Here is a 57,671-nt window from a genome sequence, read left to right on the forward strand (position 1 = left end):
CCAGCAGGAACAGCGCCGCGGCGCTCGCGGTGACGAGCCGCACCCCCAGCCGGTCCATGAGCGCCCCTTGCAGCCACGTGCCCAGCGAGTACCCGGCGTTGAGCAGCACGATGCCGAGGCTGCTCACCCGCGCCTGCATCTCGCGCGGGGCGCGCTCCTGGCAGCGGGTGCTCAGCCCGGTGACGGCCACCATGTACACCGCGCCCAGCACCAGCATGGCCGCCATCGCCACGTGCAGCGTGGGGGACAGCCAGTAGAAGAGGGCCGCCGGCCCCAGCGCCAGCAGGCTCGCCTCCAGCAACCGCTGACGCCCCCAGCGCTCCACCAGCGAGCCCACCGTCACCGAGGCCACGAGTGCGCCCACGCCCTGGATGGAGACGAGCACCGACGCCGCCGAGGCGCCCTGGCCGAACACCTTCATCACGAACACGGGGACGAGGATGATGAAGGGCGTCACCAGCACCGCCATGGTGAACAGGCCCACCAGGGCAAGCCAGATGGCCGCGTCCTGGCGCGCCACCCTCGCCCCCTGCGCGATGTCCGCCCACAGCCCCCGGGGCGGCGCGGCGGAGGCGGAGCGGCGCTGGGGGCCCACCGACATGACGGCCGCGAGCACCGCCAGGAAGGACACGGCGTTGAGCAGGAACACCCAGCCCACGCCGGCCGCGGCCATGAGCGGCGCCGCCAGCACCGGCCCGAGGATGCGCCCGAGGTTGAACTGGGTGGCGGTGAGGCTCATCGCGCTGTGCAGGTCCTCCGGCGGCACCAGCCCGGCGGTGAGCGCCGTGTAGGCGGGCATGGCCAGCACGTGGACGCACCCGTTGAGGAAGGAGATGGCGGCCACCGCCTGCACGGTGAGGTTCCCGGTGAGGGCGAGCGCCGCCAGCACCCCGGCCAGCACCGCCTGCGCCAGCGTGCACGCCGCGATGAAGAACCGCCGGTCGAAGCGGTCCGCCAGCGCGCCCCCCAGCGGAGAGAGCACCACGGACGGCAGGTACGTCAGCGCGGCGATGCCGCCCGTCCACTCGGCCCTTCCCGTCTCCGCCGTCACGTAGACGCCGAGCGCGAGCACCTCCATCCACGTGCCGAGGTTGGAGACGAGCGCTCCACACCACACCGCGACGAAGTCACGGCGCCCGAAGGCGCGGAACGACGGCAGGCTCGACAGGCGGAGGGCAGGCACGCAAAGCGCGTTTTACCAGCAATCACTGCCCTTTCGGAATGCGCGGTCCGTCAGACGCCGGCCAGCTCGGACTTCGGCTGGCGCGTCATCAGGTCCACCACGGCGCTCTTGGCGCTCTTGCCCTCGTAGGCAATCAGGTAGACCTGATGGCAGATGGGCAGCTCCACGCCCGTCTTGATTTCCAAATCCCTGGCGCTGCGGGCCGTCTTCACGCCCTCGGCGACTTCCTTCATCTCCGCGAGGATGTCCGGCAGCTTGCGGCCCTTGCCCAGCTCCACGCCCACGTGCCGGTTGCGGCTCAGCTCGCCCGTGCACGTCAGCACCAGGTCGCCCATGCCGGACAGGCCGGAGAGCGTCAGCGGGTTGGCGCCCTTGCGCACGGCCAGGCGCGTAATCTCCGCCAGCCCGCGGGTGATGATGGCCGCGCGCGCGTTGTGGCCCATGCCCAGCCCGTCCGCCATGCCCGCGGCAATGGCAATCACGTTCTTCAGCGCGCCGCCGTACTGCACGCCCACCACGTCCGTGGACGTGTAGCTGCGGAACGTCTCCGTCTGCAGCGCCTTCTGGACGCGCAGCGCCACCTTGTCCCAGTGGGACGCAATCGTCACCACCGTGGGCATGCGCCGGGCCAGCTCCTTCGCGAAGCTGGGCCCGGACAGCACCGCGATGTACGGATGGAACTCCTCGGGCAGACAGTCCTCCAGGAGCTCCGTCATCGTCAGCAGCGTCTCGTTCTCAATCCCCTTGGCCACCGTGACGATGGGCACGTGGCGCGGCAGGTACGGCTTCGCCTTGGCCACCACCTCGCGCGTGGCGTGGCTGGGCGTGGCCAGCACCACCATCTCCGCGCCGGCGAGCGCCTCCTCCAGGCTCGACGTGGCGCGCACGCGCTCGGAGATGGGGATGCCCTTCAGGTAGGTGGTGTTCTCGTGGGCGGTGTTGATGGCCTCCACCACGGAGGGCTCACGGGCCCACAGCCGCACCTCCTCACAGTTCACCGCCAGCACGTTCGCCAGGGCCGTACCGAAGGAGCCGGCGCCGATGACACAGCCACGCATGCAGGACCTCGCTGGAAGGAGGGGCGGCTTTCAGCGCCCCTAGAGACCGGTAACGATGCCGACGGAGAGGACCGGCATGAAGTCCGCGTCCTCGGGGCGGGTCCGCACATCCCCGCCCACCGTCACAGAGTAGGACGTTTTCTCGCTGAGGGGCATTTCGGCGCCCACGCGCAGCGGGAAGGCACTGCCCGTCACCACCGCGGGCGGCAGCCCGCCCAGCGGCGTGCGCTGGATGGGCTCCGTGTCGAAGGAGAGGTGGTAGCGCACGTCGAAGAAGAGGCGCGGGGCGCGGGCCCCCTTGAGCTGGACGTTGCCGACGATGCCGGGCTGCACGTTCCAGTTGCGCCGGCCGCTGAGGTAGCGCGCGCCCTTGTCCTCCACGCTCGCCGGCCGGAGGAAGAAGGCATGCCCGCCCTCCACCGCCAGTCCCAGGCTCCAGCGCGGGCCGCCGTCCAGCATCATCCACCGCGCGCCGGCACGCAGCTCGGTCATCATCCCGTAGAGGCTGTCCACGCCCACCAGCGCATCCACCCGGGGCAGCACGCCCACCGCCGCCCGCGCGGACAGCAGGGGGAAGCCGAGCGAGAACCCCGCGGCGAATCCCCCGGTCCCCATCGTGCGCGCCCCCAGCAGGCTCACCCGGTTGGGCACCGGGGGCGGCCCCTCGGGCTGGCGCGGCCTGCGCGCGGGCGTGGGGGAAGGGGGCAGCGCCACGTCGTCCACGGGGACCAGGGGCGGCACCTCCGGAAGCTGGGGCAGCGCCGCCGCGTCCTTCCCCTCCGGCACCGATGTGGCCCCCGGGAAGGACTCCCAGGAGGCATCATCCGGGGAGCTGTTGCGCCGGGGGGCCTCCACCTCGCCGGGGCCCTGCCAGGACTCGTCCGGAGCGGGGTTTCGCGCCGCGGTTGCTTCGGACGGGCGCGCCTGCCAGGAAGCCCCCACCCCGCCCGGGCCCTGCGAGGACTTGTCCGGGGCGGAACCGAGCGTGGAGGGCGCCTGGGCGGACCGCGCCAGCGCGGGCACGCCAGGAGCGAGGAGCAGCAGGGAGAGGAGACGGGCGGAGGCCATGGAAGCGGGCGGCAGCTTAGTCCACGGCGAGGGGGGGACACGAGGGAAGCCCGCCCCCTCCCCGTCCCGGCGGGGGAGCCCGTCCGGAAGCGAGCACCCGCGAACGGGAAACGTGACCGCGAGGGGTGTCCGCCGGTCTACCATCCGCGCCGCGCCACGGTGCGCCAGGGAGAGACCACGGGATGAGGGCAGGAGGGCGCGCGGCACTGGTATTGGCACTGGCGGCCCTGGGGGCGTGCAGCACTCGCACGGCGGACTCCGCGGGGACGGACGCGGGCACCGTGCTGCGGCCTCGCGGCGTCGGCGACGTGAGCCTCCCGGGCTGTGACGTGTTGCTCCCCACGGACGTGCGCGAGCTGACGCTGCCCGGCTTCTCGATGAAGGAGGAGCGCGCCTGCCCCACGTGCGGGCCGCTGTGCGCCCTCCGCTCGGAGACGGAGAAGGACGTCACCGTCTCCGTGATGTGGGACTGCAACCAGCGCTACACGGACGCGGACGTGCGCGCGCTGCTGGCGCCCACCCTGCGGGCCGGTGGCCTGGAGGTGCCCGCGCTGGGCCGCGCCGCCGCCCGCCGCGCTCCCGCCCAGGGCATGTTGCAGGTGCTGACGTGGGACGACGACACGCCCTGCGCGCTCGTCGTCACCTGGCTGGGCGGAGACCCGGAGCGGGCCCTGGACGTGGCGCGCTCCGCCCTCACCGCCACCACCCCCGCCGTGCTCGCCCCGCCTCCACCGCTTGAGGACGCCGGTTTGCCCTGAACTCGAGTAGGGGCAGAGGGCGTAGCGCTACTCCGGGTCCAGGGCCCAGGTGCCCTCTTCCCAGCGTCTCAATGCCTGCCCTGCTTTGAAGGGTACGAACCCCTCCCCCTTGGCCGCTTCCTGCAAGACAGCAGTGGCTTCCTTCGTCCGATAGCGAAGCAGGTGGGCAGCAGCCATGACGCGGACATCCATCCTCGGGTGACTGAACAGCGCCGTCAGCGCCTCGCGTCCAGCATCACCATGCGCGCGGAGCTTGTCGAATGCGGAGATATACCTTCTTGCATGCTTGTTTCCGGCCTTGGCATCTCCACGCCAGATCGCATCAGTCTGCGCGGCCACGTTTTCCGCGAACTGCTCTACAAGCGCATCCAGGCTCATCGCCAGATACCTGTTCGGACCTTCTCAATCGCGAGCAGACCAAAGTCTCGTTGAGCCTGATACGACTGCGTGCTCAGCCACTGACGCACGGTAAGGCTCGACGTACCGACAACGTCGGGCTGCTTCGAGGAGTAGAAAGCGCTCACGCGCGTATGTAATGCCTCCTCCAGGGGGATGACGTTCTCGGTATTGTGCAGCGCTTCGGGCCCTCGCGCGCTACAGCGTGCGCAGGTACTCCACCAGGTCGTCGATTTCCGCGTCGCTGAGCTGCGACGTGGCGCCGTGCTTGTTGGACTGGCGGCTCTGCACGAAGCGGTCCTTCAGCGACGTGGCGCTGCCGTCGTGCAGGTAGGGCGCCGTGCGGGCCAGGCCCAGCAGCGAGGGCGTGTTCAGGCCCACCTTCCGCACATTCGCGTCGTCCTGGATGGGGCCGGAGATGATGAAGGTGCCGACGTCGGCCTGCTTGTTGTTGGTGAGCGTCTCGCCCTCGTGGCAGCTGTCGCACGCGGCCTTCTTGAAGACCTGGGCGCCTCGGGCCTGGGCCTCGGTGAGCACGTCGCGCTTGTGCGGGTTGTCCGGCGCGGGGATGACGTCGATGAAGGAGGAGAGCTGCGACACCATGACGGTGTCCAGCGCCGAGCCGCCCATGCGCTTGCGCACCGTGGCGTCCAGGAAGTCGCGCAGCGTGGGGAACTCGCCGCTCCAGTGGAACGGGCCCGTCTTCGTCACCTGGCGGCCCGCCAGGCTGGGCGTCTGACGCGGGCCGTCCGGGAAGCCCCACACGTGGCCGTCATCCCGGCCGTCCAGGTGGCAGGACGCGCAGGACGCGCCCACCGAGGTGCTCGTCATGCGCGTGTCCAGCGCGGAGAAGAAGAGCTTGCGCCCCGCCACCGCCTGCGGCTCCAGCACGTCTCCGGCCAGCCGCAGCGGCGCGCCCTCCGCGCGCACGTTGGCCACCGCGCCGGAGCCGTCGCTCACCAGCGTCGTCACCGAGTGGTCGAACGCGTTGTGCACGTACGCCTTGCGCCCATCCCGTGTCATCGCGATGCCGCTGGGCCCGGAGCCGACGCGCACGAGCTGGCGGACGCTGCTGCGGGTGTCGTTCACGATGTCCGGCCCCGAGCGGCGGTCCGTGGGGATGATGGCCACGTTGTCCGTCTCGCGGTTCACCACGAAAATCCACAGGCCGGACGGGTCCACCACCGCCGCCACCGGCCCCTGGATGGCATGCGTGGACTCCGGGCTGACGATGGTGGACGGCGGGAAGTCGGGAGTGTGCTCCGGCGGCGGGCGGCACTGGTCCAGGTCGTCCACCAGCGGCGTCCCGTCCTCCGTGTCGAAGGAGAGGAGGCCGGGGGCCACCACGCCTCCGGTGCGGCACGGGCTTCCGCCTCCGCCGTACAGCGCGTCCCCCCCCGACGGCATGTTCGGGTCGGAACCGCCGAGCGGGTCCTCGCGCGCCCACAGCACCGGCGCGAAGGCGCGCTCGCCGTTGGGCGTCACCACCACGTCCGCCATGCCCCGGGGCCGGAACGAGATTTCCGTATCCGCCATGGGCATGGGCGACGTGTCGCTGCTCGCGGAGGTCCGGACGTTGGCGCGCGAGTACAGGTCCGTGCGCTCCCGCGACACGCGGGGCCGGTTCGAGTCCGCCAGGTCCACCGTCACCAGGTCGCTGTGACGGAAGAGGCTGATGAGCGCGCGCCGGCCGCCGTCCACCAGGGCGATGCCGCGCGGCTCCTCGCCCACCGGCAGCTCCCAGCGGACCGTCAGCGAGCGCGTGTCCACGGCCATCAGCGTGCCGTGCTCGGCGCTGTCCAGCGCGGTGCTGTTCACCACGTACAGCGTGTCGCCGCCCGGGGACACCGCCAGCCCCATGGGCTCCACGCCCACGGAGATACGCGCCGACTCGTTCCAGTCACCCCGGCGGATGACGGACACGCTGCGCTCGGCCCGGTTGGAGACGTAGACGGTGTCGTCCGGGCCCACCACCACGCGCTCGGGCGCGCGGCCCACCTTCACCTCACCCACCTTCTCCCCACGCGCGGTGTCCACCACCGACAGGACACCGTTGTCGGCGTCCACGGCGTACAGGAAGGCGTCGTCGCGGCTGAGCGCCACCGAGCCCGACGCGTTGGACCACGTCGCCTCGGCCTGGCGGTCACCACACCCCGCCAGTCCCAGCGCGGAAGCCAACACCGCGGCCAGTACGTGCCGTCTCATGGAATGTCCTCCTCGGTCGGCGGCCGGCCCTGCTTGCTCGCATCCCCCCGGAAGCCTCCATGCTTGCACCAGAAGACCCCGGAAGTCGATGACTTCCCCTCCCGGAGTACGGGTGGCGGACAGTCCCCGGCCAGTGTCCGGAGTGAAACGCCACGAGCGTGTGGCGCCGGGTGGGAGTAAAGGAGAGGGGCCGTGTCGCGCTCCCCCCCTGTCATCCTCAACTTCCGGCGCACGTTCGCCCTGCTCATCGTCCTGGTGGTGGTGCCCTCCGCCGGCCTGTCCGGCTTCGGCGTGGTGGCCATCATCAACGAGCGCGCCGCGGTGGAGAAACGGCTGGAGTCCGCCTGGCGCGGGACGCTGGAGTCGCTGTCCGGCGAGCTGCCCCGGGCGCTGGCATCGGCGCGCCTGGAGGAGGAGGGAGGCGCGCTGCGCCTGGTGATGCCGGACGGGCGGGTGGTGTCCGAGCCGGAGGGCACCTTCCAGGTGGAGGGTGGACGCGTCCACACCAGCGACCCGCAGCTCGCCGAGGCGCTCACGGCCGTGCTGCCGGAGGCCGGCTCGCTCCCCACGGAGCCCACCGTGTTCTCCCTGGCCACGGGAAGCCGCGCGCTCATGGTGGCCGCCGAGCGCCGGGGCGACGTGGTGCGCGGGGTGCGGCTGTCGGTGCGGGCGCTGGAAATGCTGATGGCGGAGCGAGTGGACCCGCGCGCCGTGTCCGGAGAGCCGGTGCTCTTCTCCCTGCAGCCCATCCCACGAGAGGTCAACGAGGGCGGGCTGATGGGCAAGCTGGTGTCGGAGGTGGCGCAGGCCCGCGCCAGCGCGCTGGGCCCGGTGGGCCTGGCCGAGCGCGTGTTGTCCCCGCCCCTCCAGGACTTCCGGCTGGTGGTGCTGCCCACCGGCGAGGACCCGGTGGCGCGCGCCTCCACGCGCAACCGCGTGCTGTATGGCGTGCTGCTGGGCCTGTTCTACCTGACGCTCACCTTCGGCGTCGTCTACACGGGCCGCGCCCTCTACCGCGAGGCGCAGCTCTCCAAGATGAAGACGGACTTCGTGTCGCTGGTGAGCCATGAGCTGCGCACGCCGCTCACCTCCATCCGCATGTTCATCGAGACGCTCGCCCTGGGCCGGCTGAAGGACCCGGCGCAGATGCAGGAGGTGCTCACGCTGCTGATGCGCGAGACGGAGCGCCTGTCCATCTTCATCGAGCGCGTGCTGGACTGGGCGCGCATCGAGGGCGGGCGCAAGGTGTACCAGCGCGCGCCGCTGCCGGTGACGGACGTGGTGGAGGCGGCCGTGGCGGCCTTCCGCGCGCAGCGCCTGGAGGGCGGCGTGGAGCTGAAGGTGGAGGTGCAGGAGGGGCTGCCGAAGCTGGACCTGGACAAGGACGCGGTGGCCGGGGCCCTGCTCAACCTGCTGCAGAATGCCTACAAGTACAGCGGGCCCGAGGACCGGCGCATCACCCTCACCGCGCGAAGGGACGGCAAGTTCGTGGACCTGTCGGTGGAGGACAATGGCGTGGGCATCGCCCCGAAAGAGCGCAAGCGCATCTTCGAGCGCTTCTACCGCGTGGATAACCTGCTGACACGGCGGACGGAGGGCAGTGGGTTGGGGCTGGCCATCGCCCGGCGCATCGTGGAGGCTCACGGCGGACGCATCGGCGTGCACAGCGAGCCCGGCAGGGGCAGCCGGTTCACCATCCACCTGCCGGTGGGGAAGGCATGACGGAGAAGACGCGGCGCATCCTGGTGGTGGAAGACGACCTGTCCATCCTCACCGGCCTGTCCATGAACCTGCGCTTCGAGGGCTATGAGGTGCTCCAGGCCCAGGACGGGCGCACGGGGCTGGCGCGCGCGCTGGACGACGCGCCGGACCTGATGGTGCTGGACCTCATGCTGCCGGAGATGAACGGCTACGAGGTCCTCAAGGAGCTGCGCCAGCGCGGCCGGGACACCCCCGTGGTGGTGCTGTCCGCCAAGGGGATGGAGACGGACAAGATTCTGGGCCTCAACCTGGGCGCGGACGACTACGTGGTGAAGCCGTTCGGCCTCCAGGAGCTGCTGGCGCGCATCAAGGCCGTGCTGCGCCGGCGCTACCCCACCGCGGGCGCGGCGGCGGCGCCGGTGACGTTCGGCGACGTGAGCGTGGACATGGCGGCACGCACGGTGTCGCGCGACGGGAAGCCGGTGGAGTTGACGGCGCAGGAATTCAAGCTGCTGGCGCACTTCCTCGCGCACCCGGGACGCACCTTCACCCGCGAGGAACTGCTGTCCGGCGCGTGGGGCTACCACTACGAGGGCAGCGCGCGCACCGTGGACAACTTCATGCGCCAGCTCCGGCTGAAGTTCGAGCCGGACCCGGAGGAGCCCCGCCACTTCCTCACCGTGCGCGGGCTGGGCTACCGCTTCGAGCGCTGAGGCGCCGCCGGCTCACGGCGCGGCGACGCCGATGTGGCGCGAGTCCTCCAAATCGAAGGGCTTGCCGTCGAAGCGGCCGTAGCGCTCGCGCGGGACGAGGCCGGCGGCGGTGAGGGCCGCGTCCAGTTCCTCCGGGGAGAAGTGCCGCAGCTTGAGGCGGCGGATGGGGCTGGGGGCTCCGGGCTGCTTCCGCTCGCGCAGGTGCAGGGCGAACAGCGGGCGGCGCGGCTCCAGTCCGGCGCCGGGCTCCTCGTCGTCGCGCGGGAGCACCGGCTCCCGGGGCGTGTTGAGCACGTCGTAGACGAAGGTGCCCCCGGGGGCGAGGTGGTATCTCACCGTGGCCAGGAAGGCCTCCAGGTCGTCATTGCCCGGCATCAGCCCCAGCGCATGCTGCGGGGCCAGCACCAGCGGGAAGCGGTCCGGCAGGCGCAGCGAGCGCAGGTCCGCCACCAGGAAGCGGGCGCGGTTGGACACCTCCGGGGACTCCGACGCGCGGCGTTCCTCGGCGGAGCGAATCATCACCTCGGACGGGTCCACGCCCACGGTGGTGTAGCCGTGCTCGGCCAGCGCCCAGACCACTCGGCCGTTGGCGGCGCCCAGTACCAGCACCGGCTGTCCATGCTCGCCCGCCTGGCGTGTGTAGAAGAGAAGGTCCGGCTCCTGCCCCACCAGTGAAAGCGGCGTCCGGCCTCGCGCGTCGTTTCCACCCATTGTGCAGGGACCTAGCACGATTCCGGGCCTGTCCGGGACAGCCACGTGCACAGAGAGAGAACACCCCTGCCCACCCCCTGTCCGGGAGCGGACGCTGACACCCCTCTTCCGGACATACGCGGGTGGCATCCGCCTTGCCAGACAGAGACGTGGGCACGGCTGCCCGCATCGGGCCAGCCGGATGGTCTTTTTTCAGGATGGTGGCGATGACGCGCGGATGGCGTTGGGCGGGCGCGCTCTTGATGGCGGGCGCGATGTGGACGGTGGGCTGCACCTCCGAGGGCAGCGACGAGTCGGAGCGGGGCAACCCGGGGATGGACGACCCCGGCCCCCAGGACGAGCGGCCGGGCGACCCGCCGCCAACCCCGGACCCGCTTCCGGATGCGGGAGGCGTGCCGGACGGAGGCCCGGGCGAGGAACCCGACTCGGGCACGCAGCCTCCGGACGGAGGGACGCAGGTGCCTCCCGACGGGGGCACGCAGACACCTCCTCCGGGAGGGAGCGTGGAGATTCCGCCCCTGCCCTCGGCACCGGGCTGGACGTTCTACGGCGTGGAGCAGGGCGGCCCGGAGCGGGTGTACGGGGTGACGGCGGACGAGGGCGGCAACCTCTGGGTGGCCGGCGGCGTGCAGGGCCTCTTCCTGCTGCGGCCCGGCGCGGAGAAGCTGGAGCGCTTCGGCCTGGAGCACGGCCTGCGGCCCTACGGCTACCTGCCGGATGGCAGCGCGCCTCCGGGGCCGAAGTACCTCAAGGTCATCTCCGTGTCCGGAGGCCCCGCGGGCACCGTGTTCGTGGGCTACGAGGGCATGCCCGGCAATGGCACGGACCACTGCGAGAGCAACTGGGACGGCCCCACTCCGGACGCGGCGCGCTACAAGAGCGGCGACGCGGACAAGGTGACGCTGCTGAAGGACGGCTCGCTGAGCGTCGTCCACTACGACATCTTCTCCGGCCCCGGCGTGGTGCGGGACGAGCTGCGGGGGCGGGAGAAGCTCTGCAGCATCCTCCGCATCCGCTACGACAAGAGTACGAAGAGCGTCTGGTTCGGAGGCAACCACGGCTTCGCGCGCGGCGAGGCCGAGTTCAAGGGCGCGCCCATGTGCAACGGGCAGCTCGGCTGCTCCGGCGTGCTGGAGCACGTACACCCGCACATCAACGCGCTGAACGCCGCGGGTGACGTGATTCTGCTGACGGACGCGTACTACGGCGTGGGGCTCGCGGAGAACGGCGACGTCTGGTTCGGCGGCTCGGACCGCTCCACGCGCTTCCTCTACGGCACGCACGGCGGCAACTTCTGGCGCGCGCAGGCGGGCACGGAGAACAACGCCTCCAACAAGCTGGACCTCTGGCCGGACGCGAAGCCCGAGTACTCCAAGCCGGGCGAGCGCGTGCCGGACCACGTCTCCGGCGTGGCGGTGGCGCGGGACGGCTCGGTGTGGGTGAGCTCGTTCAGCAACGGCCTGGCGCACCTGGACGCGAGCGGCAACGTCACGCGCCGCATGGACCAGAGGTCGGGCCTGGTCGACAAGCACCTCTCCGCCATCGCCCTGGACCCGGCGGACGGCAGCATCTGGACGGGCGGAAGCTGGGGCGGCGGCCTCTCCCGCGTGAAGGGCGGGGCCGTCACCAACTACAGCCTGACGGTGTTCGACCGGAAGTACGTCATGTCGCGCATCAGCGACATCCAGGCGGACACCTCTGGCGGGAAGCGCCGCATGCTGGTGGCCTTCATGGGCCACGACGACCCCGTCACCAGGCGGTGGGTGACGGGCGGCATCGGCGTCTACACGGGTGACTGAGCACCCCCTCCCGGCGTGAAGGCACGGCGGCCGGCCTCCTCGTGGGGCGGCCGCCGTTGCGATTCCGCCCTTTGAGCTTCCGCGCATTGCTAGGATGGCCCACGCAAATCATCCTGGGGGTTCTCCTGGTAATGGGTTGGCTCATGCGTTTTGCGGTCCTGAATGCGGTCCTGCTGCTCCTGGTCTCTGGCAATGCCCACGCACAAGAGGATTCGGGCTCCTCCAGGGGCACCTCCGCCCTCCGCCAGCCGGGCGGGCTCTTCGACACGAGCAGCACCGAGCGAGGCCCGACGCTGTCGTTCTTCGGCATCCTGCCGTGGTGGTACGGATTCGGCGCCGGCGCCGGGGCGCGTTACACGCTGCCCATCGTCAAGGATGGGTTCATCTCCAACTTGAATGACTCCGTCGAGCTGGAGTTCGGAGGCGACTTCTGGTTCGCCAACTACGGGGCGCTCGGCGCGGACTACGGCTACACGGGGCTGGCGATTCCCGCCGAGGGGCGCTGGACGTTCCACATCACGCCGAAGTTCTCGGCCTACGGCAAGGTGGCCCTCGGGTACGCGTTCCACTTCTGGTCGGACGACGTTGGTGACGACTTCGACACGGGCCACGTGTACTGGGACGCCACCTCGGGCGTCCTGTACCAGCTCAGCGACTCCATGTGGCTGCGTGGCGAAGTGGGCTATGCCGGCCTCAAGGCCGGCATCGGCCTGAAGTTCTGAGGTCCCGGGCCCAGCCCGGGTGTCCTACTCCGGCAGCGCCCTGTCCTTCTGGAACAGGGCCTGCTGGCGGCTGGTGAGAGGCAGCAGGGAGCGGTGACGCAGTGGGCCGACCGACCTGGCAGGTCCCCTTCCCGCCCGGAAACGCCCGCCCGCCCGCCTGGCGGGCGTCGGCCCGGGGTACAGGAAGTCACCACACGGCGTGAAGCCGTCTAGAATCCCCGCCCGTCATGCCCGCCCTTCCGCCAGATCCCATTCCCACGCACACCGTCGTCGGCGCTCGGGCGCAAGGAGAGCGACTCTCCGCGCAACGGTTCCACCTCGTGCTGCTCGACACCGAGCGCGCCGGTACCGTCTTCCCCCTGGCCAACGAGGCCCTCAGCGTGGGGAAGGCGCCGGACAACGACGTCGTCATCGACCACCCCACGGTGAGCCGCAACCACCTGGTGGTGCGCCGCCAGGGCGACCGCTTCCTCGTGCAGGACCTGGGCTCCACCAACGGCACCTTCCTGGACGGCGCCCAGGTGCGCGAGGCGTACCTGCGCCCCGGTGCCCTGCTGGAGGTGGGCGACGTGCGCCTGCGCTTCAGCCCGCAGGTGTCCCCCGTCCAGGTGGAGCCCACCACCGAGGACCGGCTGGGCGACCTCGTGGGGCGCAGCCTGCCCATGCGGCAGATTTTCGCCCTGCTCCAGCGCATCGCCCCCACCGACTCCACCGTGCTGCTGGTGGGCGAGACGGGCTCCGGCAAGGGCGCCGCCGCCAAGGCCATCCACAAGCTCAGCCCGCGCGCCCCCGGGCCGCTCGTCGTCTTCGACTGCGCCAGCGTGTCCGACTCCCTCATCGAGAGCGAGCTGTTCGGCCACGAGAAGGGCGCCTTCACCGGCGCGGTGGGCCAGCGCATCGGCTGTCTGGAGCGCGCCAACGGCGGCACCCTCTTCCTGGACGAAATCGACGACCTCGCGCTGGACCTCCAGCCCAAGCTGCTGCGCGCCATCGAGGACCGGGAGTTCCGCCGGCTGGGCTCGTCGTCGCCCATCTCCTTCAACGCGCGCATCGTCGTGGCCAGCAAGAAGGACCTGTGGGCGGAGACCCAGGCCGGCCGCTTCCGCGAGGACCTCTACTTCCGCCTCTCCGTCTTCACCTTCAGCCTGCCCGCGCTGAGAGACCGCAAGGAGGACATCCCCCTGCTGGTGGACGCCTTCGCGGGCGAGGGCCTGTGGGCGCGGCTGCCGGAGAAGATTCGCGAGCAGTTCACCGGGCACACCTGGCCGGGCAACGTGCGCGAGCTGCGCAACGCGCTGGAGCGCGCGCGGCACATGGTGGACATCCCGGAGCTGGCCGGGGACACGCTGCTGCGCGAGTTCACCCGCGAGGCCCCCGCCGCCGCCGGAGACTTCCTCCCCGTGGAGTTCACCGGCCCCTTCAAGGTCTGCAAGGACGAGCTCATCCGCGCCTTCGAGCGCGAGTACCTCACCCGGCTGCTGGGCCGCGCCAAGGGCAACATCGCCCGCGCCGCCCGCGAGGCCGAGCTGGACCGCAAGCACCTCTACTCGCTGCTGCACAAGTACGGGCTGGTACAGAGCGAGGGAGACTGACGCCCGGCCGTCAGCGCGGCGCGCACGCCGGGTCCAGCAGCTCCGGCCGGTATTCGAAGTGCATCGTGTCGTAGTGGTACCAGCGGCCTCCCCAGATGAAGCCCTCCGCCTCGAAGGCGTCCACGATGGCCTGGGGCACGGTGTTGGCCCAGCGCAACGGCTGGTGCTTCGGCTGCCACTCCCAGTAGTGCGCGCGTGACGGATTGAGGTCGATGGACACGCCGTAGGAGTGCGCGCTCTGCCGGTTCGTGTTGGCGATCTTCCGCCAGTGGAACGTGCCGCCCAGGTTCGTGAGGAAGGGCTTCAGCGACGCATCCTTCGCGAGCAGCGCCTCCAGCCGCGCGGCCACGCGCCGGAACGCGGGCGCCACCTTGCGATGCACCTTCAAGCGCTGGCCGAGGAAGCGGATGGGCACCACGTCCACCCGGTCCTCGGACGCGCCGTAGGCCGCGTGGAAGAGCGGGTCGAAGCGGATGCGGCCGGGGTCCTCGTCCTCGCGAGTCACCGGCGCCAGCGGGCCCGTGCGGTACGGAATGGACAGCGTGTCCTCCAGGTCCGGTGACTCCAGCTTCTCCTCGAAGGACTTCGCGCGCCCGTCGTTGAACGGGTATGTGCGCCCGTCCGGGAGCCGGAAGCCCCAGCCCGACTCCAGGCGCACCGGGCTCAGCACGGGGTACCACTTCGCCAGGCAGGCCAGGGGCGCGGGAGGTACGTCCACCGAAGGGACTCCGGCGTCGGTGGCCGGAGCAGCGCACGGCGCGAGCAGCAGTCCGCCCACCAGCAGGAGCGAGGAACGCGAGTTCATGCCCCACCCCCGCCGCCAGTCGCGGGGAATTGCCGACCAGCGGACGTCACCACGAACGGGCGGTGACAGCGGCAGTGCCCGTGGCATGGTCTCACCGCACTCGCAGTCATGCCGCCCTCCGAGGAGGATCCATGATGAAGCGTCCGTCCCCCTGGCTCGCCGTGCTGTGCGCGGGTTTCATTTCCATGCATGCCACCGGTTGCTTCGGCCAGTTCAAGCTCACGCAGGCCATCTGGAAATTCAACAAGAACATCTCGGGCGAGAAGTTCGTGCAGTGGTTGATGTTCCTCGTGCTCGTCATCGTCCCTGTCTACGAGATTGGCGCGCTCATCGACGCGCTCATCATCAACAGCATCGAGTTCTGGAGCGGCAGCAACCCCGTGTCGAGCAGCGTGGACGGCACGGACGATGGCACCCGCGTCGTCAAGCTCGGCCCCACGGACACGCTGCGCCTGTCCCGTGACGCGGAGAGCGGCGTGATGCGCCTGGAGCTGGACCGCGAGGGCCAGGAACCCATCGTGCGCTACTTCGAGCCGCTGGAGGACGGCATGGTCGTCCGCGACGAGGCCGGCGCCCTGCTCGTCCAGGCCCGCGAGGCGGCCGACGGCGCGGTGGCGGTGACGGACGCGGCCGGCACCACCCTGACGGTGCACTCGAGCGAGGCGCTCGCGGTCGCCCGCCGCGTGTACGAGGAGGGCGGCGCCGCGGCGCTCGCGAAGCACACCGTGGCGCGGACGGCCGTGTCCCATGGCCTCGCGCTCAGCGCCTGTGTGACTCCGTAGCCACGCCGGAAGCACCCGGTTCGTCAGAGGCCGGAGCGCTTCGCGCCTCGGACGCTCCGGCGGCGCCGACGGGTGGCGCGCCCGGCCCATCCCCTCGGGGGCCCGGTTTCCTCCGGGCCCAGGCCCCCTGCTACCGTGCATTGCCATGTCGGCGCTGGTGCTCGGTGGTTCGGCGGTCGTCCCGTCGCTGTTGCTCTTCTGGTACGTCTACGCGCGGGACAAGCGGCCGGAGCCCCATGGCCTGCTGCTCCGCACGTTCCTCCTCGGCGCCGTCATCTGCATCCCCGTGGTGCCCACGGCCATGGCGCTCCAGTCGCTCGGCGAGCCCTTCGCCATGGGCATCTGGGGCTCCGCGCTGGTGCGGGCCTACCTCGGCGCCGCCATTCCCGAGGAGGTCTTCAAGTTCCTCGTCCTCTACGGCTACGTCTGGCGCAAGCCCGCCTTCGACGAGCCGCTGGACGGCGTGGTGTACGGCGCCACCGCCTCGCTCGGCTTCGCGACGCTGGAGAACATCCTCTACGTCGGTGAGCATGGCTTCGAGGTGGCCATCCTGCGCGCCCTCACCGCCGTGCCGGGCCATGCCTTCACCGGCGTGGTGATGGGCGCCTTCGTCGGCCGCGCGAAGCTCGCCGCGCCGGAGCAGCGCTTCGGCCTGCTCGCCGCCGGGCTCGGCTGGGCCACGCTGCTGCACGGCGCCTACGACACCTTCCTGATGACGAATACCGGGTACGCCGTGCTCGCGTTCGGCGTGCTCCTCATCGAGGTGCAGTGGGGCCGCAAGCTCTACCGCAAGCTCCAGTCCGAGCAGCTCGCGCACATGGCCGCGCCCGTCCTCGTGTCCGAGAGTGTCCTCGTCGCCCGGGAGGCGATGGTGATGCGCGGCCCGGGTGTCCAGGTGGCCACCGCGAGCGCCGTCCTGGTGGGCACGGAGCGGTGGGAGACTCCGCCACCGCCCCGCTCCCTCGGAGCGCCCCGCCGCACGGCGGGCGCCTGGGTGAAGCTCGTCATCGGCGGACTGGGGCTGACGGCCTGCGGCCTCTGGTGGCTCGGCATCTACTCCGTCCTGTCCGGGTACTCATTCCGTGAGCCGGCGGAGTACGCCGCCTGGGGACTGATGTTCGCCTTCTCCCTCGGCTTCACGTTCCTGTTCTTCTGGCTGTTCCGCTCGGGACTGCGAGGGCCCATGGCCCTCCCCGAGCGGTGACAGCCCGCGGGCGCCTACGGAGGAGGTACGCCCGCGTCCAGCAGCTCTCCCGGCTCAGGACCGAAGCTCGCGTCCAGCGCCGTCGCGGCGAAGGTGCCCTCCAGGTTGCGGCCGGCGCCGTAGCCCTCGCCCTTGCGGAAGGACATGGAGAAGTTCCCCCGCGTGTTCTCCCCCGGGTTGCCGCCCTCCTCCAGCTCCAGGTCGCCCTTCTCCACCGGAGCGAAGACGCGCGCCGGCTCACCCGCGTTGAGGTGCACCACCGAGGCCCGCGCCTGCCCCGACGGCGTGGTGCCCGCCAGGTCCACCTTCGCGCCGGGCCGCAGCTCCAGCCCCTCGGTGGCCACCGTGAGCCGCGCCACCAAGTCCACGTCGAGCTGGTTGTTCCGGTAGTAGCTCACCTGCAGCGCCTCGGCGTTGCGGAGCACCTCCACGCGGGAGATGTCCCCCAGCGGGAAGAGCTCCGACACGCTGCCGGCCAGCTCATTGTCCGACAGCCCGCACGCCGTCAGGCCCGCGCCGAGCGCCAGGCCCGCCAGCCCCACCGCCGCCAGTGCACGGACGGCCCGGCTCATTTCTCCACCGCGAGCTTCAGGGCGCCGTTGTCCGGCGCCACCACGGGCGCCCGGTACAGGACGACGCGCTTGCCGGTGGACAGGTACGCCAGCTTCGGAGACCAGCCGCCGCCGGCGTCCACCAGCGTCTCCCGCCAGATGCCGGCGATGCGCGTGGACACCACCAGCTCGTCGTCACCCGGGTTGCAGGACGTGTCGTTGCGGCCCGACTCCAGCGCGCAGACGTAGTAGGCGATGGACGGCTCGTGGTTCACCGGGTCGAACGCCAGCGACGGGTACCAGCCGCCGGTGCCGGAGTTGTACACCGGGTCCGGCGTGGACCAGTCCGCGGCCGCGGTGCACTTCGTCGCCGAGCTCTCGTCGCACTCGATATACGTGAGCTTGTCTCCAATCTTGTCCAGCACCGCGATGCCGAAGCCCACCGTGGCGTCGTACGCCATCGAGGGACCGAGCTGCGCGTTGGCCACCTGCTGCACCCGCACCGGTGTGCTCCAGGTGGTGCCGTCCGTGTTGCGCCGCTGGAAGACGACGTCCGACCCGCTGGCCAGCGCGGCCTCGGGAACCAGGTCGTGGACCAGCGCCGGCTGCGCCCCCGCCATGATGAGCGAGAGGTGGCCGCCGTAGCCCTGCTTGTCGTTGCCGCCCGCCGTCACCACGCGGGTCTGCCACGCCGTGGGGCCGCCAATGGCCATCTCCAGGTCGCTCGCCTCCCAGTCCTGGCGCCCGAAGTTGCCCTGGTGTCCGTCCCGGTACGCGACGAGCGCCTGGCTGCCGGAGAAGACGATGGAGGCATTGAGGCCCACCAGGAAGCCGCTGTCGCTCACCGGGTTGCCCGCCACCGCCTGGTCGGAGCGTGTCACCGCGATGCGCTCCGTCCACGTGCCATCGGCATTCCGGTACGACACCGCCAGGTCGCTCTGGTACCAGAACGTCGAGTCGTCACGGCCACCGCCCAGGTACGCAATCGCCGGCTGCCCGTTGGGCCCGAAGGCCAGGGACAGGCCGTACACGCGCTGCACCTTCGCCACCACCGTCTCCACCGGCTTCAGCGAGCCGCCTTCGAACTCGTGGTAGCGCAACGCGAAGTCGGGCGCGTTGTTCGTCTGGGTGCCCAGCTTGACGTAGTACGCCATGCCGATGCGGTCCTGCGGGCCCACCGCCAGCGCGATGGAGGAAATCTGGTGGAACTCGCTGGGGCTCGTGTCCACCACCAGCCGGGTGAAGTTCGAGTTCTGGTTGGGGTCATCCGGCGGCTTGGTGCCCGCGTCCGGGTTGGTCGGGCTGTCCTTGCCGCATCCCACCGCGAGCGCCAGGCCCAGTGCCCAGGCGTGCCGTTTCATGTGCATCTCCTTGCGTTGTCGGCCCTGCACGTCGTCGTGTCCATCCTACGCCAGCGAACCGTCATGGCGAGCAGCCGAGCAGGTTTCATCTTCAGCGCGATGCACGCCCCGCTGCGCTAGGCTTCCCGCCCATGCCACGCACACGTTCCCCCCGCGGCCGCCTGTCCCGGCGCTCCTTCATCCAGCGGGCCTCCTTCCTCGGTGGAGGCGTGGTGCTGCTCGGCCCCGCCGCCTGCAAGCGCTCGGAAGAGAAGCCCAAGCCGCCACCCACCGACACGGGCCCCCTGGGCGCCACCGCCGGCGGACAGGCGCTGCGCACCTTCTCAACCTTCGAGTACGCCGTGGTGGCCGCCGCCACCGAGCGCATCCTCCCCCGTGACGAGGACCCGGGCGCGCTGGACGCGGACGTGCCCGTCTACATCGACCGCATCCTCCAGACACCGGAGATGGAGCCCGTGCGGGACGACTTCATGGGGGGCGTGGCCGCGCTGGAGCGCCGCGCGCAGCGCACGTTCCAGAAGGGCTTCGCCGCCCTCACCCCCGCCCAGCAGGACGAGCTGCTCACCCTCTTCAAGGACAGCCCGCCCCGCAGCGGCGAGGCGCACTTCTTCGAGCTGCTCACGGTGATGACGCTGGAGGGCTTCCTCGGGGACCCGTCCTACGGCGGCAACCAGGGGAAGGTGGGCTGGCGGCTGATGGGGTTCGACACCGTGGGCACCGTGGCCATGGCGCCCCCGGAAGGCCATGACGGGCCGAAGTGCCTGCGCACGTGCGGAGTCCACAAGTGAGCCTGCCCGAGGTCGACGTCTGCATCATCGGAAGCGGCGCGGGCGGCGCGCCCATGGCGCTGGAGCTGGGCCGCGCCGGCTTCAAGGTGGTGGTGCTGGAGAAGGGCCGGCACTACCGCCCCCAGGACTTCATCCACGACGAAATCCTGAACAGCCGCCGCAACTTCTTCATGCCGCTGCCCTGGGATGAGCCGCACCTGGTGCGCCAGGGCGCGAAGGGCCGCTACGAGCGCTCCACCGCCGCGTGGACGGCCAACTGCGTGGGCGGCGGCACGGTGCACATGAGCGGCTTCTTCTACCGGCTCAAGCCGGTGGACTTCCGGCTGCGCTCCACGCTGGGCGCGGTGCCCGGCAGCACCGTGGCGGACTGGCCCATCTCCTACGAGGAGCTGGCGCCCTTCTACGACAGGGCCGAGGCCGAGCTGGGCGTGTCCGGCGAGGCCGTGCCCCACCCCTTCGCCGAGCCCCGCGCCGCCCCCTACCCGCTGCCCGCGCTGGACGTGCACCCGGTGGCGGGCGAAATCGACAAGGCCTGCAAGGCCATGGGCTGGCACTCGCTGCCCACCGCGCGCGGCATCATCAGCCGGCCCTACCGCGGGCGCGCGCCGTGCTCGTACTGCGCGCTGTGCGGAAGCTACGGCTGCGAGACGGGCGCCAAGAGCGGCACCGACGCCAGCCTCATCCCCGCCGCGCTGGCCACCGGCAACGTGGAGCTGCGCCCCGGCTGCATGGCGCGCACCGTGGAGGTGGACAAGCAGGGGCGCGCGAAGAGCGTCGTCTACCTGGACGACAAGGGCGTGGCACGGGAGCAGCCCGCGAAGGTGGTGGTGGTGTCCTGCACCGCCGTGGAGAGCGCGCGCCTGTTGCTCAACTCCACCTCCGGCCGCTTCCCACGAGGGCTGGCCAACGGCAGCGGGCTGGTGGGCAGGAATCTCATCTTCAGCTCCTTCGGCGAGTCGCAGGCCACCTTCCGCGTGTCGAAGCACGGCGAGGCGCGCCCGTGGCTGAAGGACCCGGCGCCCTTCGTCAACCGCAGCGTCCAGGACTTCTACCTCCTGCCCGACGCCCGGTACGGCTTCCGCAAGGGCGGCACGCTGGGCTTCATGTGGACGCACCCCAACCCCATCCACGCGGCGGTGGGGCTCGCGGGCAAGGGCGCCACGGCCGTCTTCGGCAAGGCGCTGAAGGACAAGATGCGGGACTACCGCGACTCGCGCATCCTCCAGTTCGAGGTGTACGCCGAGTACCTCCCCACGCCCGGCAGCTACGTGAGCGTGTCGGACCAGGTGAAGGACAAATACGGCATCCCCGTGGCGGCCATCACCGTGGAGCGGCACCCCATGGACCTGGCCGCCACGCGCTTCCTCGTGGAGCGCGGCGAGGAAATCCTCCTGCGGCTGGACCCGGACGACGTGCGCCGCGGAACCACCAGCGGCGAGACGACCATCCTCCAGCACGGCACCTGCCGCTTCGGCAATGACCCGGCCGCGTCGGTGCTGGACAAGCACTGCCGGGCACACGAGGTGCCCAACCTCTACGTGGTGGACGGCAGCTTCATGCCCACTGGTGGCAGCGTGCCGTCCACGCTCACCATCGCCGCGAACAGCTTCCGCGTGGCGCACCACCTGGTGCGCGCGCTCAAGGGCTGACGGGCCGCGTGGAAGGCGGCGCTACTGGGTGCGAAGGGGCGACACGTCCACCTTCACCACGTAGCGCGCCTGCATGTCGGACTCGAACTCGATGAGGTGGTCGCCCACGCCGGTGACGTCCGCCTCGCGGGTGAACTCGCCGGCCTTCTCCATCATGTCGAGCACCGTGCGCCCGTCCGCCGCCTCGCGCGTGCGCGCTCGGCAGCCCTCCTCGTGGAAGAGGACCACCGTCTCCTCGCCCGCGGCGGACACCTCCTCCAGGTAGAAGCTCACCTTGATGGTGGAGGCCTCCGGCACCTGGACGATGAACTGGCCCCGGCCCGGGAAGCGGCCCTCGGCATAACTTTCCGTGCCGAGAATGCAGCCGGCCACGCGGCTGCACACGGGCCAGGCCGCGTCACACGCGTCCTTCACACGCGGGCCGATGAAGTCATCGCGCGAGTCGCCACACGCCACCGCGAGCACCGTGAAGAGCAGCACCGCGGCCCTCTGTGCGGAGCGGTGAAACACTGTTACAAACGACATCATCATCTGACCCTCAATCCGAGGAGTGGACGTCCATGCGACTGCGTAACCGGTGGCTCCCCATCATCTTCTTCGCCCTGGCTGGCTGTGGGAACGAGACCGAGATTCCCAAGGAGCCCCAGCTCTTCACGGACCGCGACGAGATGGCCTTCAACCGCGAGTTCAACAGCGGCACCTACGTCGGGCAGGTGGGCTACAACTCGCTCATGTTGGAGAACCGCGGCGAGGGCACGCTGCAAATCACCGACATCACCCTGGCCGGCCCCTCGCAGTTCAAGCTGGTGCTCCCCGAGGGCTTCACCCCCGGCACCCCGCTCCCGCTGGAGACGTACAAGCGCGCCTTCGTGACGGTGGAGTTCCGGCCCACGGACGACGTGGCGTACCAGGGCACGCTGACCATCAAGTCCAACGCGGCCAACACGCCGGAGAAGACCATCACCCTCAACGGCATGGGTGTGAATCCCTGAGCCGGCGAAGGTCCTGAGTGCAACGGGCGGGAGCCGCGGCTCCCGCCGTACCGCCGCCGCGCTCATGGCTGGCGGGTGAAGTTGCAGCCTCCGACCCACGTCCCGCCGTCCTGCACCGGCGCCGGGCACGACACGCTGGCCCCGCCGTCCACCGTGTAGCTGGTGGGGTAGACCGCGTAGCCGGTGCGCAGGGTGTAGTTGACGCGCTCGTAGTCGGTGCGGCTCTCCGCGGACACGTCCACCCGCATGGTGCCGCCGCGGATGAAGCGCCGCTCCAGGCAGCCGCACGCGTACGGCGCCACGGTGACGACGGTGGAACCCGGCCGCTCCTCCCGCGTGTACAGCGGCTGGAGGCTGCTGAACGACGCGCCGCTCGGCGTATGCCAGGCACGCAGCGAGTCCGAACGGTAGCCCATCGTCAACGGGAGGCTCCGGCTGCCCGTCGTCACCGGCGTGCACGTGCCGCCGTCCGTCACGTCTCCTTCGCAGAAGGTGAAAGCCAGCGAGATGCCGTGCGGCGTGCCGCCGTCCGCCAGCTTGTCCACCTCCCACTGCACCAGCCACGCCTTGTCCTCCGGGGCCGTCGCGGGGGGAAGCTGGAACTGGTACGAGTCAATGTCCGAGGGCACCGCGTCGTAGTCCCAGGGTCCACGCACGCCCATCCCGGTGGTGCGGTCATCGTTGTCGGAGCGAAGCCGGCCGTGGCCGTGGGAGAGCTGGCCCGTCACGGAGAAGTTGGTGTCACCGTATGGAGGGGCGGGGAAGCTGGGGCTGGCCTGCAGCGTGCGCGGCACCGGCTGCTCCGAGCCGGTCGATTGCCGGTTCCGCTCGTCCAGGTCCTCCTCCTCCCAGCTCACCTCCAGCCGGTAGTCGCGGTCATCCGCCCAGTTGGAGCCGTCGTCCTGGACGAGGAAGTAGTACTGCACGGCGGTCGTGTGCGGCGGCAACGGGATGACGCCGTGGAAGTTGCTCAGCGCGGTGAAGCGCGGGTTCTCCACCACCTCCTCGCGGTAGGAGTGCAGGCACATGGGCGCCGGCAGGTCCGTGCGGGTGCAGTAGCCCTCCGCCAGGGTCTTCGCGGGCTGGTTCTCCACGAAGTCGCGGGGACAGGCGCTGGCGTCGTTGAGGCAGTTGGTGCGCCACTCGGCCAGGTTGGCGCCCTTGGACACCAGGGTGAACACCTGCACCGTCCGGTCCGGCGTGTCCGGCAGCGCCGGGAAGCGTCCGCCCGAGCCCAGCGGCACCAGGCGGTAGCGCAGCAGCGTGGGCACGCCGGAGACCGGCAGCCGCACCGAGTACCAGTCCCGGTCCGGCACGTAGCCCAGGCGGCCGGTGAAGGACGCCGACGCCTGCGGGGTGCCGGGCGAGGCCGTATCGAAGTTGCGCGCCGTGGCGTCCTGCACCCGGTCATTGCCGTTGCCCGTGCTGTCCTGTGCGTCCGCCTCGTCCAGGGCGCGCACCTCCACCTCGTAGCGCTGGCGCAAATCCCCCAGGGCGGTGTCCTTGTCGTTGATGCCCCGGTAGCCCTTCACCACCAGCATCCACGTGCCCGTCTGCTTCACCTTGCGCGCCGTGGCCAGCTCGGAGCCCCTGAAGCCGGGCGGTGACTGGCCCTCGTCCTCCTTCTCCGCGAAGCCCGGGCGCCGCAGCTCGTAGGACAGGCGCCAGTTGGGGACGAACTGCTGGTCGGGCGCGTGGACGCGCACGTAGGCCACCTTCCCCGCTTCCAGGTTGAAGGTGTAGTGGTCCACGTCGTTGTCCGTGGCGAGGTAGCCCGTGGCGGTGCCCACCTGCTGCCCGTTGCCGGGGGCGAGCGTCAGCGGGGTGGCCGTGGCGTAGGTGTCGTTGGGCTCCTGCGAGTCCGGGTTCTGCGCAAGCTGCACCGTCAGCCGGTACTTGTTCTTCGCGTCGAAGTTGGGCCGGTTCACCACGGCGGGCGCGTCCTGCACCAGCACCAGCAGCGTCTGGCTCTTCAGGTCGTCGCGCAGCGGCAGCACCATGTCCACCGGCTTCGGCGCTCCCTGGCCGTGCTGGTCCTCCTTCTTGGCCAGCGCCCCCTCGCCCCCGGTGGGAAGGGGCCCCAGCACGGTGATGGACAGGTTCACCGCGGTGCTGGCCGCCAGGTAGGCGCCGTTGACGTTGAGCAGCGTGCGCGGGCTGGTGTCGGCGGGCAGGACGATGCGGTACCAGTCCTGGTCACCCGCCTTCACCTCGCCCTCCAGCACCAGGAAGCGCTCCAGCGGCTCGCCGGGCTTCAGCTCGCACTCGGGCAGCGACAGCGCCTCCTCGCGGCTGTTGCAGAGGTCCTCCACCGGGTTGGTGCCCGCGTCCGTGTCGCCGCCTCCTCCGGATTTGCAGGCGGCGAGGGCGAGCAGCGCGAGCGGCAGCAGTCGGGCTTGGATGGACATGACGTGGGTTCTCAAGGCGTCTGGGACGGTGCGTTGACGCGGCCGGGGCAACCGTCGATGAACTGCTCGGGCTCCACGCGGATGATGCCGTCGGCGGGCGACTTGATGCCGCCCACCGGGTAGCGGACGGTGTCCACGCGGACGGTGCGCACCAGCGTGCGCGCGGTGGGGTCGTCCGCGGGCACCATGGCCACGGACAGGGACAAGTCATTGAAGCCCGCCCCACGCAGCACCACGCCCGCGTCGTCCGGGTGGGCGGCGGTGGGCGCCAGCAGGATGTTGTCGACGCGGAGCTTGTAGCACTGGCGGCCCAGCGCGTCCGGCGCGCCGTCCGCCTCGAAGGAGTAACGGTAGCCGTCCACGGACAGGTTGGCGGTGTCTACCTCCAGCGGGCGGGTGTGCAGGCGCAGCTCCTGGCGGCTCGTCAGCCCGTCGTTGTCCGGGTCCTCGTCCAGATCGTCACTGGAGCCCTGGGTGCCGCCGCGCCACTCCACGCCGTCCGGCACGCCGTCACGGTCGCTGTCCGCGAGGTTGGCGTTGGTGCCGATGAACTGCTCGTCGCAGTCCAGCAGCCGGTCGCAGTCCGAGTCCTCGGCGCGCAGCAGCGGAGGGCAACCCTTGTCCAGTCCCCCCCCGTCCGGCAACGCCACCTGCGTGGGATTGAAGTCCACGCCGCGCTCGCGGAAGTACACCTCCACGCCGTCGCTGAAGCCGTCCCCGTCCGTGTCCATGAGGTTGGGGTCGGTGCCCACCTCCGCCTCGCGCGCGTCCGCCAGGCCGTCGCCGTCCGTGTCCGCCTCGTCCTGCGGGCTGCCCGGCGGCGCGGAGAAGTTGGTGGCGATGACCTCCTTCACGATGAAGGAGCGGCGCACCTGGCCGAAGGTGAAGTCCAGGAAGTTGATGGGCTCGTTGTTGCGGAAGTCGCGGAAGTTGCCGCCGCCCAGCCTCGCCATCTGCTCCAGCCGGTCCGCGTTGGCGTTGATGATGAGCAGCGGGCAGCCACCGTCCCCCTCGATGTCGCACGACGACACCGGCTGCGTGGGCAGGAAGACGTGCACGGTGTTGACGCGCACCTCCTCCACCAGGTCCCGGAGCTGGCGGATGCGCACCACGGCGTCACCGTCGATGAGCTCGTCGTCCTGGTCGGTGGTGGGCTTGCCGTCCGACAGGAAGATGACCGAGTAGCGCGCCTGCGCCAGCGCCTGGGCGCCGCCCGGCTCCAGCCGGCTGCGCGCGATGTCCGTGTTGATGAGCGAGTAGATGTCCGACAGCGGCTTGACGAAGTCCGTCGAGTCCCGGTTCGGGGAGTTGTCCGGGTTGCGGAAGGTGAGGAGCTGCTCGGTGAGCCGGCGCCGGGCGGCCTCGTCCATGCTGGACACCTGCACGAAGCCGTCCTGCGGCGGGTTGCCCGGCGCCTGGGTGAGGAAGGCCGTGGTGCTGCCCGCGAAGAGCATCACCGCGATGTAGACCTCGGGGTCCCTGGGCAGGTTGTCGATGAGCTCCACCAGCGCGGTGGCGCGCGTGCCGTCCGGGTCGCTCACGCGCATGGACTGCGACGCGTCCATGGCGACGACCAGCTTGATGGGCCGCACCACCTCGTTGGAGCCCACCGTGCAGAACCGGCCCTCGAAGGCCATGGCCCGGTCCACGGGCACTTCCGTGTCGCGGCGCGGGTCATAGAGATAGGAGTCGGTGCAGGCCACCACCACGGCGAGCGCGGTCAGCAGGCCCGCCAGGACTCGGCTGGCGCGGCTCATGGATTGGCCCCCGGACCGGAGGGCGGGGTCCCCACACAGTCGTTCTGGTTGTTCCACGGGTTGCTGAGCTGGTCGGGCCGGCGGAAGTCGGCATCCGTCAGGGCGAGCTCGGGTCCAGCCGGCACGCGCACGCTGGGCGGCGCGTACTGGGCCCAGGCGCAGGCGGTGCGCCAGACGCCGTAGTCGGAGGAGACGCCGCTCTCCGGCGCCTCGGCGAACCACACCTTGAAGAGGTTGTGGCCCTGCTTCACGCCCGCGCGGTCCGGCGGGGTGACGAGCTGGATGTTGGACACGGTGAAGTCGTAGCAGACGCTGCCGTCCGCGCGGACCTCGGCGACGCGCGTCTCGTACTGGTAGCCATTGCGCTCATAGAAGGCGCGGTCCCTGCGCGTCGGGTTGCTCCCCGCGCGCAGCTCCGCGTCGTCCGGCAGCCCGTCCCCGTCCGTGTCCAGGCCCGCCACGTTCGGCTCCAGGGGGGGCAGGCCCCAGCGCGCCTCCATGCTGTCCGGAGCGCCGTCGCCGTCGCTGTCCACGATGCCGGTACGCGTGCCCAGGAAGGCCTCGGCGAACTGCGACAGGCCGTCGCCGTCCGTGTCCCGGCACACGCAGTTGCGCGTCAGCGGGGACTGCGGGTCACACCCGCGCGCGTCCAGATCGTTGGCCGCCCGGAAGCCCTGGTCCTCGCGGCGGTCCTCGAAGCCGTCGTCCAGGCAGTCTCCGTCGCTGTCACCCAGGAAGGTGTTGGTGTTCAGCGTGAAGGCGTTGTCCCGCGCGTCCGGCACCCCGTCACCATCGCTGTCCAGCACGCGACCTTCCTCGCCAGGAGCGGAGCTGAGCGCCTCCACCACCAGCGACTTCATCACGTTGCGCGAGGCGAAGGACGAGTAGTCCAGCGCGCCCAGGCCCAGGTTGGAGATTTCGGCCGTGTCGTTGAACTCCTGGTACACGCCGTTGCCCATGTCCGCGAAGCGCCGCAGCAGCCAGGAGGCAATCGACTTCGCGGCCTCCGGATATTGCGCGGGGTCCACGCCCGGGTAGATGCCGTAGATTTCCTGGCAGATGGGGCCGCAGGCGCGCACCGCCTCCTGGTTGAAGAGCAGCACCGTGTGCATGCGCACGTCGCCCACGTTGTACTGGTCCTTCAGCTCCATCAGCCGCCGCACGTAGCTGAAGAGCTGGTAGTTCTGGTTGCGGTCCGTCCCGATTTCGAAGCCGTCAATCACGTCCGTGGTGTTGGTGGCGTTGCAGAAGCCGACGATGGAGTCCGCCCACGTCAGGTCCGGGCTGGACGGGCTGGCGTACACGCTGAGGTTGTCGGTGGCGGAGCAGCGCGGGTACGGCGTGCCGTCGGTGAGGAAGACGACGACGTAGCGGGTGCGCGGCAGAAGCTCCGGGTTGGACTGCGCCACCGCGTTGATGTCGCTGGAGATGATGCTGTACGCGTAGGACAGGGCGCCCTGGTAGTCGGTGCCCTTGCCGAGCTGGCTCTGCAGGCCGTCGATGTAGCTGTCGATGTTGTTGTCCGGCCGCGCGAAGCGGCTGCCCACGGTGGTGGGCGGCCACACGTTGCGCACGTTCGTCTCGAAGGGGGCGACGGAGACCTGCACGTTGCCGCCCTGCGCGTTGACCTGGCGGAACTGGGCCACCAGCCGCTTGAGGGCGCGCACGCGCGCGGGCTCGGTGACGCCGGGAGGGATGATGGCCTGCACCTCGGCGCGCTGGCAGAAGCCGCTGTCGAGCTGCGCGCCCGGCGGGTCCGAGATGCACATGCTGCCGGACTCGTCGATGACGACGACCACCTTCACCGGGAAGCCGGACGGGTTGGGCGGACGCGTGCACACCCGCCCCTGCAGCGTCAGCCGGTCGTCGAGCTGGGACTGCTCCTGGGCCCGGGGCTCGAGCATCGAGTCGGTACAGGACAGCAGGCCCAGGGCCAGGAGGCCCGCCGCGAGCAGCGGGGTACGAATGAAGCGGCGCATGCGGAAGGGACCTCCTGGCGGGGGGACGGCGATGTTACTCCTGACGGCGACGGCGGCGCATCAGCACGCTGAGCAGCGCGGCGCCGAGCGCGGCGGCGCTGAAGCCCGCGGGCACCGAGCTGCAGTTGGTGCCGCCCGAGCCCTTGCCCACCTGCACGATGACACTGGAAGTGGAGACGCGCTGGTCCGGGAAGACGCGGTCGGCGAAGGCCAGGCGCGCCGTCACCTGCAGCTCGTACTCACCCTCCTCGTCCGGGACGAAGGTGGGCACGCTGCCGTCCACGTAGGTGTACTGCCAGTCACGGCTGAGCGTCACCGCGCCCTGCGGGTTCTCCACCACCGCGTTGGAGCCCGAGGGGCGCTTGACCACCGTCCACTTGTACTCCATGGCCGCGCCGTTGCGGTTGGCGAACAGGGCCGGGCGGAGGACCGTGCCGGCCTCGTCCACCTGCACGAAGCCGCCGCCGCTGACGGTGAAGGGCGCCTTCGGGTCCAGGCAGTCCTCCGGGCGGGACGGGTCCAGCACGAGGCAGTAGCGCGTGTCGCAGGCGTCACCGCGGCCGTCGCGGTCGTCGTCGAGCTGCTCGCGGTTGGCGTTGGCCGGGCAGTTGTCCGCGGCGTTGGGGACGCTGTCGTCGTCGATGTCCGGGTCGCACGCGTTGCCCTGGCCGTCCGCGTCCGCGTCCGCCTGGTCCGGGTTGGCCAGACCGGGGCAGTTGTCGCCGTTGTCGGAGATGTTGTCGCCGTCCGCGTCCACGCGGCACTGGCTGCCGTCGGTGGGCATCACCTGGCTGGGGTTGGCCACGCGCGGGCAGTTGTCCTGGCCGTCGTTGACGCCGTCGTTGTCGTCGTCCAGGTCGCAGACGTCGCCGGCGCCGTCACGGTCCAGGTCGCTCTGGTCCGCGTTGGGCACCAGCGCGCAGTTGTCCGCGGCGTTGAGGTCGCCGTCGTTGTCCTGGTCCTCGTCGCAGTCGTCACCCTTGCCGTCACCGTCCGCGTCGCGCTGCTGGAAGTTGGAGAGGGCCGAGCAGTTGTCGCAGGCGTTGCCCACGTTGTCGCCGTCCTCGTCCGTCTGGTCGCGGTTGGAGACGAAGGGGCAGTTGTCGCGGTCGTCCGCGCGGCCGTCGCTGTCCGCGTCGTCGGTGTAGGCCAGCGTGTCGCCGTCGTCCGTGTAGTTCACCCACACGGAGCCGCCACACCCGCAGCCGCAGCCACCGCCCTCCTCCCGCGGCGCGCCGCAGCTGTCACCGAGGCACTCCGGGTTGTCCGGGTTGTTGTTGGACTGCGCCTGCGCCACCGAAGGACTGAGGAAGAGAAAGGCCCCCAGGGTGAGGACCGAGGCAATACGCGTGACTGTCATGGCGACTCCTTTCAGCCACTGGCCCCTAGCAAGGAACGATCCGTACCGGACAAATGCGTGGAACCCAGGAGTTTCAAGGACTTGGGCACGGGTCGGGGTGAGGCGGGCTGGGGGGTGTGGGGGGCACTCCCCATGACGGGCGAGGGGCAGACCCCACACCCATGGGTGGATCAGGTACCGAGGATGAACTCGCTGGGGTCGAGGGAGATGACGCCGGCGGGCTCGCGGCCGGAGTCCTCGCTGTACTGGATGGGCTGGATGAGGAGCGAGCCGATGCCGGCACCGCGAGGGTCATTGTCCCGGCCGGCCTGGAGGTAGAGGTAGACCTCGTTGGTGCCCGCGGGGATGACCTCGCCCGGGATGAAGGGGTGGGGCCGCGCGCGGGTGGGGACGACGGTGATGTTCTCCGCGCGGGCGGCGTAGCAGGTGCGGCCGTCGGCGGTGGGCTCGGACTCGACGAGGTTGTAGCCGTAGCCGCGCTCCCGGTGGAAGTCGAGGTCGGCGCTGAGCGGGTCGCCATGGGCCTCCACCTCGGAGACGTTGGAGAGGCCATCACGGTCCGAGTCCAGCAGGTCCTCGGGCACGAGCGGATTCGTCATGGACAGCGTCTCCACCAGGTCCGGCACCGCGTCCCCGTCCGTGTCGCCGATGCACGGGTCGGTGCCCAGCACGCGCTCCTCGCAGGTGTTGAGCCGGTCGCCGTCCTCGTCCAGGGACACGTTGCAGCCGTTGATGGTGTCGAGCTGGAGCGGGTCCAACCCCATGCGGACCTCCAGGCCGTCCATCAGCCCGTCCTGGTCCGTGTCGAGCTGGAGCGCGTCGGTGCCGAGCGCGTCCTCGTCCACGTCGGGCAGGCCGTCGCCGTCGCTGTCGGGGAGCGACTGGCCGGCGCGGACCGCCACGTTGCGGTTGAAGGCGATGAAGCGCTTGAGCTTGAGGGTGTTCTGGCGCGCGGCGTACTTGATGTTGGTAAGGGCGCCGGGCAGACCCGCGAAGTCCACCTCGAGGGGCTCGGTGCCACCGGCGGCGGCGATGGCGGCCACGGCCTGGCGCGTATAGACGTCCGCGGTGGTGCCGCGCACGTAGATGGGCTGGACGACCACCTCGCCCGCGCCGAACTGCTCGGCCAGGGCCTTGATTTCGCCGGTGACGGCCGTCAGCTCACACTCGCCGCACGCGGCATCACAGGCGGTCTGGGCGCCCGTGTTCGCGTTGCAGCCCGTCGCCGAGGAGAGCGCCACGCACCGCGAGTCCAGTCCCGAGCGGAAGTCGTCACTCCCCCGGGCGCGGGCACACGTGGTGTCACGGTTGCGGACGATGACCACCACCATGTAGCGCGTGCGGGCCACCTCGCCGCGGCAGGACGTCTGCATGTCGCCGGACAGCAGCGTCTTGGCCAGCCGCAGGGCGGAGCGCACGCTGACGGGGCCCGACTCCTGGTAGGAGGCGTAGCGCGGCAGCGTGGCCTGGAACTCGGACGCGTCGGAGAAGCTGCCCAGGAGGCCGGTGGCGACGGTGTGGTACGCCACGAGGCCGAACTGGACGAAGGGGCCGGAGAAGCGGCTGGTGAGGGTGGAGAGGCCGTCGGTGGCATAACCGACCATCTCCGCCTCCACGCCGTCTCCCCCCTCGATGGCGAAGAGCACCTTGGTGGGGAAGGCCTCGCCGCCCGCCAGGGGGACGCACACATTGCCGGAGAAGCTGGCGCGGTCCTTCCCGCCAGGGCCTCGCCCGTCGAGGGCGTAAAGGCCCGCGTCGGAGCACGACATGAGCAGCACGGGAACGAGGAGCCAGGCACAACGCGAAAGAGCGCGCATCGGCCGGATTCTACACCTCAGCCCCCCGAGGTGACGCAAGCGACAGCATGGGTACATCTCGGATTCGGCGCGGATGCGGCACAACTGGAGCCGAGATTTCAGCCCGCCGTGGAACAGTCTCGCCGGGCCGGCTGCCCTCCTGGCACCCCGGATGGATGGACGCGAGCGCGCGGTGACTCACCCGTGCCCGGACCGGTACCGCGCCAGCGCTTCGCGTCCGGCGGCGCGATACAGCTCCTCCCACCGGCGCAGCTCATCGAGCGCGACGCCGTGCTCCGCGGCGAGGTCCTCCGGCACGCGCTGGCCGGTGAGCAGCGCGAGGATGGCCGCCTCCATCCCCTCCTCCGGCGCCATGGCACGCGGCGCGGGTGCACACGGGGGCGCTCCTCCGAAGCGAGGCCCCAGCAGCGCCCGCATCGCCACGCGCCCGTCCGTGGCGGGGGCGGACTCACGGGCGGAGGCCAGCGGCAGGCGGACGGCGGGGTCGCCCAGGAGGATGTAGTTGGCCAGGTCCTGGCGCAGCATCCACAGCCGGGCGCGCTCCACGCCGTCAATGGAGGACGGGCTCCCGTGCGCGCGCTCCAGCTCCTCCTGGTTGTAGAGCGACGTCAGCTCGCTGCTCGTCTCGTTGAGGACCTGTATCAGTGAGTGCAGTGCGACGCCCGCGCGGCTGCCCCGGGCCAGCTCCTTCAGCAGCTCGATGAAGCGCGAGGGCGTGCCACGGCCCCGGTCGCTGAAGCTGTGGGACCAGGCGAGGTCCACGTGTCCCATCACCGCCAGCGGCCCCTCGGGGTTGGCCAGCGCGGCCTGGGGCAGCGCGGCGATGAAGGGAGGCTCCCCGGCCTGGGGCGCCGCCTCCAGTCCCCTCCTCGCGTTCGGGTCGCTCTCCGGGAGCTTGCGCAGCCAGTGCGCGTAGCTGCTGCGCGCCGGAGTCCCCGCGCCGAAGCACGCGAAGCTGAACCAGATGCCGCCCGGCAGGAAGGGACGTGACGCAAGCGCCGCCGCCGGAAGGAAGCGCCCGTCCGGCAGCTTCAGCTCTCCCTGGTGCTCCCGCCGGGCCTCGGGCCGCTCCCAGCCCCCGGGGGGCCGCCCCCTGCCATGGCTCAACGTGAAGAGCACACCCGGCCCGGGCCGCGTCGCATGGTCCAGCAGGTGCTCGATGGGCACCGCCCCGCTGGCGCCCAGCTCGAGGATGTCCGCCGGAGGGAAGCCCGCCTCCTCCTGGCGCTCGCGGCAGGCCGTGACGCTGGGTGTGATGAGCGCGCGGTGTCCCAGCTCCGTCGCGGCGGAGCCGTCGCGCGCGGTGTAGAAGAGCATCCGCGCCCGCGTCTGGCTCGCGGCCGCGCGCTCCCAGCGCAGCACCTTCTCGGCATAGGCCTCGTAGCCCGCGTCGGAGGCGAAGGCCAGCCGCCCCACGAAGGCATCGGTGGACAGCGACTGCTGCAGCTCCAGCGGGACTTCGTGCAGGTCCCCCAGCAGCAGCAGGTAGCGCGGCCTGTCCTTCTCCGAGGTGCCCTCGTGCCGGAAGACCTCCTTCTTCCAGCGCATGGCATACGGCCCGTCCATGACGGACGGGACGCGGTGGACGATGACGGGCGCGCCGCCCTGCCCCTCCTGACGCCACCGCCGCAGTGGCTCGACGAGCGCCAGCAACCGGTCGCCCCGAGGCCCTCGGGGCGCCACCAACCCCCAGCGCTGGCGGCCCAGGTCGTTCGGGTCTCCCGTCGCATCCCACAGCGCGTCGGGCTCCTCGACGGGCTCGGGCCGCGGAGCGCTCCGGAACGACTCCAGGGGAAGCCCGCGACGGGGCACGGCCCCGACCTCAACGGCGTGGGCCAGCAGCAGCTCGACGGTCATCGGGCTTCCCCCGCGCTCCGGGTTCAAGGTGGTTCCTCCTGCCTCCACGCCACCCCGCTAGAAGGCGGAGGCCGCCGCCTGGTTGTCGGAGAAGGCGCTCTCGGTGACGCGCACGAGCGGGGTGACCTGGGACAGGGTGATGGAGAAGTCGCGCCTGAGGTACTCGAGGTAGTCCCGCAGGTACGACTCCGAGGGCTGCTCGGGGTACTCGACGGAGGCCCGGGCCAGCGTCATCCGGTCGGCGAAGCTCCCGAGGTCGGCCATGTTGCCCCGGGCCGCGAACACGAACAGGGGCCCCGGCGAGCTGCACACGCCGAAGGCGAAGAACTCGTTGTCGTTCGGTTTCATGACGACGACCTTCCGGGTGGTCTCCGAGGGCCACCCCACGTTCTCGGTGGTGATGGACCTCGTCAGCGAATACTCCTCGGTCGCCCCCCCTCCGTAGCCCATGAGGCCGTTGATGGGCGGAGGCTTGGGCCCGTCGGTCTCCCCACTCTCGTACGGCTCGTCGGAGGTGTAACGCTTCACCAGGGGCCACGGCAGCGGCGGCCGGGCGTACAGCTCCACGGTGGCGCCAGCCTGGGCCATCCGGGCGGTGAACTCGCCCAGGTGCTCGAGCGCCCGGCCCCGGGCCACGAAGTGCACCGTCGACGATGGGCCCACCACGCCGAAGGCCAGGAACTCGGCGGGGTTGGGCAGCGGCATGAGAAAGGTGCGCCGCGCGGCGTCCCCGGCTCCGTTCCAGAATGGGGCATCCCCGAAGAACTCCAGGTTGTAGAAGGCTGGCTCCTGCTGGCTCATGACTTCGCGTCCCCCTGTGCTGGGTAGAGGAGATTTGCCCTACCCACTCCATAGGACGCAGCCACCGCGCTTTATTACTTCGCGAGATTCATTTCTTTTTCGCGCTTCACTCGAACAGCAGGACGCTTTCGAGCCACGCCGCCCCCTGCTTCTGCCCCAGCCACCGCACGCGCTCGTCGCGGAGCGCGATGGCCGGAGGCGCCCCGGAGCGGATGCGCTCACGGACCGCGTTGAAGAAGGACTCTGCCTCCAGGTCGGGAATCTCCACCGTCGCCGCGAGCACTCCACGCGCGCCCGCCTCGATGAAGGAGACAGGAAGACTGAAGGGCGAGTCGAACGAGTAGGCCGTGTGGGCCGCGTGGCAGGCCGCGAGCACCACGAAGGGAGCGCCGCGCAGCGAGGCGCCGCGCACCTGTGGAACGCGCAGCTCCGCGCCCTCCGGCCCGGGAGCCAGCAGCAGGAATGAAGTGTTGGCGTGGCCGCTGATGATGCCATGGGTCACCAGGTCGATTTCGGTCGCGTCCTTCATGGCGGCGAGAACGCGGTGGGGCGTCGCCTCGGTCCCGGACAAGGTGACGCGCTGCTCATCGGGGCCGAAGCCGGGGGTCCATGCATTGAGCCGCTTGAGGGGACTGTCCGGCGACAACTCCACGGCCACGTCGGAGACGACGAGGTGGACCGCGGGCCCCGTGCGCTGCGCGGGAGGCGGAGTGGTGCGTGTCAGGTAGCTCCAGGCCAGCTCCGGAGGGAGCAGCCCCGCCCGGCCATGCAGGGGAGGCCGGGCCAGGACCTCCACCCGCGAGCACCCGCGCAGGACGGCCAGCAACTTCTCCGGCACCACGCCGTCCAGTCGCTCGGGCAGGGGATGACGCCGGGACTCATCAAAATGGCCGAGCAGCTCTCCGGAAGGACTCAACGCCAGGAGGAGGGTCCGCTCGGAGTCCGCGCTGATGGCCAGCAGGCACTGGCCAGGCGGCTTCAGCCCGCGCTCACGCGAGAACAACTCCAGCGCTTCCTTGAAGTCGCCGCGCCGGCCCGCGTCATGGAGGAGCGAGGTGTAGCTGTAAGCACGAGCACGCCGTGCCAACGAGTCTTCCTCCAGCCCCGGGACCTCCGCCTCCTGGATGGCACGCCAGAGCAGGTCGCGCCCGCGCCCGGCGTCCTGCTCGATGTAGAACCGCCCCAGGATGTGCGTGGCGACCGCGCGCCCGCCCGCGCTGAGCGAGGGACGGGCCGCATCCAGCGCGCGTTTCAGGTGTGCCTCGTCCCCTGGCGCGCGCTTCAACCGGGAGATGTCCGCCAGGACAAGGGCCCCAGCGGACGTCAGCGGCAGGCCCGTGGCCAGCGCGGCGTCCATCTCCCTCCGGGCTTCGTCCACACGCAGTTCCTGGAACGCCATGCTCGCGAGGTGCTGGTGGACGCGGTGCTCATCGACGGGATTCCCCCGGCCGCGCTCGAGGTACTCGCCCAGGTAGGCGCGCGTCAGGGACGCGTCGTTCACGATGCGGGAGACCTGCGAGAGCATCCACAGCAGGTCACCCTCCAGGTTCCACTCGTTGGCGGCGCGCGCGTCGCTCCAGCCCTTCTTCGCGTGGGCGAGCGCGGCCTCCGCCATGTAGCGCTGGTTGTAGAGATGGGACAGGTCCCGCTCCAGGAAGAGGCAGCGGTATTCCATTCCGCGCGCCGGGCAGAGCTTGCGTGCGTCGAGCAGCGTCCGGATGGCTCGCTCCGTGTCTCCCGCGGCGAGCTCGGCCTTCGCCCGCTCCTGCGCCGCGTGGAGCTGGAACCAGAGGTCCCCGGTGGCCGCGGCCTTCGCCGTGTAGAGCTCCAGGTGGCGGGTCGAGGCGTCCCAGGTGGCGAGCGAGCCCAGGAGGATGTCGTCCTCGCGGGACTGGAGCAGCGCCTTGATGATGCGCTCCTGCTCCTCGCGCGGGGGATGCTCCCGGACGTGGGCCGCGTAGTGCCTCGCGAGCGGGGCGCGGCGGGAGAAGTCCGCCTCGGCGACACGGCGGACATAACCCTCCAGCACGCCGTTGCCCGCGCGAGCGTCCAGTTCCCGCGCCAGGGGCAGCAGTTCCAGCACGCGCTCGCGGTTCGGCGCGGCGCGGATGGCGTTGTAGAAGAAGAGGCGCGCAATCGGGAGCTGGCTGAAGCCCTCGGGGAGGATGGCCGGCGGCGCCTCGAGCAGGGCCAGGCCCGACTGGAACGCCGCCATCCACCGGTCCCTCCGCTCGAACGTGGTGCGCCGGAGGGCCTCGGCCTTCTGACGGGCTTCCTCGGACCAGCCGGGCTCGCGCAGGGCGGTGACCTCGGAGAAGGTGCGGGCCGCCATCAGCGACAGGCCCAGCTCGCGCAGCGCCAGCGCCCGGTTCCACAGGGCCTGTGCGTGGCGCGGGTGCTCCCGCAGCACGGCGTCCAGCAGCCTCAGCGCCTCGTCCGGCCTGCCCTTGAGCAGCAGCGCCACCGCGCGGTCGTTGTCCAGCTCCGGCGAGCGCCGCAGCTTCTCCAGCTTGCGGAGCGCCTGGTCCGCCAGGCCCGGGTCGTCGCGAACGAGAAAGGCCGCCGCCAGGCCGTGGGCGTCCTCGCGCTCCAGCCAGGCGAGCGCATCGAACGGAAGGTCCTCGAGAGGGCCGCCACCGCCCATCATCTTCGCGGCCAGGGGACGGTGGATGTCCGCGCCCGGGTGCCCGAGGCGTGCCTCCAGCAGGCGCTGGGGGCGCTGCGCCAGCCACACGTCGTGACTCGGCGCGGAGGGCCGCAGCAGTCTCACCCCGACCATGACCAGGAGGGCCGCGGCGAGGGCGGCCACCCCCAGCATGAAGGGGCGCCTCCGGAAGAGGGGAACGGGCGCGCGCGGGGGCTCGGCTTCCGCGAACTCGGCGTGGCGCCGGGACAGCAGCCTGAGCTGCATCAGGTCCGCGACCTCGCGCTGGCAGCGCATGCAGTCCGGCAGGTGCTGCCGGAAGGACTCCGCGTCCTCGGGAGCGAGCTCCCCGTCCACGAACAGCTCGACGTTCTCACAGGGGCTGGCCATCAGTGCTCTCCGGAATCATCATCAGTGGGGGCCAGGAACTCGCGCAGCCGGTGGCGCGCGTCGTGGATGCGCTTGCCGACGGTGCCCAGCTTCACGCCGAGGATGCGGGCAATCTCCTTGTACTTCTTCCCCGCCGTGAGCAGCTCATAGGTCTCCCGCTCCTTCTTGCTCAGCGTCCGCATGGCCGCGGAGAAGCGCTCGTCGGTGATGGACTCGAGGGCCGAGGGCGTGTGGTGCTCGTGCGCCTCCACGACCTCGTTCTGGAGGTGCGGGTCCTTCGCGTTCTGCTCCTGCACGCGCCGCCGGCGGCACTGGTCATAGAAGAGATGGGTTGCGGTGCTGACCAGCCACGTCTGGCAGACGCGCTCGTTGGGGCGTGTCTCCATCGAGCGGAAGGTCTGGAGGAACCGGAACAGGGCTTCCTGCACCAGGTCCTCCGCGTCGGTGGCGTTGCGGCAGACCTGGGTCATCTGGACGAGCAGCCACCGCCGCTCGCGCGCGACGAAGGCACTGGTCCAGTGCTCATCGCTTCCGTTGTCCATTGGCACGGAGGGCCCCCCGCGTTCCGCGTGCGATTGCCGGGAACGAACGGGCAACCTTATGACACGGGCACTACCCCGCGGGGAGGGGTCCGCACCGGCGGACTGCCCTCGCGGGTGAGGGGATTCCGAGGGTCGGTCCCCACCCAGCTGGAGAGGCACCTCTGGCGGTGGCTCTTCGCGAGCCTCGCCATCACATGGCAGCAGCGGTTCCTGGCCATCCATCCATCGCCTCGTGTCAGGGAGCCACGGAGAGCAGCGTGGGTGCTCCTCGATACGAGAGGACGGCATGCGAGGAATTAGTTACCCGCGGCAAGGTTCCCGGGCGCGTGCGCAAGAAATCCGCCCTTCAGCGTCGTGTTGTAAGGAGCGGGTAGGGTCGGCGCACGGGTCCGCTCTCGCGGAGTGGAGGGGAGGCCTCATGGGAACGGTGCGCCTGATGACGGTGAGCCCGTGGTCCGCATGCGGTGAAGGTGAGGGTGAGAAGCCGGAAGTCAGTGTGGAGGCCAATCCCTACGAGGTCGTGCTGGAGCTGGCGCGGGCGCAAAACGCGGGGGACCCCTACGGCTTCCATGACGTGAAGCCCCAGGAGTACCGGCTGCGGGTGGGCGAGGGAGGCCTCCGGTGCGCGACCTTCCCCTGGAGCGAGCGCGTGCTGGCGGACCTGGAGGCGCTGGCGGGACGGGTGCCGGACGCAGTGGCGGCGCGGCGGCTGGGCGAGGACATCCGCGGCTTCCTGGACGCGCTGGACTGGGGCGGGCACGAGGAGACGCTGGAGCGGCACGCGCGAAGCGGCCGGGCGGTGAGGCTGGTGCTGCGCTCTTCCGCGGCGGAGCTGTATTCGCTGCCGTGGGAGCTGGTGACGCTGAAGGACAGTGGGCAGCACCTGGCGGACATCCCCGGCTTCTCGCTGCGCTACGAGTGGCCGAGAGAGCATCTGGAGGTCGCATCCCTGGGCGAGGTGCGGGAGGGACGGGTGCTGATGGCCTGGTCCGAGGCGGGCGGCGCGGTGCCGGACGAGCGGCACCAGGAGGCACTGCTGAAGGCCAGCCTGGAGGGAGGCTTCGGCTTCGACCCGCGGCGCGACGTGCTGCCGAGAGTGTCTCTGGAGGGCCTGGAGCGGACGCTGAGCGCGGCCCGCGAGGCGCGGGAGCCGGTGTCCGTGCTGCACCTGCTCTGCCACGGGACCCTCGTGGAGACGCCGACCTCCAGCCACTTCGGGCTGGCGTGGAACGCGCCGGGGGACTCTGGCGGCAAGCAGTGGGTGGACGCGGGGGCACTGGCCGCGGCGCTGGCACCGTACCGGGGCACACTCCGGCTGGTGGTGCTGTGCGCGTGTCATGGCGGGGACGGCGGCAGGCTGGCCAGCCACCTGGGCAGCATGGCGCAGGAGCTTCACCGGGCGGGCATCGAGATGGTGGTGGCCTCGCGGCTGCCCATGACGGCCGAGGGCTCGGTGCTGCTGGCGCGGACGCTGTACGAAAAGCTGCTGGTGGACTCCCGCTCGCTGGAGGAGGCCCTGGCGGCGGCGCGGCGCAGGCTGAGGGTGGAGGCGAAGGGCTTCGACTGGGCTTCGCTGCAGCTCTACGCGCGCGGCACGGGCGAGGCGGACCTGAGGCCGGTGGTGCTGCGGCCCTACCGGGGGCTGCTGCCCTTCGGGCCGAAGAACCGGCGCTTCTTCTTCGGCCGGAGCCGCCTGGAGGCGGAGCTGCTGGCGCGGGTGGACGAGGCGGGACGGGAGAAGCGGCCCCGCTTCCAGGTGGTGGCGGGCGCGTCCGGCGCGGGGAAGTCCTCGGTGGTGATGGCGGGGCTGGTGCCCCGGCTCCCGGCGGAGACGTGGGACGTGGTGACGGTGCGGCCCACGGAGCTGGGGCGTCCCCAGCCGAAGGCGGCGGGCGTGCGCTCCGAGCCCCTGCGGGAGCTGCGGCAACGGCTGCACCGTGTCTGGGATTCGGAGCCGCTGCCGGACGGCGAAGGGGCCCAGCAGCAGGACGTGGTGGCGGAGGCGCGCCGGCTGAGGCAGGCGCGTCCGGACCACAAGCTGCTGCTGGTGGTGGACCAGCTCGAGGAGGTGTTCACGCACCTGGAGGGCGCCGAGCGCCAGGCGCTGATGCGGGCGCTCTGGGCCCTGACCCGGACGCCTGAGCTGGAGTGCGTGGTGGTGGCCACGCTGCGGGTGGACGCCTTCGAGCGCTGCGGAGAGGTGGCGCTGGACGACGGCACGCGGCTGGACGCCGTCGTGTACTCCGAGGCCCACCGGGTGTTCGTGGCGCAGCTCGGCCCGGAGGAGCTGGTCGAGGCCATCGAGAAGCCGGCGCGCCGGGTGGGGCTGGAGCTGGAAGCGGGGCTGGTGGACCGGCTGTGCCGCGACGTGGGGCAGGAACCGGGAGCGCTGCCGCTGCTGGAGCATGCGCTGGACCTGTTGTGGCAGGGGCGCGATGGCAACCGGCTGACGCACCGGATGTACGCGCAGATGGAGGGTGTCGCGGGCGCGCTGACGCGGACGGCGGAGCGGCTGTACGACACGCTGGCGGAGGACGAGCGCCAGCAGGCCCGGCGCCTGCGCGAGGAGCTGATTGCCCTGGGGGATGAGTCCACGCCCGACAGCCGGCGGCGGGTGTGGCTGGAGGACATCCGGCCCGAGGAGCCTGACGCCCGGGCCGCCTTCGACCGCATGCTGGAGAAGATGGTGACGGCGCGGCTGCTGATTCGAGGCAGCGAGACGGAGGGAGCCGGCCGCGTCTGGTTGGAAGTAGCGCACGAGGCGCTCATCCGCCGGTGGCAGCGCCTGCGGGGCTGGCTGCGGGAGAACCGCAAGCGGCTGCTCCGCTGGCGCGAGCTGCAAGCCATGGCGGAGACGTGGCACGCGCACCGTCGAGACCCGGACGGAGGCGTGTCCTACCTGGCCACCGGAGCGCGGCTGCGCTTCGCGCGCCTCATCCGCGACGAGCACCAGCGGCTGCTGACGGCGCCGGTGCGGGACTTCCTGGTGGCCTGCGAGGCCCGGGAGTACCGGAGGGGGTTGCGCCGGTGGCTGACGCGGGCGGGGACGCTGGTGGGCATGGCCCTCTGCGTGGCGGTGGCCCTCAGCGAGCATCACCAGCGCGCCGAGCTGGAGCGCCGCCTGTCCGGAGTCGTCGACGTGGTCCGGCGGCTCCACTTCAAGACCGAGAAGCTGGCCGCCATCGCCGGCACGGCCGAGGTGCGCGAGGACATCGGCCAGGAGGTGGAGCGGCTCCTGACGAGCCTGGGCGCGACCCAGGAGCCCGGCATCCTGATTGGCCGAATCATCACCCACATGACGAGTGGCGACGCGGCCCTCATGAACAAGGACCTGGCAAGAGCGCGCGCGGAATACAGTCAGGCGCTCGAGCTCGCGACGCGCCTGCGCCAGTCCGACCCGGACCGCCAGTTCTTCACGGGCATCCTCATCACCATCCACTCCATGCTGGAGAAGATTGCCCATGAGCAGGGCCAGCTCGCGGAGGCCCACGAGCACCACCGGGTCCACGACGAGCTGGCCGAGGAGCTGCTGCGGGCGGACCCGGCGAACGCCGCCCTCCTGCGCGACCTGGCCCCGCATCCACGGGCGGATGAAGCCCCCGCCCCCGGAGCGAACGAGTAACAATCCCTCTCAGGCTCGTCCCTCAAGGTGCAACCACTCACAATGGAGGCACACAATGAAGGGCTGTCAATCCGTGCTGTATTCGCTGTTCTCGCTCATGCTCCTATCCGCCACCCCGGCCATGGCTGACAATGATTCACCGAGAGGCGTCGACCCGCGGACGGCCTCCCAGCTGCTGCACCAGCTCGAGTCGTACGCCGAGGCCCTCATCCAGCGCGACTCCCAGGCGGCCACCAGGCTCATGTCCGGAAGCAAGCAGGAGCGCATCCAGCGCAAGCATCCCACCCGCGCGATGGCCCGCTTCATCGACCAGGACCGCGCCAACCTCATCGACGCGCTCGGGGGCGAGGTGGACTCCGTCCGAGGCCGCTTCTCGGTGCTGAAGGCCGAGTCCCGCCCCCAGGCCATCCTCCTCTACGTGGCCTTCGATGGGCGCCCCCTGGGCAAGCCGCTCTCCTTCGTCCTGGAGGGAGGCCAGTACAAGTTCGATGGCGGCAACATCCAGTCCCTGAGCGGCGACACCTATGCCATCAAGAGCTACTCGGACCTCTCCCAGTCGATCGAGTGCATCTATGACAACAAGATCGACGTGAAGCCCTGGGAGGAGCGGGGCCTCTGGTGCGCCGACGAATACGACATCTGCGATGGGAGCGGCACCCTGTTCAAGTACCACGAGCGCAATCACTACTGCGACTGGAACACCTGGGGCATCGACTTCTACATCAACCCCGACGGCAGCGGTCAGTGCAACGACCGCTGCTGACCCGGCGAGCTTCCGCGGTACGTTCCGGGAGGCATGAGCTCGCGGGGTGATGGGCCCGGAACCCGATACGAGGGTTCCGGGCCCAGGCCATTCGAGCAGTCCCATCCAGGTCCGGCCGTCTACAGCGTCAGCAGGAACGCGAGCAGGTCATCGCGTTCCTCCGCCGTGAGCGCCTGCGCGTTGCCGTGCTTCGGCCCCGAGGTCTCCAGCACCGCGCGCAGCGGGAAGCGCGTGTCCACCACCAGCCGCCCGTCCTTCACCGCGTAGCCCGCCGTGGCGCTCGTCAAGAGGGGCCACACGTCCCAGGTGCCCACCAGCGACGGCGGCGCCGCGCCCACCACCAGGTCCTGCAGCTCCAGCCGCAGCGGCAGCGCCACCGGCGTGCCCACGTCCAGGTACTGCCCGCGCGTGGCCGCGTCCTGGTCCAGCGTGTAGAGCGGCGCGGGGTGGCACTCCACGCAGCGGCCCTTCCCCTCGAACAGCTCGCGCCCGCGCGCCGGCCGCCCCACCCTTCCGTCCGGCAGCTCCACCGTCTCCAGCGGCGCGCCGGCCGCGCCCCGGAAGGGGTTGGGCGGCGTGGGCATCAGCGCCGTGAAGAGGGAGAGCGCCTCCACCTCCTCGGGGGACGGGTCCGGGTTGTGGAAGCGGTTGCGCCCGCCCACGAAGCTCACCGTGTCCGCGAGGCTGTGGTGGCTGGCGGGTGTGAAGTACGGCGGCGTGTCCCGGCTGCCCAGCGCGGTGGTGGAGCGGTAGACGCGGTTGTTGGGCCGCATCTTCTCGTAGAAGACGCCCCCCGTGTGGCCCTCGATGTGGCAGCCGTCGCACGTAAGCCCCGTGCGCCCCAGGTCCACGTAGTAGAGGACCTGCCCCAGGCGGCGCTTGGCCTGCGCGCGGCCCTGCACCACCGGGAGCTGGCGCACCACGCGGGCCTTGCCCGCGCGCGCCTCGCGCACGTCCACCAGCGCCACCGTACGCGTGAAGCGGTTGAGCACGTAGAGCGTGGCCCCGTCCGGCGACAGCGCCAGCGCGCGCGGCCCGGAGTGCAGCTCCTCTCCCGCACGGTCCTTCGCCGTGAAGTCCGCGGCAGGGCGGATGCGCGGCGTGCCCTCGGGGGGCGTCAGCGCCACCTCCTGCAGCACCGCGCCGCGCGCCGCCTTCTCGGCGCCCACCAGCGCGCGCGCGTCCAGCACCCGCACCCGGCCGAGGCCCACGTCCGCCGCGTAGAGCAGCCCCGCGGCGTCGTCCAGCGCCAGCCCCTCCGTCACGCCCGCGCCGAAGCCGCGGTGCCGCACGTAGGCGCCGCCCGCCGGGTCCACCACCGCCACGCCGCTGTTGGCGCTCACCTCCATGCGCCTCGGATTGGGGCCCACGTTCGGCCCCAGGCTCGCCATGAAGAGGCGCCCCAGCCGCTCGCTCGCCACCAGCGCCCGGGGCGCCTTGCCCCCCATCACCTGCTCGCGGAAGGGCTCCGTGTGGCCCCCCAGAATCGACACACCCGGCCCCGGCACCACCGTGGCCACCGGCGCGCCGTCCGCCTGGCGCAGCAGCTCCAACTGCCCCGTCTGGAGACTGCCCACCGCCAGCAGGTCCTTCCACCGCGCCAGCGCGCGGGGGTTGGGGTCCACCGCCGCGGACCACTTCACCGCCCCGTCGGCGAGCGACAGCGCGTGGACCCTGTCCCGCACGTGCTCCGCCACGAAGGCCACGCCGCTGACGCCATCCACTTCCAGCCCGTGCGCGCCCACCGGCGCGGGCAGCACCCTGGGCGCGCTCCCCGGCGCGTCGAGCGCGTACAGGCGCAGCTCCGGCTGGTACCGGTGCACCACGCCCAGCCACGGCCGGCCCTCCGCGTCCTTCCAGGTGGCCAAAGCGGACGGCCCGTCCCCCACCGCCAGCCGCTCCACGCGGCCCGACTCCACGTCCAGCGCGAACACCGTGTCCGTGGGCGGCGAGGCCATGAACAGCGTGCGCCCATCCGGGGACAGCGCCAGCCCCGTCAGGTCCGGGAAGGCCGTGTCGTTCACCACCGTCAGGCGCGCGGAGCCCTCGCCCTCCGGCGACAGCCGCGCCTCCACCACCGCCTGCGGAGAGTCCTCCGGCAGCGCCAGGCCGGCAGGCAGGCGGGCGTACGCGTGGCCCGCGTCCACCACCACCAGCGGCAGCTCGCGCGACAGCGGCGGCCCCAGCACCAGCTTCAGGCCCGGCACCAGCCGCTCGCCGTACACCGAGAGCGGCTGCGACGTCTCGTTGCTGGTGAGCTTCGGGCCCACGGACACGAGCTTCGGCCGCGAGGTGGACTCCACGGGAGTCGTGGGTCCGGCCGGCTCGGGCGTGGGTGCGCCCCGGCGCAGCACCACCACTCCCGCGGCGGCCAGCATCACTCCCAGCGCCGCGACCACTCCCCACTTGTGTGCCGTGCGTGTCACGTCGGGTCCGAGACCTCCTCGCCGCAGCATCCTTCAAGCACCGCCGCGCCGCGATGATCTCGAGCCTCTGCCTGCTCGGCAGCACTGCGGCTGCGGGAGCGGCACGGCACGCCATCCCACGCCATCTTTCCAGCGCTCCGGCAAAGCGCGGGCCGATCCGTGGAGGACGCGCCCCACATGGGGTGGAGTGCCCACCACACCTGTGTGTCGAGGCGTGCGAAATGACCCTGGAGTGTGCGTTGACAGCTCGGTACACGCATCGCTTAACCTGTTGATGATGCGACGCTTCCTCCTCTGCATTGCCGTCGCCCAGCTCCTCGGAATCAGCACGCTGCTCATCCCGAGTGACACCTGGGCCCAGGGCCGCCGTTCAACGCGCGCGGCGAAGGCCAAGGCCGGCAAGAAGGCCTCTTCCAAGGCTCCGCCGAAGATTGAGACGAAGAGCCCCGCCGTGGCGGATCCGGTGACGGGCGAGCCCGACGCCGCCGCCTCCGCGGCCCCGCCGCAGCGCGGCCCGGCCCGCATCGACTTCGATGACCGGCTCATCCAGGGACAGACGAACAAGTCCGGGGCCGTCTATCTCTATGACCGCAAGGAACTGAAGACGCGGTCGATGATCCGCGAACGCGAGAGCTTCCGCGCCGAGACGCTCTCCACGGTGTACGACCAGTAGGGAAGCACCGCCCACCAGCCCTCGAAGGGAGCGTCACCGTTGAGCGGTCAGCCCAGCGTCCTGCAAGTTGTCATCCTCCGCGACGGTCTGCTCGTCGGGACGGAGGTGTTCGTCCCCGGCACGTACTCGCTCGGGTCCGACCCCGCGTCCGACCTGCGGCTGGATGACCCGTCCGTGGAGCCGCGCCACGCGCTGCTCTACTTCCAGAACGGGCGCGCGGCCGTCCAGGACGCGGGCTCCACCACGGGCCTGTTCGTCAACGGCCATCGCGTCTCCGCGTGTGAAATCCGCTCCATGGACGAGGTGCTCTGCGGCCCATTCGTCCTGAAGACCCGCGTGCTGGCGCAGAGGCCACAGGAGGCCAAGCCGCAGCCGCCTCCGGAAGTGGCCGCGCTGCTCGGCGCCGCCCAGCCGCCTCCGCCCGTGGCCCCCGCGCCCATGCCGCAGCAGTCCGCGTCCGTGCGGCAGCTCCGCCCGGCGGCGCCGGCCGCTCCTCCGGCCCAGCCGCTCGCCGCCACCGTCCCCGCGGTGCGCGCCGTGCCGCAGACTCCGGCGCCGGCCGCCGTGCGCGGCTCCAACGCGGTGACGCAGGCCGCCTACGCGCCGCCCGCGGCCCCGCAGGCCGTCGCTCCCGCCGTCATCCCCATGCCCGCGCCGCAGCCGCAGGCCGTCCCGCCCGTGGCCGCGCCGGGCACGCACGCGCAGTGGCCCTCGCAGCAGCAGGCCTCCGCACCCGCTCCGGGCACGCACGCGCAGTGGCCCTCGCAGCAGCAGCAGGCGCCCGCGCCCGTGCCGGCCAGCACCCTTCCCTCGGTGCGCCGCCGTGCCGCGCAGGAGCCGAAGCCCGCCGCCAACCCGGGCGTGATGCTCGCGGACGACCTGATGGCGGACCTCGCGCTGGAGCCGCTTCCGGAGCCGGGGGGCCCGCTGCTCCAGGAGCAGCGCGTGGCCACGCGCCCCACGCACGCGCCGCGCATCGCACCGGGCAAGGGCACAGCGCAGCTCTACCTGGAGCTGTACTGGGGCGCCATCCGCCGTGACGCGCGCCGCTTCGCGCCGGACAAGAAGAAGCCCGTGCAGGCCTCGCTGGACCTCCCCGGCGCCATGCCCCTGTGGGGCTTCACGCTGCCGGAGACGGGCGCGCCCTTCACCCTCGCCGAGTCCCTCAACGGCGCCTTCCGCCTCTTCGTGCCCCCGGGCACCGAGGTGGAGAAGAGCGGCAACGACGGCCGCTTCGCCCCCGTCACCGGCGCGGCGCTGGAGTCCGACGGCAGCCGCCGCTTCATCACCCTGCGCGAGGGCACCGCCGCGCGCCTGACGCAGGGACAGATGTCGCTGGTGGCCTACGCGGCCCCCAAGCCCGAGCGCGTCTTCGTCAACCCGCTCAGCGGCCTGCCCTGGCTGGCGCTGGCGTGCTTCGCCCTCTTCGGCGCCGCCTTCGCGTCCTTCATCGTCATGAAGCCGGAGACGCCGGAGACGGCGGACTTCACGCAGAAGAACCTGCCCCCCGTGGCCCTGCGCCTCATCGCCCCCGAGCCGAAGAAGAAGGAGGAGGCGAAGAAGAAGCTGGAGGCCCTGAAGGAGAAGGCGCCCAAGCCCATCAAGGAGAAGGTGGCGGAGAAGGCCCCGCCCAAGCCGGTGGACAAGACGCCGCCTCCGCCTTCCAAGGCCGTGGCCGCCGCGCCGGAGAGCAAGGCGCTCAAGGCGCTGGCGAAGCTGTCCGCCGCCGGCCCCGCCACCAATGACCTGCTGGCCGCGGTGGACAAGCTGGGCAGCGGCCCCGGCAGCAAGAACGTGAAGAGCTCCAACTACAAGCTGTCCGGCCTCATCGGGAAGGCGCCCATCGCCAACGCGGGGCTGGGCACCTTCGGCCTGGGCGGCGGCGGCAAGGGCGGCGGCGCCACGCTGGGCGCGGAAATCCTGCGCGGCAAGGGCGGCGGCGGCATCGGCGCGCTGGGCGTGGGCGGCGTGGGCAAGGGCAAGGTGGGTGGCACCGTCACCCGCGCCACGGCCCGCAGCATCGCCTCCACCCAGGGCACCGTGGACCGCGAGGCGGTGGCCCGCGTCATCAACAGCCACCTCAACGAGGTGCACGGCTGCTACGAGCGCGCCCTGCTCAAGGACCCGGGCCTGGCCGGCAAGGTGGTGCTGGAGTGGACCATCGGCGCCGCCGGCCGCGTCGTCGCCGCCAAGACGAAGTCCTCCACGCTGCGCAATGCCTCCGTCGAGGCCTGCATCCTCTCCAATCTGAAGTCCTGGACCTTCCCCGCCCCCAAGGGCGGCGTGGTCATCATCACCTACCCGTTCCTCTTCAACTCGGTCGGCTACTGAGCCAACCCCCTCCAGGAAGCCCCCCACCGTGCGATACGCCCTGCTCATCCTCTTGTTCCTGGTGCCCGGCCTTGCCCGCGCGCAGGCCGAGGCGCTGGAGAACCCCGGCGCCGTCTCCGCCATCCAGGAGCGCCGGTACCGGATGCACCATGAGCTGCTGCTCGGAGTCGGCGTGCTGCCGGATGACGCCTTCTACAAGGGCCTCATCGGCACCGTGGCCTACACGTACCACTTCAGCGACACCTTCGGCTGGCAGGTGGGCCGCGGCACCTACAGCTACAACATCCAGACGAGCCTGCGCACCCAGCTCGAGCGCGACTTCGACGTGGCCCCCACCGCCTCCGCCTACGAGGACCAGGTGCAGTGGATGGTGGGCTCGGACCTCGTCTGGAGCCCGCTCTACGGCAAGGCGGCCGTCCTCAACAGCCAGGTGCTCCACTTCGAGGCCTTCCTGCTGGGTGGCGGCACGGTGGTGAAGATCAACCGCGCGGACGGCTTCCGGCCCGCGGTCAACCTGGGCCTCGGCCTGCGGCTGTTCTCCGGCCAGACGCTCTCCTTCCGTCTGGACGTGACGAACAACGTCGTCTTCGCCGGCGCGTCCAACATCAACAACGTCCTCTCGGTCCAGCTCGGCACCGCGTTCAACTTCGGCGCCACGGAATGACTCCCCGCTCACTCATCGCCGCGCTCGCCAGCGCCGCGCTCCTCGTGTCCCCAAGGCCCGCCACGGCGCAGTCCGGTGGCGGCGCCCTGCCCATGCCTCCGCCGCCCTCCGGTGCCCAGCGCCCGGCGGGTGCCGCGCCCTCCACGCCCGCCCCCGCGGCCAGCGGCACGCCCGCTCCCGCCGAGGCCGGCAAGCCCGCTCCGGAAGGTGGCGCCGCTCCGGCGAAGCCCGCCGAGGCCGCGGAGGCCGCCCCGCCCGCGCCGAAGAAGGTGGACCCCGGCGTCTTCGACGAGGCGCTCCAGGACTACTTCGACGGCGACCCGCGCGCCGCCGCCGGCCCGCTGTACGCGTGGCTGCAGCAGGCGCCGAAGACGGACGAGAACTACGCCTGGGGGCAGTACTTCCTCGCCCGGAGCCTCATCGACCTGGGCCTGACGCACGCGGGCGCCTCGTACCTGGCCCGCATCGCCCGCGAGCGCTCCAACCCCAACGTGCTGCCCCGCGCGCTGGACGCGCTCAAGCAGCTCACCGACCGCCCGCACGACGAGGTGATGATCGACGAGCAGGTCTTCGGCGCGTTGGACCTCGGCTTCCTCCCGGAGGAGACCGGCGCGTACGCCCACTACCAGCAGGGCCTGGTGGACCTGCGCGTGGGCAACGAGCGCTGGGCCAACACCCACTTCGCCAAGCTGTCGGAGACGAGCCCCGAGGCCAGCCACGCCCGGTTCGCGCTGCTCGTCACGCGGCTCAAGTCGGTGAAGGAGCCGTCGGACGAGCTCATCTCCGACTTCCTCGCCCTGTCCCAGGACGAGAAGCTCACCCGCGAGGCGCGCAACGAGGCGGCGCTCGCGGTGGCCCGCCTGCGCTACGAGCGCAAGGACTACAAGGGCGCGCTGGAGGCGTACAACCTCGTCAAGCTGCCGGAGCTGGACCCGGGCCGCGCCAGCCTCTACCTGGAGGAGGCGTGGACCCGGTACAAGCTGGGCGAGCTGCGCGCCTCGCTGGGCATCCTCACCACGCTGGACGCGCCCTCCTTCCGGGACGAGTTCCTCCCGGACAAGTACCTCCTGCGCGCCCTCATCTACCGCGACCTCTGCCACTACCTGCCCGCCAAGCGCGCCGCCAAGGAGCTGACGCGCCGCTTCGCGGACTCGCTGGAGGCGGTGCGCAACCGCGAGGACCTCACGCAGGACGTGCGCCTGCGCCGCGCGGCCAACGCCCATGGCGGCACGAAGCGCGCCGCGCGCTTCGTGGAGGTGCTGGATTTGGAGGGCGAGCGGCTGGGCCGGTACGCCGGCAGCTTCGGCGACCAGCTCTTCTCGCACCTCACCAAGCTGTATGACCTTTCCCGCGCCGAGGCGGTCCGCGTCCATGACGCGCGGCTGGCCGAGGCCGTGCGCCAGGAGGCGGACACGCTCCTGCGCGCCGCCGAGCAGGTGCGCCTCATGGAGTACGAAGTGGGCCTGAAGCTGTACGAACGCGTGAAGAAGGGCGCGAAGGTGGTGGCGCCGGAGGACGAGCAGGAGATGTCCCCCGCCCAGGTCGCCTTCCGCTTCGACGGAGAGTACTGGAACGACGAGCTGAAGTCGTACCGGGTCCGCATCGAGAGCCGCTGCATCGAGGAGACCCCATGACCGGCCACCTGACCGGCCTGATTGCCGCCGCCCTGCTGGCGGCCGCCCCTGGAGCGCCCGGACGTGCCGGACCGGGCCCCAATCCCATCGTCTCCAAGGCGAAGGAGCGCGAGGAGCTCATCGCCAAGCTCAAGCGCGACATCTTCAAGGTGGACCGCTCCATCGGCGAGACGGAGAAGCTCATCTCCAAGAGCCGCAACGCGCCGTACCTGCCGGACCTCCAGTTCCGGCTCGCCGAGCTGTACGTGGAGAAGAGCCGCTACGTGTACTACCTCCAGGCCGAGTCCCGGCCGGAGGGGGCCACCGGCGCCATCGTCTCCCCCGAGACGCGGCTGATGAAGCAGAAGGCCGTGCAGATGTACTACCGGCTGCTGCGCGAGTTCCCGGACTTCAAGGACAGCGACCAGGTGACGTTCTACCTGGCGCACGAGCAGCGCGAGCTCGGCCAGTTCGACGAGATGCTCAAGACGCTCGGCGACCTGACGCGCAAGTACCCCAACAGCCCGCTGCGGCTGGAGGCGGAGCAGATTCTGGGCGACCACTTCTTCGACAAGGCGGACCTCGTCCAGGCGGAGAAGCACTACCAGGCGATTCTCGAGGCACCGCCCTCGCCGGTGCACGACCTGGCCCGCTACAAGATGGGCTGGATTCGGGTGAACCAGGCCAAGCACGCCGAGGCCGTCACCTTCTTCGAGGCCGCCGCCGCCAGCGCTCCGCTGCCGGGCATGGACGTGAAGAAGGCGCTCAACGTCAAGCGCGAGGCGCTGCTGGACCTGGTCTACAGCTACACCGAGGCGAAGCCCCCCAAGGGCGCGCTCAACTACTTCGAGAAGCTCAGCGACAGCCGCGCCACCTACGCGCTCGCGCTGGACAAGCTGGGCAACCGCTACTTCATCAAGCAGCAGTACGAGTGGGCCATCCCCGCGCTGCGCAAGCTGATGGAAATCCAGTTCGACCCGGAGCTGGACCTGGAGCGCGGCCAGAAGCTCTATGACGCCCTCAAGGCGTCCAAGGGCAAGGTGCAGCCGGAGCCGGAGGACATCCGCTTCCTGGTGCGCGCGGCGGTGCAGAGCAAGACGGACCCGGAGCTGCCGGAGGTGGAGCGCAAGAAGCACCTGGCCGAGCTGGAGGAGATGGCGCGCGACCTCGGCACCCAGCTGCACCTGGCGGCGCAGAAGAAGGAGGACAAGGACCTCTACCTGCGCACGGCCGCGGCCTACGAGGCGTACCTGAGCCTCTTCCGCCCGGACCAGTACGTGCGGCCCATCATGAAGAACCGCGCGGACGCGCTGTTCGCCGCCAACGCCTTCCCGGAGGCCGCGCGCCAGTTCGAGGAGCTGGCCCGCTACGAGGCCCGCGCGAAGGACGCCAAGGGTGAGGAGGAGGCCCTCAACGCGGCGCTGCTCGCGCACTTCTCCACGCTCAAGCCGGAGGAGGCGCAGAAGCGCAACGCCTTCGAGGTGGCGGACGCGCGCCAGGCGATGAAGCTCCTGGGCGCCGAGTTCGTGTCGCGCTACCCGAAGAGCGAGAACGCCCTCAACGTGAAGTTCAACATCGCCCGCGCCTACTACGAGGACGGCGAGTACCCGAAGGCGGCGGAGCTGTTCACCGCCTTCGCGCTGAGCCACCCGCAGCACAAGGAGGCCACCGTCGCCGGCAACCTGGCGCTGGACAGCCTGCGGCAGCTCAACGACTTCAAGGGCCTGGACGAGACGGGCAAGAAGTTCCTCTCCTCGCCGCTGCCGGCCAACTTCCGCGCGGAGGTGCAGAAGATTCTCACCCAGAGCCGCGCCGAGGCGCTGGACGAGCTCGCCCTGGCGAGCGCCCAGGAGACGGGCGACGTCATCCAGGGCCTCGTCAAGGTGGCGGACGAGAACAAGAACACCGACATCGGCGAGAAGGCGCTGTACGGCGCCTTCACCGCGGCGCGCGAGAAGCGCGACATGCAGGCCGAGCGCGAGCTGGGCGCGAAGCTGGCGCAGGACTACCCGAAGAGCCAGTACCTGTCGGACGTGCTGCTGACGCTGGGCCGGCACGCGGCGGAGGCCGCGGCGTTCGGCGAGGCGGCGGGCTGGTTCGAGCAGGTGGGCCAGAAGCTGGGTGGCGACTTCGCCGCGGTGGACGGCTGGCTGGCCGGCGCCCGGCTGCGCATGGCCCTGGGCGAGTACAAGGAGGCGGCGCGCAACCTGGAGGCCGCGTCCGAGGTCGCCGGCGCGCGCAAGGGCGAGGTGCTGGTGCTGCTGGCGGAGGCCCGGCTGAAGCAGAAGGACTACTCGCGCGCGAAGCTCGCGGCGGAGTCCGCGCTGAAGCTGGACCCGCGCAGCGCGGGCGCCGCGGCGGTGCTGGCGGAGGTGCAGGCCACCACCGCGCCCACCGCGCCCGCCGACGCGCTCATCTCCACCCTCACCACCGCGGTGCAGGGCCCCAACGGGCAGACGGAGGAGGCGGCCAGGGGCCTGTGGTACCTGGGCGAAATCCTCTACCGCGGCTACCGGGATTTGCCGGCGGACAAGGTGGAGGAGAAGGTCGCCGCCCTGCAGAGCCTGGAGGGCATCTACACGCAGGCCGCGCAGCTCGGCTATCCGGAGTGGGCGGTGGCCTCGCTGTGGAAGCTGGCGCTGGCGTACGGCCACATCGCGGACGTGGTGGAGCAGACGCCGGTGCCCGCGGGCCTGTCCGCCGCGGAGTCGCAGCAGTTCCGGGCCGCGGTGAAGGAGCAGGTGACGCCGCTGAAGCAGCGCTCGGAGGAGGCCTTCAAGGCGTGCCTGTCCCGCGCCGAGTCGCTGGAGGTCTTCAACGCCGCGGTGCTGGGCTGCCGCACGCGCACCGAGACGGCGGCGCTGCCGGTGCCCCAGCCGGGCGCGCCCACGCAGCCGGCCTCCCTGGACGAGCTGCGAAAGAAGGCCGAGCGCGCGCTCAGCGCGGACTCGCTGGAGGCGCTGGGCCTGGCGTACCTGGAGGCGCGCCAGTACGGCATGGCGCAGCTCACCCTGGGCCGCGTCACGGAGCTGCAGGACACGCGGGCCTCGGCGCACTCCGCGCTGGGCTGGGCGCTGCTCAACATGGGTGACGCCATGGGCGCGCGCGCCGCGTACGCCAAGGCCATGGACTCGGACCCCACCTACGACAAGGCCCGCCTCAACCTGGCCGCGCTGCGCTGCCGCTTCGGCGACGTGGACGGGGCCCGCCGCGAGCTGGCCGTCCTCAAGGACGTGAACACGCTCACCGGCGCCGACGTGGACGGAGGGTGGAAGGCATGCAAGTAAGCCCCCTCCTCCCACGGCGCTCCCGCGCCGCCGTGCTGTCCGCGGCGCTCGCGGGCCTCGGCGCCTGCGCGCCCGAAGGCACCCGGCTGGAGGGCAGCGTGTCCGAGCTGGTGGACCTGCGCTACGAGCGGGCCGAGGCCCAGTGGTCCCCGGGTGAGCTCTCCATCAACTTCGTCACCCCGCAGGGCACGGGGGTGAACACCATCCTCAAGGTGAGCGCCCAGGTGGGGGACATGATTCCGGAGGGCTACACGGGCCCGCTGGTCATCGACCTCGCGGAGGTCCTGGAGGGCGGCGCGCAGCGCGGCGCCATCGGCCGCAGCGTGCTGGACGAGCCGGCGAGGACCTTCCCCCCGCTCGCGCGCGGCAAGCTGACGGTGGGCGGCACGCCCGTCGAGCCCGGCAGCCGCATCACCGGCGACTTCCACGTCACCTTCGACAACGGCACCAACGTCTATTCCGGCCGCACCGTTTTCGGCAGCTTCGAGGCCACGGTCCAACAATGAAGCGCATCGTCCTGCTCACCCTCCCCCTCCTGGCCGCCTGCGGCCCGCGCTACGGCATGCGCGTGCCCGACTCCCTGGAGAAGAAGCTCCCCTACGAGGCGCGCATCGAGCTGCTGGAGGCGGAGAACGACTTGGCGCTCGCCATCGACAAGGTGGACGAGGCCGACAACGAGATTGGCCGCGCCCGCGACAACATCCGCCGCGCCCGCTCCCGCCAGGAGGCGGCGGAGGACGAGGTGGACCGCGCCACGGACGAGGTGTCCCGCGAGGTGGCGAAGCTGGCCATTGAAGAGGCCGAGGCCCGCGTGGAGTACCTGCGCGCCCGCCAGCGCCTCAGCGTGGGGCTGCGCGACGTGGAGCAGCTGGCCCTGCGCTGTGCCTTCGCGAAGTTCGAGCTGGCCCGGCTGATGGTGGCCCGCAAGGCGAAGGTCGAGGGCAGCGAGCGGCTGGAGCCGAAGGAGTTCGAGGAGCAGGTGTCCGAGTGCGAGGCGGAGGTGAAGGAGGAGCGCGCCGACCTCGCCGAGGACGAGAAGGAGGAGAAGGCGGCGCGGGAGGCATGGGAGGCGAAGAAGTCGGCGCTCGCGAAGAAGACCTTCGACGCGCGCGCGAGTCCCTACGTGGAGAACCTCTAAATGACGACGACAGGCGGTTTCCTCGTCCTCCAGCTCCTCACCGCGCAGGCCCCCGGGCCGGACGCCGCGGCCCTCGAGCGCACCGCCGCCGTGGAGAGCGCGCGGCTGGAGGCGTCCCCGGACGACGCGGACGCGCTGTACCGGCTGGGCACGGCCTTCCTCGCGCTCAACAAGCCGAAGAAGGCGGTGGAGCCGCTGACGAAGCTGGTGGAGGTGGCGCCGGACCTCGTCCCGCCCAAGCTGGCGCTGGCCCGCGCGCTGCGCCTGTCCGGTGACGCGGAGAAGGCGCGCACGGTGCTGGACACCGCCATCGCCGCCTTCCCGGAGGACTCCACGCTCCGGGCGGAGCGAGGCCTGCTGGCGCGCGTGCTGGACGAGACGGACGTGGCCATCAGCCAGTACTCGGTGGCCGTGGAGCTGTCTGCCCAGGACGCGGAGCTGCGCTTCAACCTGGGCGAGGCGCTGCAGCGCGCCGGCCGCACGGACGACGCCATCGAGTCCTACCGCGAGGCGCTGAAGCTGGACTCCAAGCTCAACGTCGCCCGCGTCAACCTGGGCAAGGCGCTGGCGGAGAAGGGCCTCAACGGAGAGGCCAAGGAGACGCTGCGCGAGGCCACACGCGAGAAGCTGGGCGACACGGAGGCGCACTACAACCTGGGCGTCCTCCTCATGCGGGAGAACGACCTGGACGGCGCCATCGCCGAGTACCAGCGCACGCTTGCCGCCGAGCCGAAGCACGCCCGCGCGCACAACAACCTGGGCGTGGCGCTGCAGGAGAAGGGCGACCCGCGCAAGGCCACCGAGGCCTTCCTCAAGGCCATTGCCGCGGACCCGAAGTACGCGGAGGCGCACTTCAACCTGGGCCTGGCGTACTTCCAGCTCGGCGACAACGTGCGGGCCACCAAGTCCTTCGAGAAGGCGCTGGTGCTGGAGCCGCGCCGCGCCAGCGGGCCGTACACCCAGCTCGGCCACCTGTACCTCGTGCAGGGCAAGAAGAAGCAGGCCGTGGAGGCCTTCAAGAAGGCGATTGAGAAGAGCACCGAGGACGGCCGGAAGACGACGGAGGCCTACCAGGGCCTCGCGCGGGCGTACCTCGGGCTGGGCAAGGCCGACGAGGCGGTGGCCACGCTGAAGACGGCGGTGGAGGCCTTCCCGAAGGACGCCAGCGCGCGGGCCGCCTATGGCGACGCGCTGAAGGCCAAGGGAGACCTGGACGGAGCCATTGCCCAGTACGAGGAGGGCGTGGCGCTGTCGCCCACCCCGGAGAACCGGCTGGCGCTGGCGGACACGTACGCGAAGAAGCGGGTGGGCGCGAAGGCGCGGCCCCTGTACGAGGCGCTGCTGAAGGACGACCCGGGCAACCGCGCGGCGAAGCTGGCGCTGGCGGACCTGCTGATGGCCATGGGCGACTACGTGACGGCGGAGGGCCTGCTGAAGCCGAAGGAGGGCGAAGAGGCCGACACGGCGGCGCTGGCCAGGCTGGGCATCATCCACTCGCGGCGCGGACGGCCAGACCTGGCGGTGGCGGAGCTGGAGGAAGTGGTGGAGAAGGACCCGGCGCAGCTCGAGGCGCGGGCCGAGCTGGGCTTCCTCTACCTGCGCGGCGGTGACGGCGCGAAGGCGAAGAAGGTGCTGACGTCCGTGCTGGCGGTGGAGCCTCGCAACGCGCTGGGGCTGCTGTACCTGGGCCACGCGCTGTACCAGCAGGGCAACACCAAGGACGCGGAGAAGTCCTTCCGGGGCGCCGCCCAGGTGGACCCGAACTTCGCCGAGCCGCACAACGCGCTGGGGCAGTTGCTGGAAGCCGCGAAGCGCGTGGACGAGGCGAAGCAGGCCTACGAGACGGCGCTGAAGCTCCAGCCCGACCACGAGGACGCGAAGGCCGCCCTGAAGCGGCTGACGGCGTCGGCGCCGACGCCGTAGTGCATTCCGCGCGCTGGCGGCGTCATGCGCCGCCGCGCCACCTCGGTGCCGAGGCCGGGCCCCACTCCGGGCGCGCACCGCCCCGCCCGGAAGACGTGGTCCGCCTCAGGGCGCCGTTCCTCCACCCTCACTGCCCTGCGTCCCGGGTTCCTCGCCCAGCATGAGCGCACCTGGCAACACGGGGCCGGAGGGCATGGGGCGCGGCTCGGCGGTGGGCTCGCGGCCAAAGGAGTAGCGCGCCTCCGCGTGGGCGCCGAACGACGCGCCCTCCGCATGGGCCACCAGCACCAGGTCACCGGAGGGCAGTGCCCCGGCCTCGAAGGCGACGACGTACGACACGGCACGGACATCCCCACCCGGGCCCTCGGGCACGGTGAAGCGCGCCGGCCCTTCGAGGAGCGACGCCTCGCGTGGCAGGGAAAGGCGCACCTCCACCGGAGCACCGAAGCCCAGCCGCCGCTCCACCTCCGCCACGAGCCGCACGCGCCCGGCGGACGACTCCACCACCGTCCAGCCCACGTGCATTGGCGCGGGGATGCGCGTGGTGAGCCCCGGCACCGGCCCCTCATGCCCAGGGGGCCCGGGCGCCTCCGGCCGCGCGGCCGTCTCATGCGACGCCACCTCCCCGGGAGCTCCTCCGGCCACCGGCCTCGCCTCAACCTCGGTGACCCGCCCTCCCCCCGTCTCCGACGACAGGTCCGGGGCGGACACCTCGGCCACGACAGCCCCGTCCACGGCCGGCGGCTTCGTGGCCTCCGGGCGAGTTCCACACGCGAGAGCGCTCTCTTCCCGCGCCTTGTTCCGCTGTGAGAACGGCGGCGGCGGCTCCGGCCGCTTGCGCACCCTGCCCCGGGCGCGCTCCACGCTGGAGGCCACTCCCGCGGAGAGCGCTCCCGCCAGGGCGAGGGCCAGCGCGACTCCGACGAGCCGCCGTCGCGTCAGCGGCAAGAGACCTCCCACGAGGAGCGCGGCTTCATCCCGGGCATCGGGCACTCACCGGCACAGGGGCTCATGGCTGGGATACGGGTACGCCACGGCGGGCTCGGTGGCCGCGTCCATCACCGAGCGGGGAAAGCCCCCGCACATCAACGCGTCCAGGAAGTCCGCGAGACACGGCGCGGGGTCCTCCGTCTGCCGCACGTCCACCACCTTGCCGTCCTCCAGCCGCCACCGGTGCCGCAGGTAGCCGCGGGCCCACGGTGAGGCCTTCATCGCCGGCGCGGCGAGCGCCTCGTACAGCGGCTGCCGGGACAGCGTGCCCCGGCCGAGCTTGTAGAGGATGGCGGACACCTCGCTCTCCTCGATGCGCTGGAGCAGCCCGTCCCAGGGCTTGGGGCGCGTCCACGTGCCCACCGCGGGCACGCGCGACTCCAGGTCCATCCAGAACATCGTCCCGCCCTGCCGGTCGTAGTACCGCGAGCTGCTCCGCGCGTCCGCGCTGAACCACGTGGCCCAGCCCTCGCTCCACGCCTGTCCGGGGAAGGTCGGCACACCGATGAAGTGCGGGCCGCCCTCCTCCGGGCTGGTGCCATGGCTGGCCATCACCCAGTGCCCCAGCTCGTGCAGCACCATGGCCTCGGACCACCACGCCGCGTCGGCGTCACCGGGCAGCCACACCTGCGCCGCCCACTTCCGCCC

43 protein-coding genes (2 of these 43 cut by a window edge) are annotated in these 57,671 nt (G+C 71.3%); 21 read left to right on the plus strand and 22 right to left on the minus strand.

What is annotated here, in order from left to right:
* The 3 genes in view from K8638_RS00470 to K8638_RS00480 are tightly spaced (at most 50 nt apart) and all read right to left on the minus strand, a layout consistent with a single transcriptional unit that may run on beyond the window.
* Positions 1–1,183: the 5' portion of an MFS transporter gene (locus K8638_RS00470; protein ID WP_223752370.1), read on the minus strand. 56 nt of this gene lie to the left of the window's left edge; only the first 1,183 of its 1,239 coding nucleotides appear in the window; its start codon is at positions 1,181–1,183; its stop codon lies beyond the left edge, outside the window.
* Positions 1,184–1,233: 50 nt separating this feature from the next.
* A complete protein-coding gene (locus tag K8638_RS00475) occupies positions 1,234–2,241 on the minus strand; it encodes an NAD(P)H-dependent glycerol-3-phosphate dehydrogenase (RefSeq protein WP_223752371.1) in 1,008 nt (335 codons plus the stop codon).
* Between the two features lie 39 nt (positions 2,242–2,280).
* On the minus strand, positions 2,281–3,309 hold the full coding sequence (locus K8638_RS00480) for a hypothetical protein (RefSeq protein ID WP_223752372.1): 1,029 nt from the start codon (positions 3,307–3,309) through the stop codon (positions 2,281–2,283).
* Positions 3,310–3,491: 182 nt separating this feature from the next.
* Here K8638_RS00480 and K8638_RS00485 point away from each other — a divergent pair, with 182 nt between their 5' ends.
* Positions 3,492–4,067 (plus strand): hypothetical protein, encoded by a 576-nt coding sequence (locus tag K8638_RS00485; RefSeq protein ID WP_223752373.1) that lies wholly within the window; start codon positions 3,492–3,494, stop codon positions 4,065–4,067.
* A gap of 27 nt (positions 4,068–4,094) precedes the next feature.
* Here K8638_RS00485 and K8638_RS00490 read toward each other — a convergent pair whose 3' ends face one another.
* Positions 4,095–4,445 (minus strand): DUF2019 domain-containing protein, encoded by a 351-nt coding sequence (locus tag K8638_RS00490; protein ID WP_223752374.1) that lies wholly within the window; start codon positions 4,443–4,445, stop codon positions 4,095–4,097.
* Between the two features lie 216 nt (positions 4,446–4,661).
* Entirely contained in the window at positions 4,662–6,668 is a 2,007-nt protein-coding gene (locus K8638_RS00495; RefSeq protein ID WP_223752375.1) for a c-type cytochrome, read from the minus strand.
* Positions 6,669–6,860: 192 nt separating this feature from the next.
* On the opposite strand from K8638_RS00495, the gene K8638_RS00500 reads away from it, so the two are divergent.
* Both K8638_RS00500 and K8638_RS00505 read left to right on the plus strand, forming a co-directional pair.
* Entirely contained in the window at positions 6,861–8,390 is a 1,530-nt protein-coding gene (locus K8638_RS00500) for an ATP-binding protein (RefSeq protein WP_223752376.1), read from the plus strand.
* A complete protein-coding gene (locus tag K8638_RS00505) occupies positions 8,387–9,082 on the plus strand; it encodes a response regulator transcription factor (protein WP_223752377.1) in 696 nt (231 codons plus the stop codon). The genes K8638_RS00500 and K8638_RS00505 overlap by 4 nt, the downstream gene beginning before the upstream one ends.
* A gap of 12 nt (positions 9,083–9,094) precedes the next feature.
* Here the strand turns inward: K8638_RS00505 and K8638_RS00510 are convergent, their stop codons facing one another.
* The gene (locus K8638_RS00510) at positions 9,095–9,793 is read right to left on the minus strand and encodes a bifunctional 2-polyprenyl-6-hydroxyphenol methylase/3-demethylubiquinol 3-O-methyltransferase UbiG (protein ID WP_223752378.1); all 699 of its coding nucleotides are present in this window, start codon (positions 9,791–9,793) and stop codon (positions 9,095–9,097) included.
* Positions 9,794–9,999: 206 nt separating this feature from the next.
* Here K8638_RS00510 and K8638_RS00515 point away from each other — a divergent pair, with 206 nt between their 5' ends.
* From K8638_RS00515 to K8638_RS00525, 3 genes are all read left to right on the plus strand, one after another.
* Entirely contained in the window at positions 10,000–11,592 is a 1,593-nt protein-coding gene (locus tag K8638_RS00515; protein WP_223752379.1) for a hypothetical protein, read from the plus strand.
* 143 nt (positions 11,593–11,735) lie between these two features.
* Positions 11,736–12,314, plus strand: coding sequence for a porin family protein (locus tag K8638_RS00520; protein ID WP_223752380.1), 579 nt, complete (start codon positions 11,736–11,738; stop codon positions 12,312–12,314).
* Between the two features lie 227 nt (positions 12,315–12,541).
* The gene (locus K8638_RS00525) at positions 12,542–13,906 is read left to right on the plus strand and encodes a sigma 54-interacting transcriptional regulator (protein WP_225936874.1); all 1,365 of its coding nucleotides are present in this window, start codon (positions 12,542–12,544) and stop codon (positions 13,904–13,906) included.
* Positions 13,907–13,916: 10 nt separating this feature from the next.
* Here the strand turns inward: K8638_RS00525 and K8638_RS00530 are convergent, their stop codons facing one another.
* A complete protein-coding gene (locus tag K8638_RS00530; protein WP_223752382.1) occupies positions 13,917–14,711 on the minus strand; it encodes a M15 family metallopeptidase in 795 nt (264 codons plus the stop codon).
* Between the two features lie 134 nt (positions 14,712–14,845).
* Between K8638_RS00530 and K8638_RS00535 the strand changes: the two genes are divergently transcribed.
* Together K8638_RS00535 and K8638_RS00540 are read left to right on the plus strand one after the other, a co-directional pair.
* Positions 14,846–15,493: a DUF3332 domain-containing protein gene (locus K8638_RS00535; protein ID WP_223752926.1), complete on the plus strand. Its 648-nt coding sequence runs from the start codon at positions 14,846–14,848 to the stop codon at positions 15,491–15,493.
* Positions 15,494–15,638: 145 nt separating this feature from the next.
* Positions 15,639–16,697: a PrsW family intramembrane metalloprotease gene (locus K8638_RS00540; RefSeq protein ID WP_223752383.1), complete on the plus strand. Its 1,059-nt coding sequence runs from the start codon at positions 15,639–15,641 to the stop codon at positions 16,695–16,697.
* A 14-nt stretch (positions 16,698–16,711) separates the two neighbouring features.
* On the opposite strand, the gene K8638_RS00545 is transcribed toward K8638_RS00540, so the two are convergent.
* On the minus strand, positions 16,712–17,269 hold the full coding sequence (locus K8638_RS00545) for a hypothetical protein (RefSeq protein ID WP_223752384.1): 558 nt from the start codon (positions 17,267–17,269) through the stop codon (positions 16,712–16,714).
* Positions 17,266–18,609: a hypothetical protein gene (locus tag K8638_RS00550; protein WP_223752385.1), complete on the minus strand. Its 1,344-nt coding sequence runs from the start codon at positions 18,607–18,609 to the stop codon at positions 17,266–17,268. Before K8638_RS00550 ends, K8638_RS00545 begins: the two co-directional genes overlap by 4 nt.
* A 131-nt stretch (positions 18,610–18,740) precedes the next feature.
* Here K8638_RS00550 and K8638_RS00555 point away from each other — a divergent pair, with 131 nt between their 5' ends.
* Both K8638_RS00555 and K8638_RS00560 read left to right on the plus strand, forming a co-directional pair.
* On the plus strand, positions 18,741–19,397 hold the full coding sequence (locus tag K8638_RS00555; RefSeq protein WP_223752386.1) for a gluconate 2-dehydrogenase subunit 3 family protein: 657 nt from the start codon (positions 18,741–18,743) through the stop codon (positions 19,395–19,397).
* On the plus strand, positions 19,394–21,046 hold the full coding sequence (locus tag K8638_RS00560; protein ID WP_223752387.1) for a GMC family oxidoreductase: 1,653 nt from the start codon (positions 19,394–19,396) through the stop codon (positions 21,044–21,046). The genes K8638_RS00555 and K8638_RS00560 overlap by 4 nt, the downstream gene beginning before the upstream one ends.
* Before the next feature lie 21 nt (positions 21,047–21,067).
* Here K8638_RS00560 and K8638_RS00565 read toward each other — a convergent pair whose 3' ends face one another.
* On the minus strand, positions 21,068–21,526 hold the full coding sequence (locus K8638_RS00565) for a hypothetical protein (RefSeq protein ID WP_223752388.1): 459 nt from the start codon (positions 21,524–21,526) through the stop codon (positions 21,068–21,070).
* 80 nt (positions 21,527–21,606) lie between these two features.
* Between K8638_RS00565 and K8638_RS00570 the strand changes: the two genes are divergently transcribed.
* On the plus strand, positions 21,607–22,038 hold the full coding sequence (locus K8638_RS00570; protein WP_223752389.1) for a hypothetical protein: 432 nt from the start codon (positions 21,607–21,609) through the stop codon (positions 22,036–22,038).
* 62 nt (positions 22,039–22,100) lie between these two features.
* Here K8638_RS00570 and K8638_RS00575 read toward each other — a convergent pair whose 3' ends face one another.
* The 9 genes from K8638_RS00575 to K8638_RS00615 form a co-directional block, all read right to left on the minus strand.
* Positions 22,101–24,446, minus strand: coding sequence for a hypothetical protein (locus K8638_RS00575; protein WP_223752390.1), 2,346 nt, complete (start codon positions 24,444–24,446; stop codon positions 22,101–22,103).
* Between the two features lie 11 nt (positions 24,447–24,457).
* Positions 24,458–26,203, minus strand: coding sequence for a vWA domain-containing protein (locus tag K8638_RS00580; RefSeq protein ID WP_223752391.1), 1,746 nt, complete (start codon positions 26,201–26,203; stop codon positions 24,458–24,460).
* On the minus strand, positions 26,200–28,182 hold the full coding sequence (locus K8638_RS00585; RefSeq protein WP_223752392.1) for a vWA domain-containing protein: 1,983 nt from the start codon (positions 28,180–28,182) through the stop codon (positions 26,200–26,202). The genes K8638_RS00580 and K8638_RS00585 overlap by 4 nt, the downstream gene beginning before the upstream one ends.
* Positions 28,183–28,216: 34 nt before the next feature.
* Positions 28,217–29,542: a thrombospondin type 3 repeat-containing protein gene (locus K8638_RS00590; protein ID WP_223752393.1), complete on the minus strand. Its 1,326-nt coding sequence runs from the start codon at positions 29,540–29,542 to the stop codon at positions 28,217–28,219.
* Positions 29,543–29,712: 170 nt separating this feature from the next.
* Positions 29,713–31,359 carry a calcium-binding protein gene (locus tag K8638_RS00595; RefSeq protein WP_223752394.1) on the minus strand — a complete coding sequence of 549 codons (1,647 nt, stop codon included), beginning with the start codon at positions 31,357–31,359 and terminating at the stop codon, positions 29,713–29,715.
* A gap of 177 nt (positions 31,360–31,536) precedes the next feature.
* Entirely contained in the window at positions 31,537–33,216 is a 1,680-nt protein-coding gene (locus K8638_RS00600; protein WP_223752395.1) for a hypothetical protein, read from the minus strand.
* Between the two features lie 57 nt (positions 33,217–33,273).
* Positions 33,274–34,017, minus strand: a complete 744-nt coding sequence (locus K8638_RS00605; RefSeq protein ID WP_223752396.1) for a hypothetical protein — start codon at positions 34,015–34,017, stop codon at positions 33,274–33,276.
* A gap of 106 nt (positions 34,018–34,123) precedes the next feature.
* On the minus strand, positions 34,124–37,051 hold the full coding sequence (locus K8638_RS00610; protein ID WP_223752397.1) for a CHAT domain-containing protein: 2,928 nt from the start codon (positions 37,049–37,051) through the stop codon (positions 34,124–34,126).
* Positions 37,051–37,593, minus strand: coding sequence for an RNA polymerase sigma factor (locus K8638_RS00615; RefSeq protein ID WP_223752927.1), 543 nt, complete (start codon positions 37,591–37,593; stop codon positions 37,051–37,053). The genes K8638_RS00610 and K8638_RS00615 overlap by 1 nt, the downstream gene beginning before the upstream one ends.
* Before the next feature lie 418 nt (positions 37,594–38,011).
* Between K8638_RS00615 and K8638_RS00620 the strand changes: the two genes are divergently transcribed.
* Together K8638_RS00620 and K8638_RS00625 are read left to right on the plus strand one after the other, a co-directional pair.
* On the plus strand, positions 38,012–41,215 hold the full coding sequence (locus tag K8638_RS00620; protein ID WP_223752398.1) for a CHAT domain-containing protein: 3,204 nt from the start codon (positions 38,012–38,014) through the stop codon (positions 41,213–41,215).
* Between the two features lie 55 nt (positions 41,216–41,270).
* A complete protein-coding gene (locus K8638_RS00625; RefSeq protein WP_223752399.1) occupies positions 41,271–41,978 on the plus strand; it encodes a hypothetical protein in 708 nt (235 codons plus the stop codon).
* A 119-nt stretch (positions 41,979–42,097) separates the two neighbouring features.
* Here the strand turns inward: K8638_RS00625 and K8638_RS00630 are convergent, their stop codons facing one another.
* Positions 42,098–44,404, minus strand: a complete 2,307-nt coding sequence (locus K8638_RS00630) for an MtsA protein (protein WP_223752400.1) — start codon at positions 44,402–44,404, stop codon at positions 42,098–42,100.
* Positions 44,405–44,678: 274 nt separating this feature from the next.
* Here K8638_RS00630 and K8638_RS00635 point away from each other — a divergent pair, with 274 nt between their 5' ends.
* The 8 genes from K8638_RS00635 to K8638_RS00670 are packed head-to-tail and all read left to right on the plus strand — an operon-like array spanning position 44,679 to position 56,033.
* Positions 44,679–45,077 carry a hypothetical protein gene (locus K8638_RS00635; protein ID WP_223752401.1) on the plus strand — a complete coding sequence of 133 codons (399 nt, stop codon included), beginning with the start codon at positions 44,679–44,681 and terminating at the stop codon, positions 45,075–45,077.
* A 39-nt stretch (positions 45,078–45,116) separates the two neighbouring features.
* Positions 45,117–47,408, plus strand: coding sequence for an AgmX/PglI C-terminal domain-containing protein (locus K8638_RS00640; RefSeq protein ID WP_223752402.1), 2,292 nt, complete (start codon positions 45,117–45,119; stop codon positions 47,406–47,408).
* 28 nt (positions 47,409–47,436) lie between these two features.
* Positions 47,437–48,072, plus strand: a complete 636-nt coding sequence (locus tag K8638_RS00645) for an outer membrane beta-barrel domain-containing protein (protein WP_223752403.1) — start codon at positions 47,437–47,439, stop codon at positions 48,070–48,072.
* Positions 48,069–49,706 carry a hypothetical protein gene (locus K8638_RS00650; RefSeq protein WP_223752404.1) on the plus strand — a complete coding sequence of 546 codons (1,638 nt, stop codon included), beginning with the start codon at positions 48,069–48,071 and terminating at the stop codon, positions 49,704–49,706. The genes K8638_RS00645 and K8638_RS00650 overlap by 4 nt, the downstream gene beginning before the upstream one ends.
* Positions 49,703–52,972: an outer membrane protein assembly factor BamD gene (gene bamD / locus K8638_RS00655; RefSeq protein WP_223752405.1), complete on the plus strand. Its 3,270-nt coding sequence runs from the start codon at positions 49,703–49,705 to the stop codon at positions 52,970–52,972. The genes K8638_RS00650 and bamD overlap by 4 nt, the downstream gene beginning before the upstream one ends.
* Positions 52,963–53,478, plus strand: coding sequence for a hypothetical protein (locus tag K8638_RS00660; protein WP_223752406.1), 516 nt, complete (start codon positions 52,963–52,965; stop codon positions 53,476–53,478). Before bamD ends, K8638_RS00660 begins: the two co-directional genes overlap by 10 nt.
* Positions 53,475–54,110: a hypothetical protein gene (locus tag K8638_RS00665; RefSeq protein WP_223752407.1), complete on the plus strand. Its 636-nt coding sequence runs from the start codon at positions 53,475–53,477 to the stop codon at positions 54,108–54,110. Before K8638_RS00660 ends, K8638_RS00665 begins: the two co-directional genes overlap by 4 nt.
* Positions 54,111–56,033, plus strand: a complete 1,923-nt coding sequence (locus K8638_RS00670; RefSeq protein WP_305071133.1) for a tetratricopeptide repeat protein — start codon at positions 54,111–54,113, stop codon at positions 56,031–56,033.
* A gap of 105 nt (positions 56,034–56,138) precedes the next feature.
* On the opposite strand, the gene K8638_RS00680 is transcribed toward K8638_RS00670, so the two are convergent.
* Positions 56,139–56,981 carry a hypothetical protein gene (locus tag K8638_RS00680; RefSeq protein ID WP_223752408.1) on the minus strand — a complete coding sequence of 281 codons (843 nt, stop codon included), beginning with the start codon at positions 56,979–56,981 and terminating at the stop codon, positions 56,139–56,141.
* A gap of 45 nt (positions 56,982–57,026) precedes the next feature.
* Positions 57,027–57,671: the 3' portion of a hypothetical protein gene (locus tag K8638_RS00685; protein ID WP_223752409.1), read on the minus strand. Its footprint extends 981 nt past the window's final position; 645 of the gene's 1,626 nt are visible here — the last part of the coding sequence; its start codon lies off the right edge, out of view; its stop codon occupies positions 57,027–57,029.

The organism is Myxococcus sp. RHSTA-1-4, from assembly GCF_020037125.1.
In the GTDB taxonomy this organism is placed as follows: Bacteria; Myxococcota; Myxococcia; order Myxococcales; family Myxococcaceae; genus Myxococcus.

What these genes read in the sequence shown, in the direction of transcription:
- K8638_RS00475 (WP_223752371.1), bottom strand. Translation starts at nt 2,241, where the DNA reads ATGCGTGGCTGTGTCATCGGCGCCGGCTCCTTCGGTACGGCCCTGGCG.
- K8638_RS00480 (WP_223752372.1), bottom strand. Translation starts at nt 3,309, where the DNA reads ATGGCCTCCGCCCGTCTCCTCTCCCTGCTGCTCCTCGCTCCTGGCGTG.
- K8638_RS00485 (WP_223752373.1), top strand. Translation starts at nt 3,492, where the DNA reads ATGAGGGCAGGAGGGCGCGCGGCACTGGTATTGGCACTGGCGGCCCTG.
- K8638_RS00490 (WP_223752374.1), bottom strand. Translation starts at nt 4,445, where the DNA reads ATGAGCCTGGATGCGCTTGTAGAGCAGTTCGCGGAAAACGTGGCCGCG.
- K8638_RS00495 (WP_223752375.1), bottom strand. Translation starts at nt 6,668, where the DNA reads ATGAGACGGCACGTACTGGCCGCGGTGTTGGCTTCCGCGCTGGGACTG.
- K8638_RS00505 (WP_223752377.1), top strand. Translation starts at nt 8,387, where the DNA reads ATGACGGAGAAGACGCGGCGCATCCTGGTGGTGGAAGACGACCTGTCC.
- K8638_RS00510 (WP_223752378.1), bottom strand. Translation starts at nt 9,793, where the DNA reads ATGGGTGGAAACGACGCGCGAGGCCGGACGCCGCTTTCACTGGTGGGG.
- K8638_RS00515 (WP_223752379.1), top strand. Translation starts at nt 10,000, where the DNA reads ATGACGCGCGGATGGCGTTGGGCGGGCGCGCTCTTGATGGCGGGCGCG.
- K8638_RS00520 (WP_223752380.1), top strand. Translation starts at nt 11,736, where the DNA reads ATGCGTTTTGCGGTCCTGAATGCGGTCCTGCTGCTCCTGGTCTCTGGC.
- K8638_RS00525 (WP_225936874.1), top strand. Translation starts at nt 12,542, where the DNA reads ATGCCCGCCCTTCCGCCAGATCCCATTCCCACGCACACCGTCGTCGGC.
- K8638_RS00530 (WP_223752382.1), bottom strand. Translation starts at nt 14,711, where the DNA reads ATGAACTCGCGTTCCTCGCTCCTGCTGGTGGGCGGACTGCTGCTCGCG.
- K8638_RS00535 (WP_223752926.1), top strand. Translation starts at nt 14,846, where the DNA reads ATGAAGCGTCCGTCCCCCTGGCTCGCCGTGCTGTGCGCGGGTTTCATT.
- K8638_RS00540 (WP_223752383.1), top strand. Translation starts at nt 15,639, where the DNA reads ATGTCGGCGCTGGTGCTCGGTGGTTCGGCGGTCGTCCCGTCGCTGTTG.
- K8638_RS00545 (WP_223752384.1), bottom strand. Translation starts at nt 17,269, where the DNA reads ATGAGCCGGGCCGTCCGTGCACTGGCGGCGGTGGGGCTGGCGGGCCTG.
- K8638_RS00550 (WP_223752385.1), bottom strand. Translation starts at nt 18,609, where the DNA reads ATGAAACGGCACGCCTGGGCACTGGGCCTGGCGCTCGCGGTGGGATGC.
- K8638_RS00555 (WP_223752386.1), top strand. Translation starts at nt 18,741, where the DNA reads ATGCCACGCACACGTTCCCCCCGCGGCCGCCTGTCCCGGCGCTCCTTC.
- K8638_RS00570 (WP_223752389.1), top strand. Translation starts at nt 21,607, where the DNA reads ATGCGACTGCGTAACCGGTGGCTCCCCATCATCTTCTTCGCCCTGGCT.
- K8638_RS00575 (WP_223752390.1), bottom strand. Translation starts at nt 24,446, where the DNA reads ATGTCCATCCAAGCCCGACTGCTGCCGCTCGCGCTGCTCGCCCTCGCC.
- K8638_RS00580 (WP_223752391.1), bottom strand. Translation starts at nt 26,203, where the DNA reads ATGAGCCGCGCCAGCCGAGTCCTGGCGGGCCTGCTGACCGCGCTCGCC.
- K8638_RS00585 (WP_223752392.1), bottom strand. Translation starts at nt 28,182, where the DNA reads ATGCGCCGCTTCATTCGTACCCCGCTGCTCGCGGCGGGCCTCCTGGCC.
- K8638_RS00590 (WP_223752393.1), bottom strand. Translation starts at nt 29,542, where the DNA reads ATGACAGTCACGCGTATTGCCTCGGTCCTCACCCTGGGGGCCTTTCTC.
- K8638_RS00595 (WP_223752394.1), bottom strand. Translation starts at nt 31,359, where the DNA reads ATGCGCGCTCTTTCGCGTTGTGCCTGGCTCCTCGTTCCCGTGCTGCTC.
- K8638_RS00600 (WP_223752395.1), bottom strand. Translation starts at nt 33,216, where the DNA reads ATGACCGTCGAGCTGCTGCTGGCCCACGCCGTTGAGGTCGGGGCCGTG.
- K8638_RS00605 (WP_223752396.1), bottom strand. Translation starts at nt 34,017, where the DNA reads ATGAGCCAGCAGGAGCCAGCCTTCTACAACCTGGAGTTCTTCGGGGAT.
- K8638_RS00610 (WP_223752397.1), bottom strand. Translation starts at nt 37,051, where the DNA reads ATGGCCAGCCCCTGTGAGAACGTCGAGCTGTTCGTGGACGGGGAGCTC.
- K8638_RS00615 (WP_223752927.1), bottom strand. Translation starts at nt 37,593, where the DNA reads ATGGACAACGGAAGCGATGAGCACTGGACCAGTGCCTTCGTCGCGCGC.
- K8638_RS00620 (WP_223752398.1), top strand. Translation starts at nt 38,012, where the DNA reads ATGGGAACGGTGCGCCTGATGACGGTGAGCCCGTGGTCCGCATGCGGT.
- K8638_RS00625 (WP_223752399.1), top strand. Translation starts at nt 41,271, where the DNA reads ATGAAGGGCTGTCAATCCGTGCTGTATTCGCTGTTCTCGCTCATGCTC.
- K8638_RS00635 (WP_223752401.1), top strand. Translation starts at nt 44,679, where the DNA reads ATGATGCGACGCTTCCTCCTCTGCATTGCCGTCGCCCAGCTCCTCGGA.
- K8638_RS00650 (WP_223752404.1), top strand. Translation starts at nt 48,069, where the DNA reads ATGACTCCCCGCTCACTCATCGCCGCGCTCGCCAGCGCCGCGCTCCTC.
- bamD (WP_223752405.1), top strand. Translation starts at nt 49,703, where the DNA reads ATGACCGGCCACCTGACCGGCCTGATTGCCGCCGCCCTGCTGGCGGCC.
- K8638_RS00660 (WP_223752406.1), top strand. Translation starts at nt 52,963, where the DNA reads ATGCAAGTAAGCCCCCTCCTCCCACGGCGCTCCCGCGCCGCCGTGCTG.
- K8638_RS00665 (WP_223752407.1), top strand. Translation starts at nt 53,475, where the DNA reads ATGAAGCGCATCGTCCTGCTCACCCTCCCCCTCCTGGCCGCCTGCGGC.
- K8638_RS00670 (WP_305071133.1), top strand. Translation starts at nt 54,111, where the DNA reads ATGACGACGACAGGCGGTTTCCTCGTCCTCCAGCTCCTCACCGCGCAG.